The following is a 57,671-nucleotide window of genomic DNA, read 5'->3' on the forward strand; positions in this document are numbered from 1 at the left end:
TGGGTTAAATAACTATTTATCTTCTCACATATTTATAATTAACTACTTTTTAAAAAATTAAATTAAAAATCAGGAAATTTAAAAACAATAATAAAGAAAAAAATAAAAAAATTAGAAAAAATTATTTATTGGACGGTCTCAGAAATGGGAAATTTATTTGAAATGGACTTGAATATTACAATTTTTGACCACAGGGAATATGATCCCGAATTTAATGAAAATTATGCTAAAAATGGAACTGTTGATTTCAAACTTAATAACAAATATTGGGTTAAAAAACAAACTTATAAATACATGTCTAAAAATAGTTTCAAATATATGACAACACTCTGGAACGAGTATATAGACAAATTCTGCAATTACACACGAAAAATACAACAAAAAGGACTGAAATTCAGCCAAATCGCACATATATCATATGAATCCAAATCAGAAATAATAAACTCAGATTTTAACATCAATATCTCAAGACAAACAGTATACATCACAGAAAAAGAAAAAACACCACTATACATATTCGAAAAAGAACAAAAATTAATGAAAGAAATTGAAAAATTAAACATCACCCCTAGCGGTTACTACAATTATGACGAAGAATATATAAAGATTAATAAGGAAATTTATGTGAGATTAACGCTAATTGATGCTCATACACGAATGATAATCAATGACGAATTAATTCCTAAAAAAGATTTTAACAAAAATTACATTGAAAAATTCCTCCAAGAATCCACAAAAGGAATAACACTAAACACAATAATCACAGACGGACACACATCCTATAAAGAAATAATAGAAAAATTAGACGCTAAACATCAATTATGCACCTTACACCTGATGCAAAACCTAATGACAAAATTAAACCCCATTATCCAAGGAAAAAACAGGAAAATCAAATCACTCACTGAAAAAAATATCAAAAAAAGAGACAGAATAGAAGAGCTAAAAAGTGAACAACCACTAAAAAGAGGAAGAAAGAAAAAAACAGACACCCAAGCAATAAACAACTTAAACAAACGAAAAAAACCTAAATAAAGAAATAAAGGAAAACAATGAGAAAATAAAAGAATACAAAACGGAAATCAAAGAACTCCTAAAATACAAAAAGAAAATTCAAAAAATATTCAAAGCCAAAACATTAAAAACCGCAATGAAACATTTCAACGAATTAAAACAAAAACAAGAAGAAATACCCAAAGTTATTCAAGAATATGTTAAAAAACTAGATAAAAAAATTGATAGAATAATCGAACAAGTAAAAGACAGAGAAATACCTAAAACTAATAATTTAGTAGAATTATTTTTTAAAGTAACATTTCCTGGTAAAATCAAAAGAATTTACCGAACATACGAAGGAGCACTAAACAAAATCAAATTAGACGACTTAAAATGGATAGAAAAAAATGTCATAGGATACCATCAAAAAAAAATTAATCAGTTGAATTTTTTACAGTAACGGAAAAAATATTATTATTTCCCAATCATGCTTTTAAGACTGTCAATGTCGAATTTAAGTCTGTCCAATTCTAGTTTCAGTTCGTTTTTCTCATTTTCTATTTTGACAAACTCTGGTGATTTGACATGCAGCTTTTTAACTTCTGTGTTGATGGTTACTGCCTGCAGGTGTTCGATGTATTGGTATTTTAAATCTTCTGGATTGATCATGAAGTATGCTTGATCGGTTTTGTTTTTTGCTTTTCCCTGTAAGTCATTAACATCGTCTAGACTCATGCCGTCATTGTATAATGCTGATGCGTGGAATTTCCGTAGCATGTGGCTTCTGAATCTGTTGTAGGTGCCGATTTTTCCTAGTCCCAAATCGTCATTAATCTTTTGAAAATTAACTGTGAAATAATTTACAGCCATCTTAAACAGTTTGGATTCATTGGTGATGTTGTCGGTACGAGATAGGATGTGTGCGTTGATTGCTTTTACTGCTTCTGGGCTGCAATATGTGGTATAGTATTTGTTGGTCTTTTTACGGAGTATATTGAAAGTGGGAATGATTGTTTCATCATCTTCGATAATGTCAATTACCTCAAATATGTCCATATCTTTTCGTGGAAGATATTCAGACAATGCATCGATGTAATCTTGTATTGTCAGGCTTAGTGTTTCTGCTCTTGCACATCCGCTGGAGCAAATGAACAGTATTGCAGCCTTCATAACTGGGCTGGCAATTCCTAATGCTTTTCTGATGATTTCTTTATCTGGTAAATCACTGAAATAAATTGGTTGGGTTTTTTTGACTGATTTTTCGTTGATTTTTGGAAGTTCGTAGATTTCAATATCATAGAACTTGTAGAACTTGATGACATTAATCATGACTAATTTTACAGTGTTTAGGGCATAGTTTTCAAGTAGGTATTGTCTGAATTCCAGTAGTCTGGTTTTGATTCTGCGGTGTTTCCATTTGATTCCTTTGTTTTCTTCGTTTTCTGCTTCCATTAGAAGTTCATTGAGTTCCATTTCATGATATTTTGCATATTTTTCCAGTGCGTATGTGTATAGTCTTTGTGTGCCTGGTGAATGGTTGTATGTTACAAATAATGTTTTTAGCAATTCATTGTTTTTCATTGTTTTTCAGCTCCTTAAAGTGTTTGTAAAAACATTTTTGAAAAGAGCCAAAACTAACAATTTACGATAAGTATACAATAATATTTCTATATTGTTTCCAATAACGTACTTTTCTATTTTTCTAAAAACTTATTTATTTAAAAATCAATACTAATATTCATGACTCTCAAAGTCTCAGATATTGGTGAAAAGGAATTAGTCAGATACATCATTGCCAATTCAAGGAATATCACTCCAGATGATACTGCAATCACCAAGTTCAACTCAACTAATCTTATTTCAACCTGCGACATGCTCATCCAGTCAAGGCATTTTCCACACAACATGTCCTATTTTGACATGGGATTTAAAGCAGTTACAGTTAATGTAAGTGATTTGGCGGCTATGGGTGCAGAACCGTTAGGATTTCTCCTGGCAATTGCACTTCCAAAGGATTTGAAAATCGATGATTTTAAACAAATCATTGATGGAGTACTTAAAGCCTGTGAGTATTATCATGTCCCATTGATTGGTGGCGATACCAATGAGGCATCTGAAATCATCATTACCGGAACCGCACTGGGTCTGACCGATAAGCCATTGATGAAGGATACTTATAACATGGGGGATTTGATAGCTGTAACGGGTAATTTAGGTCTTGCTGCATTAGGTTTCAATCTAAACACGCTTGATAATGTTTATGTTAAAAAAGCATTAAAGCCAAAAGCCAGAATTAAGGAGGGGCTGATTTTAAGGGATTATGCAACATCCGCTACTGACATTACCGATGGGCTTGCAAGCGAATTGTATGAGATTAAAAAGGACGGGTATGGTTTTATGATTCATGAGGAGCTTTTAAACATCTCTGATGAATACAAAAGCATATCCAGTCAGTTGGGTTTGGATTATTTGGATTTGATACTTCATGTTGGAGAGGACTTTGAGTTATTGTTTACAATATCAAAGGAGAACTTTGATAAGCTGCCGATTGACTGCATGGTCATCGGTGAGGTTACAGATACTGACGTTGTTGAACTGACATTGGAAAACGGATTTGTTGAAAGAGTAAAGAATAAGGGCTATGAGCATTATGTTAGTGAGTAATGAATTATACAAAAAAAGTTCAAAAACACAGAAAATCAGATGTGAGATTTGTGCCAATTACTGCAAGATTGCTGACGGCAACCTCGGAGTGTGCAGACAGCATAAAAACATTAACGGGGAGCTTTTTGATGAATCTTATGGTATAGTTTCATCATTGAGTCCTGATCCTGTTGAAAAAAAGCCTCTCAATCATTTCATGCCTGGGACATTCACCTATTCGATTGGGGGTTTTGGATGCAACATGACATGTTTGCACTGTCAGAACTATATGATATCACATGAATATGACATTAATTCTAGAGGTATTAAAATAACACCAGAGGCGATTGTGGAAAATGCACTTAACTACAATTGTGACTCAATTGCTTGGACCTATAATGAACCTACAATACACTTGCCTTTCTCCAAGAAAACTTCCCTGCTTGCAAGAAGTAAAAACTTGAAGGTTATCTATGTAAGCAACGGCTACTTTTCAGACAAGTCTCTTAATGAAGTTTTAGGATTTGTCGATGCATTCAACATAGACATCAAATCAATGTCTAAGGATTTCTATAAAAAAGTCTGCGGTGCAGACTTGAACATTGTTTTGGATAATGTAAGAAGAGTATACTTGGAAGGCAAACATCTCGAAATCACCAATCTGATTATCAATGATTATAATGATTCAGTTGAAGAGATAAATGAGTTATGCGATTTTGTAGTTTCCGAGTTAGGCCCTGAAGTACCGCTTCACTTTTCAAGAGCCTTTCCATACTATAAGATGGATGACATTTCACCTACAAAACCTGAAATTCTCTACAGGGCAAGAGAGATTGCACTTGAAAAAGGCATTGAAAATGTATATTTGGGAAATATTTAAGTGATGGTATGGTGGATGGTAAGTCCACCCTAATTAAATCAATCTATTCATCAAATAATGTCACTGATTAAAATTCCACTTCATTAGATTTCGTTTTTTAGAAACCTTCACCTTGAAAACTATTAACCTAGCTTTGATTCATATCAATCATTAATTAGAAATGTGTTATATCCTACCAATAATGGTAGGAATATAAGTGGCTGCTAAAAAAATAATGCAGTCTAAAAACATTTCTACCATACACGGCCTCCATTGGGGCTAAACTGTGGAATGTTAAGTTTTTTTGCAATTTAGTCACCCTTTTAATAATTGATTTTTATTAGTTCCAGGGGTTAATATTTATTACTTTTTATATATAAAGTATTACTAAAATATTTTTTAAAAAGGTATAAATACAAGATTAATATTATAATAAAATATTGGAATGTTAAGTGGATTGCAATTTTTGTTATCCATTTTAATAATAGTTTAGGGTTTTTTACCCTAATCTCATTATTAATGCTTATTTTTACTTATTTTAATTATAATTAAGAGTATTTGAAGTTTAAAATTAATTAAAATATTTTCATTTCATGATTCAGCAGTTTAATCATTAATTTTAAAAAAGAAGTTAAAAGTTAGTTTCATTCACCAAAACTAACTCTTTCGAATTTTTCCAATGTTTTAAGTGATTTGGTTGCATCCACACCAATTTTAGTAGTTGTACCATCACTTTCAGCTACAGGATCAAGGGATGAACCACGAACATTAGGAACAATCATAATGTCACGGTCACCTTTAACACGAGTAGCTATAGCGTATTCAACGTCTTCAGCATCAAAAATATTAACATCAGTATCTACTGCAACACAGTGCTTGAGTGAAGGGTGAGCTGACAATGCTGCCATAATAGCATTCTTACCGTCACCTTCAGTTTGCTTGTTGATAGATACAACTGCATGCAACCAGCAGCAGCCTCCCTCAGTCAGGACAACATTTTCAACTGTAGGAACTGCATTTTTAACCGCCTTGTAAATCCTAGGTTCCTGTGGAAGCCCTTGAAGTAACTTATGTTCAAATCCTGCAGGAACAATTGCATGATAGCATGGATTGTCCTTTTTGATATGCATCTTGTTTAAATTAATAATCGGCTGGTCACGGATAATGTCGTAAGTATCAGTCAAATCAACGAAAGGACCTTCAGCAACGGTTTCAGTCACTGAAATATTACCTTCAAGAATGATGTCAGCTTGAGGAACTTCCAAATCACCGCATTTTATCAGTTCAAGTTCACCGTTCTTGAATGCATTTGCAACTTCCATTTCATTGTAGTCAATCGGTATTGAGGTAGTGCTTGCAAGAAGTATTGCAGGATCCATTCCGATAGCGATTGCAATGTCTAAGTCCTCACCTGCTTCCTGTGCATTTTGGAAGTAAGTGTAGAGGTTTCTAGGCACGATTCTGATAACCAGTCTTTTGTTGTCAAGCACCATCATACGATGGATTGAAGCGTTTTGAATGCCGGTTTTAGGATCACGTGCAAAGACAACACCTGCAGTGATATAAGCTCCGCCGTCACGTTTGTAATGGGTTAAAATAGGGATTTTATCCAAATCGATTTCCAAATTATCATATTCAGAAAAATCAGTGAATTTTTCAACTTTCAATGGGTTTTCCATTGCATCAATGATTTTTTCAGTAATCTCTGAAACTTCACAGTTGATTGACTTAGCGATTTTGTCACGTGTATTGCAGATTCCGGTAACAACAGGCATGTCATATCCTTTAACGTTTTTGACAATAACAGTGTCTTTAGGATATTCTCTCAATACTTTAGAGATTTCATATTCAGTTGAAAGCTCATCAGTAATTTCTATAATGTTTTCATCTTTAATGTTCATATTATCACTAGAATGTTATTTTTTTATCTTTTAGCTTATCAAGAAGGCCTACCATCTCAGGATTTCCAATACCGAGGATTTCACCAGTAAGAACTGCAGCATTTTTGCCGTTGTTTATGCCGACTGTTGCAACAGGCACTCCTGGAGGCATACTGACGGTAGTAAGCATATAATTGTCTCCATTTTCATTGGTACATGGAACTCCAATAACAGGTCTTGCAGTAAGACCGACAATTCCTCCTGTAACCTGTGAAGAGTTGGAGCTGACTCCAATGAATATTTTAGCATTTTTCATAGATTTGACATAATTAATGAATTTCTTGTTTGATCTGATTGGACAGACTACTTTTATGTCATATGTGATTTTAAGTCTTTCTAATATCTTGGTTATTTTTTTTGCAGTTGCAACATCATTTTGCCTTCCAACAATAATGGCCACTTCAGCGTCTTTGTTTTTGCATTCGCTGTTTTCTTCATCCACTTCAGCCTTATTTATTTCGAGATTTTTAATTCTTATAAAGTCATTTTCAATGTAAGGCCTGTCAATTACCTGAACTATGCTTTCATTGCTGTCAATAACTTTCATTGCATATTCTTTTCTAAGTTCAATGACTTTTTTGTGAACTTCGTCATCATGAAGACCGATAAACTGCGCTGCAAGTATCGCAGCATTGTCTCCACGGTCTATTCCAACGGTAGCAATTGGGGAAGGATATGGCATTTGAACAATTGATTCTAATGCATCTATTCCACCAGTCTTAACATCAACAGGCACTCCAATAACCGGTCTTGGTGTGTAAGCGGCAATTGAGCCTGGTAAGTGTGCAGCTAGACCTGCAATACCTATAAAAACTTCAATTCCAGCATCAGTACCTTGTGTCACAATTTCACGAACAAGATTAGGTGTTCTGTGGGCTGATGCTATTTTTAAACTGTATGGTATTTCCAATTTATCTAATATGTCCATGGATTTTTCTGCAATAGCAATATCTGATCCACTTCCAAGAATAATCATTATCTTTGCTGTCATTTTAAAATCCCTTCTAAAAAAATAAATTTTATATTCACTATAAAATATTGATTTTAATATATATTAAATTATCATTGATAAATTAATCCTGTTCCGCTTAGTGTCAACATCAAGAACCTTAACATCAACAATATCTCCGACACTGACTATGTCTAAGGGGTGCTTTACAAACCTGTCAGATACCAATTGTGAGATATGAACCAGTCCGTCCTGATGAACTCCAATATCTACAAAAGCACCAAAATCAACAATATTTCTTACAGTTCCCTGCATTACCATGCCGATTTCCAAATCATCAATTGATAACACGTTTTTCCTAAGCATAGGCTTTGGCATATCTTCACGAGGGTCACGACCAGGCTTTTTAAGCTCATGAATAATGTCTTTAAGGGTTTCAGGACCGATATGCAATTCCTCTGAAATTTCATCAAGGTCTATGTTATCCAATCTGAGATTGCTTTCACCGATATCATTGACTGAATAATTCAACTTCTTTAACAGTTTGAATGTTGCATCATATGATTCCGGATGGATTGTAGTGTTATCCAATGGATATTCGGGATTGTCAATTTTTACAAAACCTGCACACTGCTCAAAAGTCTTTTTACCAAGTTTGCTGACATTCAACAGTTCCTTACGGGAGCTGAAACTGCCGTTTTCCTCACGATACTTGATTATATTTTTTGCGGTAGTGTTTCCAATACCTGAAACATAATTCAACAGGCTTACAGAAGCAGTGTTTAGGTCAACTCCAACTTCATTAACTACTTTTTCAACTACACCGCCTAAAGATTCCGATAACTGTTTCTGATTCATGTCATGCTGGTATTGGCCGACACCAATGGATTTAGGGTCAATCTTAACAAGTTCAGCTAATGGATCCTGCAGTCTGCGGGCAATTGAAACCGCACTTCTTTCACCTTCTGAAAAATCAGGGAATTCCTCATCAGCCAATTTTGAAGCAGAATAGACTGATGCACCAGCTTCATTAACGATGATGTACTCGACACTAGTTCCTTTGATGATTTGTGCAACTATTTCTTCTGATTCCCGTGAAGCGGTACCATTGCCGATTGCAATGACATTAATATCATACTTGTCAATCAACTCACGAACAGTCTTAATTGACTCTTGAACCCTATTTTGCGGTTCGGTCGGATAAATCAGACTGGTATCCAAGACTTTTCCCGTTTCATCAATGATGGCCAACTTACATCCGGTTTTAAATGCAGGGTCCCATCCAAGAATGGTTTTGCCGACAAGTGGACTTTCCATCAGCAGCTGATTCAGGTTTCGGGCAAACACTTCAATTGATTTTTCCTCAGCCTTTTCAGTCAGATAGTTTCTGATTTCACGCTCAATTGCAGGTGAAATCAATCTTTTATATGCGTCCTTGACAGATTCTTTAATGATTGGAGTAGTGTATCTGTTGTACTCTATCTTTTCAGGGATTTTTGAAATGTTTTTAAGCATGTGTCTGTTGAGATATTCTATGATTTCATCAGTTTCACAAACAATCTTTACCTTAACAACTCCTTCCTTTTCAGCACGGTTGATTGCTAAAATCCTATGGGGTGGAATCTTTTTAATGTTTTCTGAATAATTATAGTATGTATCATATTCTGTGGATTTCTCCTTGTCTTTTGCTTTTGTCTCAATCTGGCTGGTATAAAAGGTATTCTGTCTTATCTTTTTTCTAAAAGTAGAATTATCTGAAATGATTTCTGCAATAATGTCCTGAGCACCCTGAATAGCATCTTCGGGAGTTTTAACCTCATCATTAACATAATTTAGGGCTATCTTTTTAACACTTTGTTTAACATCCTGCTTTAAAATGATGTCGGCTAATGGTTCAAGGCCTTTCTCACGTGCTTTGGTTGCTCTAGTCTGTTTTTTGCTTTTAAACGGCCTGTATATGTCTTCAAGTTCAACCAGTGTTTCAGCTTTAATGATTTTGTTTTTCAAATCATCGTCAAGTTTTCCAATCTCATCAATTCTTTTGATGATTTTTTCCTTTTTATCTTCCAGATTACGCAGATATTTTAACCTTTCATCAAATTTCCTTAGTGTTTCATCATTCAGTGAGCCGGTTACATCTTTTCTATACCGTGCGATGAATGGTATTGTGTTACCATCATCAATCAGTTTGATTACCTTTTTAACCTGCCAATTTTTTAGATTCAATTCTTTTTCGAGTGCTTTAACTATCATCAAATTCTACCTGAAAATATTTTTTTTCTTTTTCTAAATCAATTTTATTTCTTTTTGAATAATAATTTTTTGTTTAAATTAACAAAAACATTTATAACTATTTAATTAATAAAGTTATTAATGTAGTAACTTTTATTGGTGAATTTGAGTGTATTGGTTTTTAGTAATTATCGTATTTTTACTGGCTGGTATAAAAAGTGAAAAGCCTAAAAAGTACCAAAAGGTTTCAGTGATTATTCCCGCATATAATGAGGAGGAAACCGTTTCCAAAGTCATTGAAGTTGTAAGCAAGGTATCCTTTGTAGATGAGATCATCGTTGTTAATGACGGATCATCTGACAATACTGAAGCGGAAGCTACCAAAACGGGAGCAATAGTGATAAATCATGAAACAAATAAGGGAAAGGGTGAAGCGCTATACACTGGTTATAAGGAAGCGGAATGTGACATCATCGCATTCATCGATGCAGACATATACAATTTAACTTCACGTAAAGTAGAAGCGATGATTAAGCCTATTTTGGATGGCAAAACTGATATTACAAAGACAAAATTTTCACGTGCTAGCGGAAGGGTAACAGAACTTACCGCAAAGCCTTTACTTAACTTTTTCTTCCCGGAAATTTCATTTGAACAGCCTTTAAGCGGTCAGTTTGCAGCACGTAAGGAAGTATTGAAAAAGATTAATTTTGAAAAGGATTATGGTGTGGATGTAGGTATTGTTATTGATGCTGATGTATTGGGGATTTCAATAACAGAAGTTGATATCGGTGCAATCGAACATGACATGTCTCCACTATCAGACCTGAATCTGATGGCAAATGAAGTTGTAAGAACAATCATAAGCCGTGCCAACAAGTATGGTAGGGTTGTTATGATTGATGACATTGGTTATTACATCAGAATGGCTATTTTAGGATTGTTACTGGTTATTTTAGGATTGTTTACAATATTTTTCGTGAAATTTGTTCCGTTGTCTGTTGGAGTTATAATTTCTGTCATTGGTCTTATAATTGCAATTTACTATATAGTTAAGGTAATTGTGAAATCCATTGTAATGTTTAAAAAGACTCCTCGGGCCAATCTTGTCCGGTCTTTTGTTAAGATTCATTTCCCAATGATTATTTCACTGATTATTTTGATTTTGATGATTTCAACATTCATTGGTGCAGCACACTTTGAACATGGCGTTTTGTCAATTGAGCCTAATTCCAGAAACCTGATTATTTATGCTGATGATTCTCCAAGGGACAATTCAATCACAGTCAGAGGACCATATACTGTTGACAGTGCAATTGAAAACGAATCGGATATGATACGGATGCCGGCAGATGCAATGCTAACGCTCGGTATCAAATATAATGATACGATGGTCATAGGTGATGAAAAATATGTCATAAATGAAACAAGGCCCGGAGAACCGGATGTATTAAGGTTGCCTATTGAAGCTAAAAAGGAATTGAATGTTCAAGATGAATATGTGATACAGAATAGCCGCCTTAAAGAAATATTTTCAGATTCAATCATAACTCATAGTTATGAAAATAACAATATAACAGTCTATGAAAAGTATATAGTTTCATCCAATGATAAAAAAGCATCAAACTATGAAATATTAGTTAATAATGAATCAATACTTACTTCAGCAGGAATATTCAAGCAAAATGCCTCATATAACATAGCCATTGACGGCGAGTATGTTACTTCAATAAAATATCCAGAAAATAAAACATTTATCTATGGTGATGATACTGTAGACATAATATTTAAGGATAATAATATAACTTCAATAAAAATACCTGTTCGTCAAAATCATGGGGATTTCCTGAATTTTGAATTTGAAAAATTACTTGAAGAAAACGAGTAAAAAATAAGTATAAATAACCTTGATTAAAGGTTATTTTTTATCATATGCCTTAACGGCTTCTTCAACATCATCATAAAGTCCAAGTGCAGCTAAAGCACCAACTTTACCTTGCTCCCCTGTAACTGCAATCAATGGAATGTTTAATTCATCTGCAACGGATTCTGCAGTTTCAACATCCATCATTCCGGATTTGGTAGCAATTGAATATTCCCTCAACTTTTCAGGAATGTCTAATCCTTCTAGAATTGCAATTGCAGTTTTATCAGATAATGTATCTCTTTTAAGTATTTCAATAACTTTATCAATCAACTCTTGTTTTTTAGATTCTTCAACAGCAAATGTCAAAGCAATTGAAACACAATTTTGAGTTTTATGAGGATTATGAGGATATAACTGAACAATAATATGATCCAAATATTCGAATCCCAAATCCCTTAGTTCAACACCAAGGTTATGTGCCATAGTCCAAGTGGCTCCAGCATCCTTAACATCGGTATCGTCAACACCGATAACAACCTTTTCAAGTTTAGGTGTTACAACGGTTGCTCTTCCAACCTTTGATCCTCCACCAACATCAAGAAGCTCGATGTATTTTACACCGTCACCCATACCTCTACACATTCCGGCTCCTACACCTGCACCGGCAAGACCTGCATGTGTAACTTTAACTTCATCTCCATCAATAACAATTTCATCGATTCCGGCAGCATTAAAACTTGCCTGCAAGTCAAGAGGGGCACTACCAGCATGACATTTGTAAACATGTTTGTTCCCGTCACGATAAGCGGAATCAATCAATTCTGAATTGTTTCTGTATTGATGCAGTAACCAATGAGACCCTGAAATACAGGGATGGTATTCTACAAGTTCCACCTTGTCTCCATCAACCATAGTAAGTACTTTTTCATATGGTGCAATCCATGGGTCTTGGAATTTTTCTCTTAATTCATCTGGCTTTAGTATTTCCATCAAATCACTAGATTTCTTTTAATCTGTCACACATTTTGATAGCTGCTTCAACAGCACTTTTTGCGTTTTTAACACGTCTGTGAGCATCCATTCTGGTCATACCCGGACCTGTAATTCCAAGTGCTACTGGAGTATCATATTCTAAAGCTAAATCAGCTATTTTACGGGAAGCATGTTGTGCTACAATCTGATCGTGGTCGGTTGCACCTTCAATCACAGCACCGAGAGTGATTATAGCATCGTATTCATCTTTTTGTAATAATTTTTTGATTACAAGAGGCATATCGAATACGCCTGGAACTGCAACTACTTTTGTAATTTCACATCCTCTATTTTTTGCTTCTGCTTTTGCAAGCTCTAACATCATTTGTGTAATATCATAGTTAAATTCAGCAACAACTGCTGCTATTTCATATTTTGCCATTTATATCAATCCTCTTTTTTTTGTTTTATGCGCCACCGCTAAATATAATGAGTAAAAATCCAGCTACCCCACTAACTACCATAATGAATATGATAAAAAGTGCTGCTAATTGCATTCTAGTCATTTTTTTGAAATTCATTTTTTCATATCTCCATTTTTTTTATAAATTATTTTTAACTGCTTCAGCCAGTTCAGTAGTTGATGCTGAACCGCCCAAATCACCAGTTAAAGTATTGGCATCATTTAGAACTTTTAAAATTGCGGCTTCGAATTTATCTGCCGCTGTATTTTCACCTAAATATCTGAGCATCATTATTGATGAAAGCATCATAGCTATTGGATTAGCCTTGTTTTGACCAGCAATATCCGGTGCTGAACCATGAACAGGTTCAAATAAAGCACCTTCTTCACCAATATTGGCGGAAGGTATTAAACCAAGACCACCTACAAGACCTGCTCCTTCATCAGATAATATATCGCCAAATAGATTTGTGGTTACAACCACTTCAAAACTTTCAGGTTGGGTTATAAGATACATTGCAGTTGCATCTACATAAAAGTCCTCAGTTGCAATGTCAGGATAGTCTTTTGCAACTTCATAGAAAATTTCTTTAAATAACCCATCGGTCTTTTTCAATACATTTGCCTTATGAACTGCGGTCACTTTTGTCTTATTATTCTGTTTTGCATACTCAAATGCATATCTTATTATTCGTTCTTCTGCTTTTCTTGTTATTATGCGTCTTGCAATTGCCCCTTCATCAGTATAGGACTCTTCATCGGCAATGTACATTCCTTCAGTATTTTCACGCACAATCATAAAGTCAATGTTGTTGAATAATGAGTTAGTATTAGGATAAGCTTTAACAGGTCTTAAATTAGCAAACATTTTCATTTCTTGTCTGATTTTAACAATAACATCAGCTGCAGTCTCACCTGCTGCACCAAATAAACATGCATCAGAATCTCTAATCATATCTAAAGTTTCATTTGGAAGTGCAGTACCATTTTTCTCGAGGCATTCATCTCCCGCTTCACCGTAAACATATTCGAAATCAATATCTAATGTATTCAAAACATCTAATGTTGCATCCATTACTTCACGGCCAATTCCATCTCCTGGAACAACTGCGATTTTATAACTATTTGTTTTTGAGGTACTCAATTAAACCACCCTGATTTAAAATTTCTAACATGAATGGAGGTAATTTTTTAAATTTAATAGTTTCTCCATTTTCAGATGTTATTGTAGCATTTTCCATATCAACTTCAATTGTCTCTTCATTTTCAACTAATTTGCTAATTCCCGGAGCTTCAAGAAGTGGAACTCCAACATTTGTAGCGTTTCTGTAAAATATTCTTGCAAAGGATTCGGCAATCACTGCAGAAACTCCAACACCTTTTAGTGCGATTGGAGCATGTTCACGTGATGAACCGCATCCAAAGTTTTTACCACCAACAATAAAGTCGCCTTTATTGCATTTTTTGTAAAAATCCGGGTCTAATCCTTCCATACAATGTTGGGCTAATGTTTCTTCATCAGTGTAAATTAAGTATCTTCCAGGAACAATGATGTCTGTATCAATATCGTCTCCAAATTTCCATGCTTTTCCTTTCACAATATCACTCCGGTGCAGTTATTCTTCCTTCAATTGCTGAAGCAGCAGCAACAGCAGCTGAGGATAAGTATACTTTACCATCACTTGAGCCTTGTCTTCCTTTGAAGTTTCTGTTTGAAGTTGAAAGACTTACTTCACCTGGTCCGATAATTCCGGTGTGTCCTCCAAGGCATGGACCACAACAAGGAGCAGATACAAGAGCTCCGGCTTCAACGAATATTTTAAGTAATCCTTCATCCAATGCTTTAAGATAAACTTCTTTAGATGCTGGTATAACTAACATTCTAGTTCCGTTAGCTACTTTTTTACCTTTTAAAACTCTTGCAGCATCTCTCAAGTCACTAAGTCTACCATTAGTACATGAACCTAAAAATACCTGATCGATTTCTGTATCAACCTCACTAACAGGTTTTACATTGTCAACATTGTGAGGACAAGCAATTTGAGGTTCCAAATCATTTACATCAATATCAATTATATTAAGAGAAGGTGAATCCAAATCGGTTTTAAATATTTTATACGGTTTGCTGGAACGTTTTTCAACATAATCGATGGTTTTTCTGTCAGGTTCTACCAAACCTGTTTTTCCACCCATTTCAATGGCCATATTGCACAGCACCATTCTATCTGAAACACTCATGTCAGATACTGTTTCGCCTGCAAATTCACAGGCTTTGTAAGTTGAGCCGTCTGCACCCACTTGGCCAATAATATGCAAAATTACGTCTTTAGCATAAACATTATCTTTCAATTTACCTGTAATATTGAATCTATTGGTTTCAGGCACTTTAAACCATAAGTTTCCTTCAGCAAATACCATAGCCATATCAGTTGAACCGATACCTGTTGCAAATGCACCTAAAGCACCATGAGTGCAAGTATGTGAATCTGCACCTACAATGACTTCTCCAGGTATTACATGACCTTTTTCAGGTAGAATTTGATGACAAACTCCTGCATTAACATCATAAAAATGTTCAATACCTTGTTTTTTAACAAATTCTCTCATAACTATATGATTATTTGCTGAATCGATTGAATCTGCTGGAACCTGATGGTCAAATGGAATTACAATTTTTGATGAATCCCAAACCTTTTCAGCTCCGATTTTTTCAAAAGATTCGACAGAAAGAGGACCGGTTAAATCGTGAGTCATTGCTATATCAATATTTGCTATAATTATATCTCCTGCTTCCACATTTTCTTTTCCGGAAGCTCTAGCTAATATTTTTTCAGACATTGTTGGCATATTTCTAACCTCTCAATAATGATAACTATATATATTTATCAAAATATATAAACTCTCTTTTAATTGCAAATTTTTTTACTTTTTTTAATATTTATATATAATGTTTAACATAAGATTACTCATGAGCAACTCATTTTTTAATAGATTCAAAAAAGAAGAAAAGCCTCCTGTTATTGAAAAACAGGCTCCTGTTTGGGAAGATAGGATTTATTGGGTTTCAACATTACAGAAAATAGCATTTCCAGTTTTGAATAATTTGGCTAGAGGATCACTTAGAAAAAACATGCCATATGAATCAAACAGTACTGAAGGACAGAAATTTACATATCTGGAAGCATTTGCTCGTGTTTTTAATGGTATTGCTCCTTGGTTAGAATTGGGTGCTGATAATTCTGAAGAAGGTCACGTACGTGCAAAATATCTTCAGTTAACCTTAAAATCAATTAAAAATGCTGTTAGTACCAATAGTAATGATTATATTTTTGTTGTTGAACCAAAACAATCTTTAGTTGATGTTGCTTTATTTGCTCAAGGATTACTCAGAGCTAAAACCCAAATTTGGCTTAATTTACCAATGGATGTTCAGGCTAGAATTATTCGTGAATTAAAAAATACTAGAATTATAGCTCCTTATGAAAATCATTGGTTATTGTTTACTTCAATGATTGAAGCTGCTCTTTTAGAATTCACTGGTGAATGTGATAAAGAGAGATTGATTTATGCTATTTCTAAGTTCAGAGATGAATTATATGTAGGGGATGCAATCTACTCCGATGGTGAAGATTTTGAAGTGGGATACTTTAACAGTCTCGTTATTCATCCGATGCTTAATGATATTTTAACCGTAATGAGAAAATACGGTCTTCAAGATGGAGAATTTTTAGACGTTCAATTAATGAGGTCTTCAAGATTATCTTCTCAGCTTGAAAGATTAATTTCACCTGAAGGAACATATCCTCTTTTGGGAAAAGCATTATCATATCGCTGTGGAGTATTTCATTTGCTTTCACAGGCCGCACTTTTAAAAATATTGCCTAGAAATATTTCACCAGCACAGGTTAGATGCGCTCTTACAAAGGTTATTCAAAGACAATTCACCGGAAACCAGAATTTTTCTAGCGAAGGATGGTTACTTTGCGGTTTAAATGCATCACAGATGGAAATCTGTGAGGATAATATCAATACTGGAAGTTTATATGCATGCTGTGCAATATTCCTGCCTTTAGGATTAAGAGCGGATGATGTATTCTGGAAGGCACCATCTGAAGAGTGGAGTAGTCAAAAAGCTTGGAATGGCCATCAAATACACTCAGACCAATCAATTAATTTTTAATTCAACTCATATAAGTTCCCGTAATTATATAATTTAATTTCTGGAGGAACTTCTTTTATTATATTTTTTGTGTCAAATATTACTGGATTTTTAGTGTTTTCTTTTATTAAATCGTAATCGATGTGTTTAAATTCATCATGGTCACATAAAACCAGAATTAGGTCGGCATCTTTTGTGGCCTCATCTAAACTTACAAAATTAGGATTGTCAATGTGAGGGTCATGAATAGCTATTTTATAATCATTACTTAATTTGGATATAATTTCATATGCTGGACTTTCCCTGTCATCTCCGGTATTTCCTTTATATGAAACACCTAGTATTGCGATTTTACCGTCTGAAATTATCTTTTTCACATTTTCACAGACAAAATCTGGCATTGAATTGTTTGTATCACGTGCCAGCTTAATGATTTTTGCTGTTTCTGGAGCTTTGGCATAAATAAAATATGGATCAATTGCAAGGCAATGTCCTCCAACTCCAGGTCCTGGGGAGTGAAGATTAACTCTAGGATGTTTATTTGCCATTTCAATAACATCTAATGCATTTACACCAATTTCAGCACAAATTTTTGCAAGTTCATTTGCAAGGGCTATGTTAACATCTCTGAAGGTATTTTCCATGCATTTTGAAAGTTCTGCTGTTTTTGCTTCAGTAAGCATCAAATCTCCTTCAACGAACTGACCGTAAACTTCACTGGCTTTAACTGCACATTCAGGTGTTACTCCACCTATTATTCTGTCATTATGTATTAATTCGTCGATTATTTTTCCAGGTAGTACTCTTTCAGGACAATGTGCAAGATATAAGTCCTTTCCTATTGTAAAACCTGCTTTTTCAAAAATAGGTTTTATCACTTCGTCTGTTGACATTGGAGCTATTGTTGATTCAACAATAACAGTATTTCCCTTTTCAAGATAAGGTAAAATTGATTCACATGCTGTTATTACATAACTTAAATCGCAGCTATAATTTTCAACAATATATGGTGTCGGTACGGTGATTATGAAAGCATCAGCTTTTTGAGGGGTTAGACTAGCTTTGTATACTTTTTTTTCCACTGCTTTTTTGATAATGTCGGATATTCCTGGCTCTTCAATATGTATAATTCCATTATTTAAGTTATTAATCATTTCTTCAGAAATGTCTACTCCGACTACTTCGCAGTGATTACGAGAAAAAAGTGCTGCAGTCGGAAGTCCAATGTAGCCTTGACCAATAATACACACTTTCATAATTTCTAACTCCCTTGTTTAAATATTACATATAAATATATATAGAAACTAATATTAAAGTTTTAAGTGATATTATGAAGATTTTAATTACAGGTTCTAATGGAATGTTGGGCCATGATTTAATAAAAGTTTTGGAAGAAAATAATGAATTGATTCTTACAACTTCTAAAACATTTGATATTACAGATAAAAAGCAAACAATGGATTATATTTGTGATACCAAACCGGACATAGTTATTAATTCGGCGGCTTACACTGATGTTGACGGTTGTGAGCAAAATCAGGACCTTGCATATGCGGTTAATGGAGATGGTGTTCGTAATTTGGCACTAGCTTGCAGAGAAATTGATTGTCCATTGGTTCATATCAGCACTGATTATGTATTTGATGGCAGTGCACGTGATCCTATTGCAGAGGATGGTGAAATAGGTCCTATAAGCGTTTATGGTAAAAGCAAGCTTAAAGGTGAAGAAGCTATCTTGGAAATACTTGATAAATATTTCATTGTCAGGACAGCTTGGCTATATGGAATTAATGGCCGTAATTTTCCTAAAACAATGCTTGAATTAGCTCAAAACCACTCTGAAATAACTGTTGTTTATGATGAAGTTGGTACTCCTACATATACTCCCGATTTAGCTTATGGAATTTCTCAATTGATTGAAACAGATTATTATGGAACTTACCATCTGACTAATTCCGGAAGTTGCTCATGGTGTGAATTTGCAAGATATATTTTTGAGATTGCTGATAAGGATGTAAAGGTTATTCCAGTAACTGCATCTGAATTTGCAAGACCTGCACCAAGACCAAGCTATTCAGTTTTAAATAATAAACAATGGGTTGAAAATGGTTTTAAACCTCTTAGAAATTATAAAGAAGCGATAAAAGAATATATTGAGTTGATTAAATGAATAAAAAATTTATTTTAGTCATTGCATTAATCATTGCTTTATTTGGTATTTCTGCAGTTAGTGCAGGTTTTTTTGACTTTTTAAAGTTTGATGATGGTGCAAGTGACATAAATGTAGTGGAAGACGGAGAATATTGTACAGTTGATGAAGTTTCAGCTTATATTAAGGAATTTCACAAACTTCCAAGTAATTATATCACAAAAAAACAAGCCAATGCATTAGGCTGGCATGGAGGCCCACTTAAAAAATATGCACCGGGAAAAAGTATTGGTGGGGATACATTTACAAACAGGCAGCATATACTTCCTGACAGTGATGATAAATACATTGAATGTGATATTAATGCAAATGGAACCAGTCGTGGTGCAGAAAGAATAGTCTACAATACCGGTGATTATAAAGTGTACTATACTGACGATCATTACGCTACATTCACAGAGGTTTAAAATGATTTTAGATGGTAAATTAATTAACCAGCAGGGGCATGATTATTTGATGGAGGCTTTAAATTTGCCGGATTATTACGGTAAAAATCTTGATGCATTATATGATTGTCTTTGTGAGATGGAATGTGAAATCGAATTGACTAATTCTTGTGAAATCGATAAGGATATTCTTGACACATTTCAAGATGCTGCTGATGAAAACAAATTTTTAAAATTTAAAATAATATAAAAAACAAAGTGATTATTATGAAAGGTATAGTTCTAGCAGGCGGTTCAGGAACTCGTTTATATCCTATTACTAAGGCTGTTTCAAAACAGTTATTGCCACTATATGACAAACCGATGATTTATTATCCAATTTCTGTTCTTATGCTTGCAGGAATCAAAGAAATATTAATTATATCCACTCCTCGCGATTTACCAATGTATAAAGATTTGTTGGGAGACGGATCCAGTTTGGGAATCAAATTTGAATATGCCGTTCAGGAAAATCCTAACGGCCTTGCAGAAGCATTCATCATTGGTGAAGACTTCATTGGAAATGATAATGTTGCACTTATTTTGGGAGACAACATTTTTCACGGACACAGATTCACAGAAATTCTTGAAAGGGCAATCAATCTTGATGAAGGAGCAGTAATATTTGGATATTATACTAATAATCCTGAAGCGTTTGGTGTTGTTGAATTTGATGATGATTGGAATGTTTTATCAATAGAAGAAAAACCAGAAAAGCCAAAATCAAATTATATTGTTCCAGGTCTTTATTTCTATGATAATGATGTAATAGAAATTGCTAAAAATGTTAAACCGTCCGACAGAGGGGAAGTTGAAATCACTTCTGTAAATGAGGAATACTTAAAACGCGGAAAACTTAAAGTTGAACTTCTCGGAAGGGGTATGGCCTGGCTTGATACCGGAACTCATGAAGGACTACTTGAAGCGGCCAATTTCATAGAAACAGTTCAAAAAAGACAAAGTTTATACATCGCTTGTCTGGAAGAAATTGCTTATCTTAAAGGATACATTGATGATAATCAGTTATTAAAAACTGCTGAAGAACTTAAAAAAACCGATTATGGTCAATATTTATTTAATTTAGTTAAAAGGTGATTTTGTGGGAAAGTTTAATTTTATTGACACCGGAATTGAGGGTATGTTTGTTGTTGAACCTACTGTTTTTGAGGATAACAGAGGATATTTTATGGAAACATACCAGGAAAACGATTTTAAAGAAGCGGGTTATGATTTAACTTTTGTTCAGGATAATCAATCAAAATCAAGTAAAGGTGTATTAAGGGGTCTGCATTTACAATTAAATTATCCTCAAGGTAAATTGGTCCGTGTCATTAAAGGGGAAGTATTCGATGTTGGAGTTGACCTTAGAAGCGATTCACCAACTTACGGTAAATGGTATGGTGAAATATTGTCTGAAGACAATAAGAAACAATTGTATATTCCTCCAAAATTTGCACATGGATTTTTAGTACTTTCTGATGAAGCAGAATTTTTATATAAATGTACAGAGTTTTATCATGGCGAAGATGAGAGCGGAATCATGTGGAATGATGAGGATATTGCTATTGACTGGCCATTGGATGGCATTGATGAAATAATATTATCCGATAAAGATAAAGAGTGGAAAACCTTAAAAGAATCAAATATTAAATATTAGGGATTATTATGACAAATATTTTAGTTACTGGCGGAGCAGGTTTTATAGGAAGTAATTTTGTAAGATATATGGTGAATAAATACTCAGATTATCATATAATCAATTTGGATGCTCTAACTTATTGCGGAAATCTTGAAAACTTAAAAGATATTGAAGATAAAGACAATTATACTTTTGTTAAGGGTGACATTAGGGATAAAGAAATTGTAGATGATCTGGTTAAGAAATCTGATTATGTAATTAATTTTGCTGCTGAAAGCCACGTTGATAGGAGTATAGAAGACCCTGAGATATTTATTAAATCAAACGTGTTGGGCACACAAGTTCTTTTAAATGCCTCTAAGGAATACGGTGTTGAGAAATATATCCAAATATCCACTGATGAAGTTTATGGAACATTGGGAAAAACCGGATATTTCACTGAAACTACTCCTCTACAACCTAATAGTCCTTATTCAGCTTCTAAAGCTGGTGGAGATTTAATCACAAGGGCATACTTTGAAACATTTGATTTGCCTATAAATATTACTCGCTGTTCAAATAATTATGGGCCGTATCAGTTTCCAGAAAAACTAATTCCTCTAATGATTTCTAATACATTGGAGGATAAGAAATTACCTGTTTATGGTGACGGTAAAAATATTCGTGACTGGCTGCATGTTCACGACCACTGTACTGCAATAGATTTGGTTTTACATGAAGGTAAGTTGGGTGAAGTCTATAACATTGGTGGAAACAATGAAAAAGAAAATATTTATATTGTAAAACTGATTCTTGAAACTTTAGGAAAAGATGAATCATTGATTGAGTTTGTGACTGATCGTTTAGGTCATGATAGGCGTTATGCTATTGATTCATCAAAGATTCAGGATGAGCTGGGCTGGAATCCGGATTATACATTTGAAGTAGGTATTAAAGAAACAATTCAATGGTATCTTGACAATCAGGATTGGACCAACAAAATCAAAAGCGGACAATATCAGGAATATTATGAAAAAATGTATTCAAATAGGTAGTGATTTACACTTGAAATTTACCTCTTAATTTTATAATATTCATTTTTTATTATTTTTTTTATAAAATGTTCAAATAATTTCTTTTAACAATCAATTTATATTTATATTTTTTAATTCGAAATTCCATGATTTTTTCTATTTTTAAGATAATTTTATATATTATTATTCTTTAATATTAATTGATAATGTAAATTAAAAATTTATTTATTTTTTGGGAAATGGTGATTTGGATGTTGGAGCAATATTTGCCTTTTGTAGGATTAATTATTTTTGGTAATATCGAAAATTTAGTATTATCTTCTCAAGGTGTTGTGGCTGGTGTTAATTCGGTTAAATTAGGTGTTGCAAGTTTCATATGTGTGGCTGCATGGTTAGCCATTGGAACATTTGGTACACAACTATTAATTAATTATGTTGATTTTATTGATTTCATTGGTGGTTTAGCTATCCTTATTTTAGGAGCTCAGGCAATGATTACTTCAATTAGGGGTGAATAAGATGGATCCGGAAATTAGGCATTTTTTACCACTATTGGTTTTCGGTAACATTGAAAACTTGATTTTAGCGGCACAAGGTGTTGCAGCACATGTTGACCCTGTTGGATTAGCTATTTTAAGTTTTATAGCTGTACTTTGCTGGCTTTTAATTGGAACATTCGGTACAAAAGTGGCAATGAAATATGCTAGAGCAATTAATTTCATCGGCGGTTTAGCAATATTCATTTTAGGTATTCAGGCTATTGTTGAAGCTATTCCTGGAATGTTAGCATTTTTCTAGATTTTCATGCCGTATTTAAAGCACAAAGTATATGGCTTATTATTTAAGCTATTTAAACATACTCATGTTGAAAATAATCGAATTTCTTTTATTATTGATTCAAAAGAATCATTCAAAGGCAATTTGGATTATATTAAAAAGGAATTTGAAAAAAGGGGAGATTATGAATTCCACTTTTTTTACAAAGACAAATTGTCTTTCGGCAGCTTTAAAAAATTAGCCGGTTCCAAATTCATATTTTTAAACGATAATTTTTTCCCACTTGCTTTCATGAAATTCGGTTCAAATAATGTGATAGTCCAATTGTGGCATGCTCCTGGAGCTTCAAAGAAATTTGGAGGATCTGTGGATATTGGCAGTCGTGAAATATTAAGTAAAATCTCTCAAAATACCGATTACTTAATTGTTACATCTAAAAATATTATCAGCTATTATAGTGAAGCTTTTCAAATGCCTAAAGATAAGATAAAACCTTTAGGGCTGCCAAGAATGGATTATTATTTTGAAAATCATAATTTAAATAAATTAAAAAAAGATTTTTGTGAAAAATATTCCTTGTCTCAAGATAAAAAGATTATTCTTTATGCTCCAACTTTTAGAGATGAGGAAAAATTCAACAATGTTTTTAATTACCTTGATTTGGATAAATTTAATGAAAAATTAAGTGATGAGTATATTTTAGCTTTAAGACTTCATCCCAAGATTAAAGATTTCTATAAAGATGATATTTCTGCTCAAGGGAAGTATGTAGATGTGAGCAATTGGGAAAGTGAACAGGAATTAATGTTGATTAGTGACGTCTTAATCACAGATTATTCATCTATCATGATTGAGTATTCAGCTTTAAATAAGCCAACTGTATTTTTCACATATGATTTAAATGAATATCTGGCTAACGAACGTGGATTTTACTATGATTTTAAAACAACTGTTCCAGGACCTATTGTTTATACTTCTGATGAGTTGATTGATGTTATTGAAAATGAGAAGTTTGATAAAAGTAAAATATCTGAATTTGTTAAGACACAATTTGATGAAATTGACGGTCGTTCATCTGAAAGAATTGTTAATTACTTATTAAAATAAAGGAAGATAAAATGGATAATATTAAGGTTAGTGTAATTGTCCCAGTATATAACGCCTCAAAGTATATAAGTAAAACTTTAGATTCAATTATTACTCAGGATTTTGATAGTTTTGAGATAATTGTCATTGATGACGGCTCATCAGATAACAGTTTGGAGATAATTCACAATACGTTAAATGAATGTGAAATTCCAAATAAGATAATTCATCAGGAAAATTCCGGTGTTAGTGTAGCAAGAAATGTGGGAATTGATGAGTCAAAAGGTGATTACTTAGTTTTCATTGATGCTGATGATTATGTAAGCTCAAATCACATATCAAGTTTATACAATGGCAAAACAGATTTCAGTTTAACATTATATGCTAAAAAAGAAGGCAGTAAAATAACAAATCTTGATAAGTACTCACAAGACACAATTTCAACACATGATTTTATTAAAATGGAACTTAACATGGAAATCACATTCAATTTCTTCCAATTAATGTATAAATCAGATATAATTAAAAATAACAATATTAGATTTACACCGGGCATTGTATACGGTGAAGATACAGAATTTGCACATAAGGCACTAAATTACGGAGAAAATATTGCTATTAATAATGAAGTAACCTATTTTTATGTTCAACACTCACAGTCAGCTATAAACACCACTGAATACAAACGATTCGGAATTGTCGAAATATTTGAAAATATTGCCGAGTTCTACAAACAAAACAATAAACCTGAATTCAGCCACCTGATAATTACTTCACGTATACCAAAAGCAATATTTGGAAATATGAACTTCTTTTTTTATAATGGATATGATTTTAATGAAGTAACAGCTAAAATGGATGAATTAAATTTGTTTGAAAAGCTATCCAAATATCAGGGCGACAGTAAATTTAAACTAAAAATAAAGTTATTCTTATTAAATCCGAAATTATATTATAAGATATGGAGAAAACTTAAAAATTCAATTGATTAATATGAAAGTTTCTGTAGTTACACCAAATTATAATGGAGAAAAATTTCTTAAAACATTTTTTGAATCTTTAAACAATGATTCTGACTTAATTGGAGAGGTAATCATAGTTGACAACGGATCAACTGATAAAAGCAAAGAATACATTAAAAACAACACTTTTAACTTTCCTGTCATATTGATTGAAAACACAGATAATCTAGGTTTTTCACCGGCAGTTAATCAGGGAATTTTAAAAGCCAGATATGAATATATATTCTCACTTAACAACGACACTGAGATTAAGCCGGGATCCATTAAGGCTTTAACAGATTTGATATCTTCAGATGAGAATATTTTTTCAGTACAGGCTAAAATGCTTCAGTATAACAATAAGCAATTAATCGATGATGTTGGAGATGAATATAATCTTCTTGCATGGACCAAAAAAACAGGAGAAAACCATAATTCAAACGAATACACGGAAGTTTGTGATATCTTTTCTGCTTGCGCCGGAGCGGCAATGTATAAGAAAACCCTTCTAAATGAAATAGGCATGTTTGACAATAATTTTTTTGCATATATGGAAGATGTTGATTTGGCAATACGCTCTAAAATAAACGGATATAAGAATCTGTTATGTCCTGATGCAATCGTTTATCATATCGGTTCTGCAACATCCGGTAGCAGATATAACGAATTTAAAGTTCGTTTGGCTGCTCGAAACAATGTGTGGGTAGTTTATAAAAATATTCCAATACCATTAAAAATAATCAACTTCATATTCCTGTTTTTAGGATTTTTAATCAAATATCTGTTTTTTGTTAAAAAGGGATTCGGTTCAACATATCTGGAAGGCATAAAAGAGGGATTGTCAAGCAGAAGTAAAATTGATAAAGTCAAATTCAAATCTAAAAATACAAAAAACTATTTTAAAATTGAATACAGATTAATAATTAATACTCTTAAATTTTTAAAAAAATAAATAGTGAGTTTTATGGACCTTTCAGTTGTAATTGTAAATTATCAAACATTTGAGTTAACAAAAAATACAATTAATTCTATTTTAGAATATGAATATCCCTTTGATGTTGAGATATTTGTTGTGGATAATGCGTCCAGCGATGATAGTTTATCAAAACTTAAGGATTATTTCGGAAATAAGGTTAAATTTATCGCTTCAGTTGAAAATAATGGATTTGCAGCAGGTAACAATCAGGCCTTAAGACAAGCCACTGGCAAATATCAGCTGCTTTTAAACTCAGACACTATTGTATGGGAAAATACATTAGGAGACATTTATAATTACATGGAAAATCATCCTGATGTTGGAGCATGCGGATGTCAGGTTCTTTTGGAAAACGGCGAACTTGACAAAGCCTGTAAAAGGTCATTTCCAAATGTCAAAAACTCATTTTTCAGACTGTTCCATATTCCTACTAAAAGCAAGGATGACAACTATAATTTAACTGACCTGCCTGATGGGGAAGTTTATGAAATAGACTGTCTGACAGGTGCATTCATGTTCATGAGAAAGGAAGCACTGGACCAGATCGGTCTTTTGGATGAAACATTTTTCATGTATGGTGAAGATATTGATTTATGTTATCGCATTAAGCATGGCGGCTGGAAGATAATATATTATGGCAAATCAAAAATAACTCACCTTAAAGGGGCAAGTAGCAAAAAACAAAAATCCAAACTTATTTATGAATTTTATCGAGCAATGTATATTTATTATAAAAAACATCATGCAGATGAATCCTTTTTCATAGTCAATTGGGTAGTTTATATTGGAATTGCACTTTTATGCGCTTTAAAACTTTTTTTAAATATCTTCAAAAAGAAAAATTAATTAATGTATAAATATAATATATATTATAAACTAGTTTTTTTGGTAGTTATTATGATAAAGGAAAATCAAAGGGCATTGAATGTAATATTGATATTAATTGATGTTTTAGTGATAACTGTATCACTTATATGTTCAATTTGGTTAAGATTTAAGACTACTTTATTTGGCCCGCTCGGAGGGCATTTAGGTTTGCAAAGTTATCTGCTGTTTTTAATCTTGGCTGTCATTCCTGTTTATCTGATATTATACTTTGCATTTGGCCTTTATAAGCCTCGCAGAACTTACAAAAATATCTTTTCAGAAGCTACTCAAATAATAAAAGTCAATATATTATCTTTCCTTATTCTGGTTTCAATTCTATTTATTATAAACCAGCCTGACTATTCCAGGATAATGCTATTTTTACTTGCTATAATAGCAACTTTCTTTGGAATTATTGAAAGATTTGTCATTAGAAGTGTTTTAAAGAATTTAAGAGTTAATAATAAGAATTTAAAACATATTCTAATCGTTGGAGACAATGATTTGGCATTCACATTCGCTCGCAGAATCAGAGAAAATCCTTATCTTGGTTTTGTTGTTAGCGGATTTTTAGGAAGGGCTGAGCATGTTGGTATGGAAGTTGAAGGCAGTAGCATCATAGGTGCCTTTAAAGATTTGGATAAGGTACTTGAGAAAAATAGATATGATAGAGTTGTTTTGGCTATTCCTTTAAAATATTATTATAAGATTAATGAACTAGTGGAGAGTTGTGAAAAAGTAGGAATTAAGGCGGAAATTATTCCTGATTATATAAGATATTTCCCAGCACAACCATCAGTTGACATGATTGAAGACATTCCTATAATCAATATTCGTTATGTTCCGTTAGATGATGATTTTAATAAATTTTTAAAATACCTTTCTGATTATGTAATATCACTCATAGCTATTATAATAACATCACCTATCATGATTATAACAGCTATTGCAATTAAATTAACATCTCCGGGCCCTATAATCTTTAAGCAAGAGAGAATGGGCTATAATGGTAAGACATTCATGATGTATAAATTCCGTAGTATGAGAGTACAGGATCCAAATGAAGAAAAATCAGAATGGACCACTCGTGATGATCCAAGAAAAACCAAAGTTGGAGATATAATTAGAAAAACCAGTATTGATGAATTGCCGCAGTTTTTCAATGTCCTAAAAGGGGATATGAGTGTAGTTGGTCCAAGACCTGAAAGACCATATTTTGTAGAACAATTCAAGGAAACAATTCCAAAATATATGGTTAAACATCAAGTAAAACCGGGTTTGACCGGATGGGCTCAAATACATGGTTGTCGTGGTGATACTTCAATCAAAAAACGTATTGATTATGATATAGAATATGTAGAAAACTGGCACATGGGTTTAGACTTGGCTATAATGATTAAAACCGCAGTTAAGAAAAATCCTAATGCATATTAGCATTTCTGTGAATTTGTGCATGTGTGCACTTTGGCAATATTTAAATAAATTTTTTGATAAATTGATATTGAGATTACTTTTCAAATGCTCTCTCTCTAACTTTATATACACTATAAATATAAAATTATAATTAACTTTTCTATGAGGGGTTTGGTATGCAAGAAAAAATTTTACAAGAATACGAAAAAGTTAAAGATAAACTTTCTGAAGAAGAGTTCTTAGAAGAAATTGAAAGATTAAAAGCAGATAATGATGGAATTGATTTCATTGATGATTTTGGTGCTGCACAAATGGTGGTGCAAAACCATAATGGAGTTGACACATCTATTTTTGAAAATACACAAGAAGAATCTTCATCTGAAATGAGTGAAGACATTCAGGAAAGATATGATAAAGTAAAAGACTTAATTTCTAAAGAAGAATTCTTTGAAAGGATGGAAAAATTCAGACAACAAGAAATTGAAAATCCATTTATGACCGATGTGAGCTTAGCGGACATGGTTGTTGGAGAATTTGTTGAAGAAGAACCTGAAAGACATGCGGATCCTCCGGAATTTGTTAAACCTATTAATCAGCTTGAAGCCAATAGTCGTGATGTAAATATAGCTGGTAGGGTAATTTCAATTTCAAATCCAAGATCATTTAAAACACGTAAAGGTCAAAGTGGGGAAGTATGTAATGTTGAATTAAAAGACAACACTGGTGAAATCAGAGCAGTATTCTGGACACAGAATATTAAATTGCTTAAAAATGTCACTGAAGGAGATATTATTCAAATTAAAGAGACTGACATTAAAGAAGGATATACTGGCTTAGAAGCTAATTTAAGACCAAGATCTACTCTTATTCATTTGGATGAAGACCCTTCAAGATTCCCGGCTTATGAAGAAGAAATTACAAAAATTGCTGATATTGAACCGGAAACAAAAGTTAATATTATTGCAAGAATTATTAGAATTCCAACAATTAGAAGCTATGAAAAAAATGGAAAAGAAGGAAAAGTTGCATCTCTTGAATTACAAGATGATTCAGGACAAATCTCTTACACATTATGGAATAAAAATGTTGAATTGATCAATGATTTGAAATTAGAAGATGGGGACACAGTTAAAATTCTTCAGGCACAAGCACGTCAAAGACAAAACAGAGATGGTGAAAATGAAATTTCACTAACTCATTGGGATGGAAGAATTATTAAAGGAGATTATGACGTTCCCGAAATCCAACAGGTATTTACACCTATTGGGGATGTAAGTGAACAAAGAGATGTTTCCATTATAGGAGTTGTATCCAGATTACAAGATATCAAAGTATTTACAAGAAAAACAGACAATACTGAAGGTAAATTAAGAAACTTTGATGTAAGGGATGCAACCGATGAAATAAGAGTAACAGTTTGGGGTGATGACACCAACATTCCAATTAATAAAGGTGATTTCATTAAAATTATTGGCGGTGATGTTAGATTTGATGAATATACTCAAAGCCAATATTCCATGAATACTAATTTCAATACTCAAATCACTGTTAATCCTGAAAACTTACCACTTGAAACAATTGATGAGTTGGAAGCAATAAGAAATGAATTACATCCTGTTCCTATTGGAGAAATACAATTCGATTTCGATGAGGACGGAGTTGAAATTGATATTCAGGGCAGAATTCTTTCCCTAGAAGATCCAAGAGAATTCCAAAGAGATGATGGTAATATAGGAGTTGTTCGTTCAGCATTATTTGCGGATGAATCAGGTAAAGTCAGATTGTCCTTTTGGAATGAGAAAGCTCAAGGAGATTATGCTGTAGGTGAAGCGTACAGAATTGAAAATGCTAGAACTAGACTTGGTATGTACAGTGTCGATTTAAATATTGGTGGAAGTGCTAGAATTATAAGATTATCTGAAGAACAAGCATCTGCAATGTTTATTCCTGAACTTGCTACATTAGAAAAAGCAATTTATGATTATAAGAAAATTGAAGACCTTGATGAGGAGGAAGAAGACAAAATTATCATTGGTAGAGTCATTGAATTAAATGATATTCGTACTTTTGACAGAGACAACGGTGATACTGGTTCTGTAAGAAATATTGAAATTGCCGATGATACCGGATCAATTAGGGTCGTATTGTGGGATAAGGATGCTAATATGGAATTAGAAATGGGTCAACCACTTAAAATACAAAACCCTCGTTTAACATTAGATATGGATAATCGTCTTCAAGCAACCGTATCTGGTGGTACAACTATTTTAGATCCAAGTGAAAAAGAACTAGCTGAATTACCTTCTCAAGAAGAATTAATGGAATCTATATTTGTTTCAAAACCTATAGAATCCTTATTAGAAGATGATACTAATGTTCATATAACTGCTAGAATTAAAGAAGTATTCGCTGATAAAATATTGCTTAAAAAATGTCCAAATTGTAATGAAAATGTTGAAGAAAGTGAAGATGAATACATCTGTGATAACTGTGGTCATGTTTTCGATGAACCAAAATACACTCTTATGATCCCTACAAGAGTAGAGGATGATACAGGAGAAATTCCAGTTACTTTCTTTGGCGATTTAGCAGAACAACTTATTGACATGAAAAAAGAGGAAATAATTTCTCTTATGGAAGATACTTATGATATTAGTGATAAGCTTCAAGATTTAGTTGGAATGACTATTGAAATTATTGCTAATGTAAGTTTCAATGAATATACTGAAGAAAATAGGTTAAATCCTAAAAAACTTTTGAATAAATACTTTTAAAAATAAAAAAATAAGGAATGATTATTATGGTTGAATTAAGTGATTTACCAGGTGTTGGAGAAAAAACAGCAGAAAAATTAAAAGATGCAGGTTTCGCTGATATGATGAGATTAGCAACAGCTACTCCAAAAGAATTATCAGTAAAAGCTGAAATTGGAGAAGGAGTTGCTGAAAAAGTTATTGAAGCTGCTCGTAGAGCTGAGAACATTACATTTGAAACTGCATTAGAAGTAGATGAAAGAAGAAAAGATGTTGGACACATTACTGTTGGAAGTCAAGAATTCAATGATTTAATAGGTGGAGGAATTGAAACCCAATCTATCACTGAAGTGTTCGGTGAATTTGGATCTGGTAAAAGTCAAATCTCCCATGAATTAGCTGTTACTGTTCAATTACCAGAAGAACTTGGAGGTCTTGATGGAGAATGTGTATTTGTTGATACTGAAAACACTTTCCGTCCAGAAAGAGTAAGACAAATTGCAGAAGGATTCGAATTAGATACTGAAGAAGTGTTAAGTAGAATTCATGTTGCACGTGCATTCAACTCTTCTCACCAAATTTTAATGGTTGATAAAATTAATGAACTTATTCAGAGTGGAGCTAATGTTAAATTGGTTATTGTTGATTCATTAATGGCTCACTTCAGAGCAGAATATGTTGGAAGGGAATCATTAGCTGTCAGACAACAAAAATTAAATCAACATTTACATTCACTTCAACAAATTGCAAACACATACAATGTTGCAGTATTTTTAACTAACCAGGTTCAAGCTAAACCAGATTCATTCTTTGGAAGTCCTACCAAAGCTATTGGTGGACACGTTTTAGGTCACGCTTCCACTTATAGAATTTGGCTTAAAAAAGGTTTGGCTGGAAAAAGAATCGCACGTTTAGTGGATTCTCCTCATTTACCTGAAGGTGAATGTGTATTTAAAATTACTAGCGAAGGTATCGTTAGTTAATTTTAAAATTTTTATCTTTTTTTAAATTTTATCTATTTTTCATTGATTAATTTTAAATACTTTTATAATTTAAAGTAAGTATTATGAATGCAATTGAAATTACTATTTTATCAATCATCATAATGATTGGATTAGGGTATTTCCTTAAAAGGATTGATTTTTTAAGCGAAAAAGATATCGACCCTTTCAATAGAATAGTAATGTATATTTTAATGCCCTGCATGATTTTTCATGCTATTTATTCTGCAGATTTATCTCTATTGCCTAAGTTAGGAATTTTACCATTTATTATATTGGCATCATCATTTGCTACAGGTATTGTATCTTATTTAATATTAAGGCAATTGAAGTTGGATGACATCACTCTTTGGAGTGTACTGGTTACAGTCATGATTGCTAATACTGCTTTTATGGGATATCCGGTAACTTTAGGTATTTATGGAGCTGATGGGTTTTTAAGGGCTATCTTCTGTGATATGGCTACATTATGTATTTTTTTAATTTTATCATTTGTTTTGATATTGAAATTCGGAGGCACTGTCAAGACTGCCGTTAGAAAAATTGCTTTGTTTCCGCCATTATGGGCTGTTGTTTTAGGTTTAGGCTTTAATTTCTTTAATATACCAATTGGACCTGTCATTGACAATACTGTAAATTATCTTGGTCAGGGCGCCATTCCATTGATTATGATTGCTTTAGGCCTTTCAATTGATTTCAGTGCATTGTCTAGAAGCAAATCCATGATTGCCTTTACATCTGTAATGAAATTGGCATTTTTTCCGATTGTTGCTTTCATTATTGTATCGCAAGTTGGTTTGGTGGATCTTCAGCATACAGTTTCAGTTGTTGAGGCCGCTATGCCCTCAGGCATGATGTCATTGTTACTTGCAATAACCTACAAGCTTGATTATGAACTGACTTCGGATTGCATATTAATCAATACTGTAATCTCTTTGATTACACTTCCTATAATTATCATGTTATTGTAGTAAAAAATTTGAAATTTAATTTAACATAAATTTATTATTTCTAAAAATAATGATAATAATTCTTTATTTTAATTAATAATCTTTAGTTAAGTTTTATTTTTATTTTAAAGCTATTTTTAATGAGATTTTACTTCATCATATATAAGTGTTACTCCAAGTATTTTATAGAAACCTTTATAAATGTGTATTTACTACATTTATATATCTAATACTATGTAAAATTTTACTAAACTATTTTTAAATTGCAATTTTTTATATATATTAGATATTTTTCACGACTTGTACAAGGTGAATTAATATGGCAGAAGAAAAAAGAGATAATAACGAAGAATTAAGGATAGGTGTTTACGTCTGTCACTGTGGTGTTAACATTGGTGGAGTTGTAGACTGTCCTGAAGTAGCAGAATATGCTAAGACATTACCAAATGTTGTATACGCAACAGACTACAAATACATGTGTTCCGACCCTGGTCAAGCTATGATCCAAGAGGACATTAAAGAGAAAAACTTAAACAGAATTGTTGTAGCTGCTTGTTCCCCTCGTCTTCACGAACCTACTTTCCGTAGATGTGTAGAAGAAGCTGGATTAAACAAATTCTTATTTGAATTTGCTAACTTAAGAGAACAAGACTCCTGGGTACACATGAACGAACCAGAAGCAGCTACCGAAAAAGCAAAAGACTTAACTCGTATGGCTGTTGCAAAAGCAAGATTACTCGAACCATTAGAAGCTACCAAAGTAGCAGTAGATAACAAAGCATTAGTTATCGGTGGTGGAGTAGCAGGTATCCAAACCGCATTAGATTTAGGTGACATGGGATTCAAAACCTACATGGTAGAAAGAAACCCAACCATTGGTGGAAGAATGGGACAATTAGATAAAACATTCCCAACTCTTGACTGTTCAATGTGTATTTTAGCACCTAAAATGGTAGACTGTGCAAAACACGAAAACATCGAATTAATTTCCTACGCAGAAGTTAAAGAAGTAGACGGATACATCGGAAACTTCAATGTAAAAGTTGAGAAAAAAGCAAGATACGTTGATGAAGCTTTATGTACTGGATGTGGCCAATGTCAAGAAGCTTGTCCTATCGAAATACCTAACTACTACGACGAAGGTGTAGGTATGGTAAAAGCTGCTTACATTCCATTCCCTCAAGCTGTACCATTATGTGCAACTATCGATAAAGACTACTGTATCGAATGTAACTTATGTGTACAAGCATGTGGACCAGAAGCTATCGACCACAACCAACAACCTGAAATCATTGAATTAGAAGTTGGTACTATTGTAGCTGCTATCGGTTACGACCCATTCGATCCTTCCGGTATTTACCAATACGGATACGGACGTTTCTCAAACGTAATCACTGCTATGGAAATTGAAAGGATGATTAACGCATCAGGTCCTACTGGTGGACACGTTATCAAACCTTCCGACGGTATTGAACCTAAACGTGTAGCATTCATCCACTGTGTCGGTTCCAGAGATGAAACAATTGGTAAACCATACTGTTCCAGAGTATGTTGTATGTACTCCATGAAAAACGCTCAATTATGTATTGACCACGAACCTGATACCGAAGTAACTTGTTACTACATGGATATTCGTTCATTCGGTAAAGGATACGAAGAGTTCTACAAAACATCTCAAGAAAAATATGGTATTGAATTTATCAGAGGTAAACCTGCACAAATCTTCGAAAACGATGATTTAACCTTAACTATCAGAGCAGAAGATACTTTACTCGGTAAAGTAACTGAATACACTTACGATTTAGTTGTATTAAGTGTTGGTCTCGAACACTCTGCTGGATCTGACGAACTCAGACAAACCTTAGGTTTATCCAGATCTGCAGACGGATTCTACATGGAAGCTCACCCTAAACTCAGACCTGTTGACACCTTAACAGATGGTGTTTACATTGCTGGTGTAGCACAAGGTCCTAAAGATATTCCTGACTCCGTAGCACAAGGTTCAGCTGCAGCATCCAGAGCAGCAATCCCAATGGCTAAAGGAGAAGTAGAAATCGAACCTATTATTGCATCTAACGATGAAACTATTTGTGGTGCTTGCCAAGTATGTGTTGAATTATGCCCATTCGATGCTATTTCAATCGCAACTGGTGTAGGTGGAAAAGAATTTGCACAAATTAACTCCGCATTATGTAAAGGATGTGGTACTTGTGTAGGTGCATGTCCATCTGGTGCTATGAACCAACAACACTTCAAAACCGAGCAAATTATGGCACAAATCAGTGCTGCTCTTGAAGACATAGGTAAATAGATTTAGAGATTAATTTCTCTATTTCTTTTTTTTACTTTTTTTTAAACTTTTTTTCTTAATTATAAATTAATTTCAAATACTCTATTTTTTCATAACTCTTATATTATAAGATAAACAAAAATTTAATCATAAATATATAATTGGATATTAGGTGTAGTAAATGACTAATTATCATGATGAAATTTTAAACTTTGAAAAAATAGCAAAAGAACATACTGAATACATGAGAAACAGTATCAACTTAATCGCTTCCGAAAATGTTACAAGTGTAGAAGTAACAGAAGCATTAGCAACTGATTTTGCACACAGATATGCTGAAGGACAAGCATTCGAAAGATTCTACGAAGGATGTCAATACGTTGATATAATCGAAGACAAAACCAAAAAACTATCCTGTGAAGTCTATGACTGTGACTATGCAAATGTACAACCGGTATCAGGTGTAACAGCAAACCTTGCAGCATTCTTTGGATTTGCAAAACCTGGTGAAAAAGTAATGGCACTTGAAGTACCATCCGGAGGACACATTTCCCACGCAGACGTAAGTGCAGCAGGAATACGTGGACTCAAAACTGTATTCCACCCATTAGACAAAAACGTTATGAACATTGACATCGATGCAATGAACAAGAAAATCCTTGAAGAAAAACCACAAATCGTATTGTTCGGAGGAAGCCTGTTCTTATTCCCACACCCAGTAAAAGAAGCTCGTGAAGCAGCTGACGAAGTGGGCGCAACAATCATGTATGACGGTGCACACGTATTAGGTCTTATTGCAGGTGGACAGTTCCAACAACCTCTAAAAGAAGGTGCAGATGTAATGATGGGATCAACCCACAAGACATTCCCAGGTCCACAAGGAGGAATCATCCTATCCCATGCGGAAAATGCTGATTTAATCGATGAAGCAGTGTTCCCTGGTGTTGTAAGTAATCACCACTTGCACCATTTGTTAGGTTTAGGAATTGCAACAGCTGAAATGTTAGAATTTGGTGAAGCATACGCAAAACAAACCATTAAAAATGCTCAAGCATTAGGTCAAGCAATGTATGAAAGAGGATTTGACGTATTATGTGAAGACCTTGGATTTACTCAATCCCACCAAATTGCAGTTGACTTAACCAACATCAGATCAGCATCAGACGTTGCAAAAGAACTGGCTGACAACAATGTAATCCTTAACAAAAACCTCTTGCCAGGAGACAACCGTGACAACTCCGATGACCCATCAGGTCTCAGAATTGGTACTCAGGAAATCACAAGAAGAGGCTTAAAAGAAAAAGAAATGGATGAAGTTGCTGAGTTCATCAAACGTGTAGCAGTGGATAAAGAAGACATTGCAGATGAAGTTGCTGAGTTCATGAACCAATACACAAAACTCGATTATGCATTCTCTGACAGAGATGCTTACCAATATCATAAATTAGATTAATATGAGAATAGCCTTTGCATTTACTGGAGCTGGTCATTTACTCCGTGAATCAGTTAAAGTCGCTCGTGAATTGTCAAAAAATCATGAAGTGACAGTATTTCTATCAGGAGCAGCGGAAGAAGTCCTTAAAATGTATGGACTTTATGAAAGCGTTGTTGAAATCACTGGTGGAAAATACCGAGAGCTTGCAACTGATTCCACACAAAAATTCTCATATCCAATAACAGGTCGCTTATCACTTGGTAAGTACGACCTATTAATAGTTTCACCGGCTACAGCAAATACAGTTTCAAAAATAGTCTATGGAATAGCAGACACACTCGTTACAAATGCGGTGGCACAGGCTGGAAAAGGTGCAGTTCCCGTTTATATGGTACCGGTAGACATTCATCCGGGACCAATTGACACTGTACTTCCATCAAAAATGGAGTTGTCCAAATGTGAAAACTGCGATGACTGTGTAGCTGCGCTAGTATGTGAACAGGGTGCAATTATTCCTCACACTGAAATAGATTTAACAAAATGTATTGGCTGCGGATTGTGTCGAAATTCATGCCCAAATGATGCAATTTCAGAAGGTAAAATCATAACAATCTACATGAGAGACATTGATATTGAAAACACTCGCAAGTTGGAAAGTATTGATGATATTAAAATCTTTGAAAACCCCGAAGATATTTTAGATCAAATCTAATTTATCTCCTATTTTTAATTTTAACCTATCTTTTTTTGTTTCTAAAATATATTTGGCTTTTTTTTCAGGCTTGTAAAACCTCCAGGGTTTTAAACTAATCTTATCAAAAATAATTTTGTTCTCATTTATAAAATAGACATCAATTTCAAATTTCATGAACATGGTATGGACCGATGAGTCCTTCAGGTTTGTAAAAAGCATCATATTTTCAAAGTCTTTTTTTCCCATCAAACCTTTGAAACGTTTAAAAAAAGTATTTGCATATATTAATTTCATGAATTAATATCTGATTTTAATCTATTTAAGTTTTTAACAAGTTTAAAGCAATATTGACTTAAATATATGATTTTGATGTGATTTCACCATTCATCAGGTCTTTAATCGCTATTCTGAAGTCTTCCTTTTCGAATGCGCCGGGGATAATCAGCTGTTCCTGTGATGTGTCTAAAAAATAAAGAGGTATCGATTCGACTCCCATGACTATGGCATCCTCTTCGTCAATCTGAACTTCAAAGTCATATGAATCGCCTTCAAGCATGCTTCTTATTTCATTCTCATCCAACCCCAAATCAGATGCAATTTCGACCAGCACATTAATGTCGGCTATGATTTTATTTTCAATGAAATTTGCCTCATATATTCTAAAGACAACTTCAATGCCAACTTCACCATGTCTGTTTTGAACATATTTCACTAATCTGTGGGCATTTCTTGAGGATGTTAGCTTGATGTCGTGGTAGTTCATTTGAATACCATCTTTTAGAGCGATTTTTTCTGTTTCATCAACTTTTTGACCAGCAATTTCTGGTGTCAAACCGTATTTAATCACATTTTGTGTAATTATTGAACCGGTTGCGGTGTCAAATAGTGTTGGGTAAAGCTCAAAGGGCTTCATCTCCCATTTAACATCAACATTTGTCTCATCAATAGCTTTTTTCAAACGGTTTAATCCTATATATGAGTTTGGACAGTTGAAATCGCTCCAAAAGGTTATTTTCATTTTTTATCCTCTTTTTTGGATTCGGCTCTTTTCTTTTTGGATAATTTATAGAGTTTGTTTATATTATCTATTGATCTTATTATTGTGTTGTATTTTCTAAAAAATCCCATAAGTTAATGTATTGATATCATTGTTAAAGTAGTTTAACATTATATCTGGTGTCTGGTTATCGGAGTTTTTTGTAATATAAATATTCATATTCTTTTAATTTCATATACAGCTACTTCTTTTAATCAAACTCTAATTCTCACTATCATTTATTTAATGCATATTGCATTTAAAATAATAAAAAGTATTTCATAAAATATCAAAATAATAAGGTCTTATTTTATTTAAATTGCACATAAAACAATTTCTATTTTTAAAATTTTGCCTATTCAATAACCTTTATTTATTATTTGAAACAAAAAGATACATATTGTAAATTAATTGATAAGTGTGTTGATAAAATGGAAAATATTAGTCAATATTTAAATCGCACACTTCATCAAAATGCATTAGTTACGAGGAGTTAAAAAATGCCAATAAAAGAGGCAGATAAATCATATGATCATGAAAAGATAGAAAAAAAGGTTCAAAAATTCTGGAAACAGGAAGAAACCTTTAAAAAGGTAAATGAACTTAGAGAAAAAGGCCCAAAATATTCATTTTTAGATGGACCACCATACTGTAGCGGTAAAATACATTTGGGAACAGCCTGGAATAAAATCATCAAGGATTCCTACTTGAGATACAAATCCATGAACGGATTCAGCTTAAGAAGACAGGCAGGATGGGATATGCACGGTCTTCCAATTGAAAACAAGGTAGAGCACCTGATGGGAATTCAATCCAAACAGGAAATCGAAGAAATCGGAATAGACAAGTTTGTCGACAAATGCCGTGAATTTGCAATTGAAAACAAGATTGCAATGGAAAATGAATTCGATCAGATAGGTGTCTGGATGGACTGGGATGACCCATACATGACACTTGATCCAAAGTATATGGAATCATCATGGTGGATGCTTAAAAGAGCAAACGAACAGGACCTGCTTGTAAACGACCAAAGAGTAATCAGCTGGTGTCCTCACTGTGGAACAGCACTTGCAGCAGCTGAAATTGAATATGAAGAAAAAGTCGACCCATCCATTTATATCAAATTCCCGGTCAAAGGTGAAGAAAACACTTACTTCCTTGTATGGACAACCACTCCATGGACATTACCTGCAAACCTTGCAATCTGTGCAAACCCGGAATTCGATTATGTTTACGTTTCAAAAGACGGTGAAACCTACATTCTAGCAGAAAACCTGATGGAAGATGTTTTAGGAAAACAAGTCAAAATCCACAGAACAAAAATCCCTGCAGAATCAGAAGATGAAGAAGACAAAATCATCGAAGAAAAAGAAGTGATGTATGAAATCATCAAGACCGTAAAAGGTGAGGAACTAATCGGTCAGGCTTATGATTACATTTTAGCAGATGAAATTCCAAAACAGATGGAATTCGACTCACAAATCGAAAAGGTACACACAATCCTTCCGGGAGACCATGTTGAGCTTGGTGAAGGTACTGGTTTGGTACATACAGCACCAGGACACGGTCCTGACGACTTTGAAGTGGGAAAAGCTAACGGACTTCCAATATTCTGCCCTGTAGGTGAAGACGGATGCTTTACTGAAGATGCAGGAAAATACACTGGCAAATTCACAAAAGAAGAAAATCAACAAATTATTGATGATTTGGAAGCTAAAAACTTGATGTACAGAGCAGAAACCATTGAACACAGATATGGTGTATGTTGGAGATGTAAAACCCCTATCATCTATCGTGCAACAAAACAGTGGTTTTTGAAAGTAACTGAAATCAAACAGAAAATGCTTGATGAAATCGAAAAAGTCGAATGGGTACCTAAATGGGCTGGAGAAGGAAGATTCCATGACTGGGTGGACAATGCACGTGACTGGACAATCTCAAGACAAAGATACTGGGGTATACCAATACCAATTTGGGAATGTCCTGACTGTGGCGAGCTAAAGGTAATAGGCTCCTTAAATGAACTAAAAGAAGAATCCTTAAATGAAATCAATGTAACTGATGCAGAATTAATCCACAGACCATATGTAGATGAAGTGGAAGTTAAATGTGACTCTTGTGGAAAATCTATAAAAAGGATTCCCGACGTACTTGACGTATGGATTGATTCCGGTGTAGCGGGATGGGCATCCCTATACTATCCTGAAGAAAAGGAAAAATTCGAAGACTGGTTCCCTTATGACTTCATCACAGAAGGTCATGACCAAACAAGAGGATGGTTCTACTCACAATTAGGTACAGGAGTAATTGCAATGGGTCAAAGTCCATACAAGAAAGTATTGATGCACGGATTCGTTCTAGACGAGCATGGAAACAAAATGTCAAAATCCCTAGGAAACGTTGTAGCTCCAGAAGAAGTTATTGAAAAATACGGAGCTGATGTACTCAGATTCTACCTCTTATGGGCTTCAAAACCATGGGATGACCTTAAATTTGTATGGGAAGAACTTTTAAACATCAACAAGATGTTCAACATTCTATGGAATGTATATGTATTTTCAACAACTTATATGTCACTTGACAACTTCAATCCAATAGGTTTAAGTGAAGATGATATTATTTTACGCTCTGAAGACAAATGGATTATTTCCAAAGCCAACAGCTTAATTAAAGAGGTTGCTGAAGACCTTGATAACTTATTCTTCCATAAGGCAACACGTAAAATCAACAATTTCATACTTGAAGACCTGAGCCGCTGGTATGTAAGGCTCATCCGTGGAAGAACATGGGTTGAAAGTGACGATCCGGATAAACTGGGTGCATACTACAGTCTATACACTGCGCTTGTCAAACTAATCCAGGTGTTATGTCCGATAGCACCTCATGTATCAGAGGAAATCTATGAAAACCTTGTAAAAGGAGTGAACCCTGAAGCGCCTGAAAGTATTCATATGCTTGACTGGGAATATGATGAGGATGCAATCAACACAGAACTTGAAGCAAAAATGGATGTGGCACGTGAAGTGATTGAAGCATCAATAAGGGCAAGAGATATGGCACAGTACAAGCTCAGATGGCCTGTATCAGACATCACAGTAGTGTCTGAAGATGAAAATGTTCTCAATGCAATTGAAGAGTTAACAGACATTATCAAAGACCAATCAAACACAAAAGAAGTATTGGGTGCAAGTGAATTTGAAAAACTCTCATACAATGCAAAACCTAATCTCAAAATACTTGGTCCAAAACTTAAAGGAGACATGGGTAAAGTCGTAAAAGGATTAAAGACAGCAGATGGTAATCAAATTAAAGCAGAACTTGAAGCAAACGGTACTGTAACAATTGAAGGAATTGAATTGAACTCTGAAGAGGTATTGTTTGACTCAGAATTGCCTGATGACTTTGTATCATCAGAATTTGAAGGCGGTAATGTATTTGTAAATACTAACATTACTCTTGAAATCAGACAGGAGGCAATGGCACGTGAACTCATAAGAAGAATTCAGGACATGAGAAAAGACATGGACCTTGATGTGGAAGCAAACATCAATGTTGATGTTGAAACTTCATCCGAATTCAAGGACTTAATCGTACCGCAATCAGAAATGATTTCTCATGAAGTAAGGGCAAACAGCCTAATCATAACTGATGCAGAAGAATGCAGTAAAGATTCTAAAGATTATACCAAAGAATGGGATATCGAAGGAGAAAAAGTAATAATCTCAATTAAAAATTAAGGGTGTTAAAATGACTTTAACAGATTCTGAAATGGAATATATTGAAGGAATCCTCGGTAGGAAAATGAACGAACTGGAAGAAGGAATGCTTGATGTAATGTTTTCAGAACATTGCTCATACAAAAGCAGCAGAAGATTTCTAGGAGCTTTTCCTACTGAAGGGGAAAACATTATTTTAGGTCCGGGTGACGATGCGGGACTTGTAAGTGTAACTGATAAATATGCATTAGCAGTTGGAATGGAATCACACAACCACCCATCAGCTATCGAACCGTACGGTGGAGCAGGAACAGGTATTGGTGGAATTCTAAGGGATATTATCTCAATGGGAGCAATGCCTATAGCACTTCTCGATTCACTCAGATTCGGACCACTTGAAAATGACCAAAAATCAAGATACCTCTTTGAGCATGTCGTAAAAGGAATCTCCGATTACGGTAACCGTGTAGGGGTTCCAACAGTGGCAGGTGAAATAGAGTTTGATGAATCATTCAGAACAAACCCTCTTGTAAATGTAATGTGCGTAGGGCTTGTTGAAAAGGATAAAATCGTACGTGGACAGGCACCATATGTCGGTGATGTATTCCTACTTATGGGTGGAACAACAGGTCGTGACGGAATTCACGGTGTTACATTTGCATCAGAAGAGCTGACATCGGATTCAGAAACCGAAGACAGACCTGCTGTACAGGTGGCAGATCCGTTCACCAAAAAAAGAGTGCTTGAAGCATCTCTCGAAATACTTGAAAAAATCAATGTAAGCGGTGTAAAGGACCTCGGTGGAGGAGGTCTCACATGCTGTATTTCAGAACTTGTGGATGAGTCAAACAATGCGGCATTCGTTGACTTGCGCTCAATCCCATTAAGGGAAACCGGAATGACTCCATATGAAATAATGCTTTCAGAGTCACAGGAAAGAATGGTATTTGTTCTTAATCCTGATGATGTCAAACTGGCTCAGGAAATCTGTGACAAGCATGAAATCGTATCTGCAGTCATAGGGGAAGTCCGTGAAGGAAACAACATGATTATTTCAGATGAAGGCGAGGAAATTGCCAACTTGCCAACTATCTTACTTGCAGATCCTCCTTCAATCGAAAGGCCGGTAAAAGAGATACCTGAAGATACTGAAAAAATTGAGCTTAAGGAACCTGGTGTTTATGAATCCTTGCCAAAATTATTGTCCAGTCCGAATATTGCTTCAAAGGAATGGGTGTACAAACAATATGACCATGAAGTTCAGGTCAGGACTGTTGTAAAACCTGGTGATGATGCAGCAGTGCTTAGAATCGATGAAAACACAGCTGTTGCACTCACAACCGATTCAAACACAATTCACACTAAACTCTCTCCATTCGATGGAGCTGCAGGATGTGTTGCAGAAGCAATCCGTAATGTAATTTCAATGGGAGCAACCCCTTATGCGGTAGTTGACTGTCTTAACTTCGGAAACCCTGAAACCCCTGAAATCCTATGGCAATTCAAAACAGCAATTGAAGGAATGAGTCTTGTTGCGGAAAACTTTAATGCACCTGTAATAAGTGGTAATGTTAGTTTCTATAACGAAACAGAAGGAATTAAAATCAATCCTACACCTGCTGTTGGTGTCATCGGTGTTGAAGATATTGAAAACATAAGAACAATGGACTTCAAAAACGAAGGGGATAAAATCATTTTAATAGGTAAAACCTATGATGAACTTACAGGTTCTGAATACCACAGAACAATCCATAACCTTGAAAAAGGAACTGCTCCAAGAATCAGAATAGATGAGGAAGTTGCCAACGGTCAAACAGTTCTTGATTTAATCTCCAACGATAAGGATAAAAACATCACAGCAGTCCACGACGTATCAGCAGGAGGTCTTGCAGTTGCACTGTCCGAAATGGTTATCAAATCAGGTTTAGGATGTGACGTAAACTTGAAAGATGATAATCTGGATAAAATCCAATTGTTATATTCAGAAAGCCATGCAAGATATTTACTTACAGTAAAAGCTGATGCATTGGACGATGTTTTAGCACAAATTGATGTTCCATGTGAAGTTATCGGTGAAGTAAAAGGTACTTCATTGAATGTAAATGATCATGAATTTAGTTATGAAGATTTGAATGATGCATACCATGGTGTTATTGAAAAATACATGGCTTAAAATGACTTGGGGGAGTTAAATGTTTTTATCAAAACTAGATTCATTATCAAATGCTAGAAATCTAATCAGCGACAATCAAAAAACCACAGATGTTGAAGAAATTTCCATTTGGGATGCTCACAAAAGGGTTTTGGCTGAGGATATTATGGCATTTCATGACTCACCGCCTTTTGATAAATCAGCGATGGATGGTTTTGCATTGATTGCAGAGGATACTTTTGGCGCATCGAATTCCGCACCTAAGGAATTAAAAATAATTGATGCTATTGGTGCGGGAGACTTTTCATCCAAAAAGGTAGGTGAAAATGAGGCTATTGTAATTGCTACAGGAGCTCCTATTCCTGATGGGGCAAATGCAGTTTTGATGAAAGAATACACAACAACTGATGGGGATGATTTGACAATTTATTCTCAGGTAACTCCTGGTGAAAACGTTTCTCCCAAATCTGAGGATATCAAGAAAGGCCAAAAAATTCTGGATAAAAATACATTCATCAGATATCAGGAATTGGGCTTGATAGCTTCAGCCGGATACGATAAGGTTAAAGTCTATAAAAAGCCTAGGGTTAAAATCATCATAACAGGAAATGAATTGGTAGAGCCTACCAAGGATGAAATCGATAAGGCTAAAATCATCAATTCAAATCAATTCACAATCAAGGCAATGGTTGAGGATTCAGGTGCAATTTGCGATATTGGTCATGCTGGCGATAGCTTTGATGAGGTTAAACAAGCTGTTTTAGATGCTAGTGTGGATTATGATGTCATAATGACAACTGGAGGCACTGCCATCAGTAAAGGTGATGTTGTGCTTGATGTTGTTGATGATATCGGTGAGATATTATTCCATGGTGTTGCAATAAGGCCGGGAAAGCCTGCCGGTGCAGGTATTGTCAATAATAAGATGATTTTCACTTTTTCAGGTCAGCCTGTTGCGGCAATGTCTCAGTTTGACATGTTTGCAAGGAAATATTTGTTTGAAATGCAGGGCAGGTCATTCACTTATCATGTTGTTAAAAGAATCTCCCAGCTTAAAATACCTTCACAGCTTGGAAGGACTGATTTCATACGTGCGGTGTCTGATGACGAGCATGCAAAGCATGTCTTGAACAGGGGTTCTGGCATTATTCGCTCAATGGTTGAAGCGAACAGCTATATCATAATTGACGAAAACGATGAAGGATATCAAAAGGATGATATAGTTGATGTAGTATTCTTTGATTCACTACTTTGGTAGAGGAAGTGTCATTTTAATGAATGGAATTTATTATTATTTGATAGCTTTTGTTATCATCTGGGTATTGGTTGCAATATTTCATGAAAAGTTATCCGCTCATGGTGTGGAACTTGAATTTCCAGTTATAATGTGGAAAACCCAGCGTCTGAGGGGACTGATATCCAGAATCAACAACCTTTCACCAAAATTCTGGCGTTGGTTTATGAATGTTGGAGTCATAGTGGCATTTGGAGCTATGATATTCATCACTTATACGATAATATCTACCTTGCCATCTGTTTTTGAAACTCCATCAGTTTCTATAGTCATTCCGGGCGTTGACGTTCCGGGCTCTCCAATATATGTCCCATTGGGTTATGGACTGATTTCACTTGCAACAGTACTGGTTGTCCATGAGTTCTCACATGGTGTTCAGTCAATCGGTGAAAATATACCGATTAAGTCAATTGGGCTTTTGCTTTTTGCAATTATTCCGGGAGCATTCGTTGAACCTGATGAGGAAAAATTAAAAAAAGCTAAAAACTCATCAAAACTAAGGGTTTATGCAGCAGGATCAATAGCTAATGTTTCACTTGCTCTAATAGCTCTGATTTTGCTGTCACTCGTTTCTTTTGGAATTCCACATTATTTTGCAGAAGACGGCATTGAAATTGCAAGAGTCGTTTCGGATTCACCTTCCGATGGAATACTGAAGGATGGAATGGTTCTTGAAGAAATAAACAATCAAAAGATTAATGATTCTCAATCTTATGTAGATATTGTAAGTTCATTCTCTCCCGGAGATAAGGTGGAGGTTCAGACAAATCATGGAACATATGATGTTACTTTGGGCAAAAATCCAAATAACGAATCAGTTGGATTTTTCGGAATACAGGCAAACAAGCATTTCGAGCTTATAGACAATAGTTTAGGTCCGATTCCATGGGTATTATTTGAGCTTGTTGAGCTGTTCCAATGGGTTGCAATGCTTAATCTGGGAATAGGACTGTTCAATCTGCTTCCAATCAAGCCTTTGGATGGAGGATACATGCTTGAGATATTGCTCAGCTATAAATTATCCGAAGAGCATTACAGACCAATTGTAAATGCATTATCAGTAGTTTTAGCAATGGTTATAGTGTTCAGTCTGGTTGCAGGTTTTCTTTAGTTTGAATCATTAAAAAAAGTAAAAAAAAGAAAGAATAATCAAATTCTTTCTAATTATAATTCTTTACAAGCTTGAGCTAATTTTTTACCTAACTCGTAGCTTGCATCATCTTCTTCAGCTGTAGGTACAAAGTAGATTTCTTGAGTGTCTACAATATCGAATCCACAGTTTCCTAATTCTTCAGCGAGTTTTGCAGGAGCTCCTCCTCTTCCACCCATAGAACCGAAGGTAACTGCTTTTCTTTCAATACCTGTTCTGTTGAAGAGTAAACCTTTTAAGTAGTACATGATGTCTCCGATACTTGGGTATGGTACATCGTTGATTGTTGGATCACCAATTGCTACTCCTTTACTGGTTAGGATACTTTTGACGATTTCGGACCTTTCATCTTCGTGCAAGAAGAAGATTTCAACATCATATCCTTCAGACATTGCACCTTCTGCAATTTCATGAGCCATTTGTTGGGTTGAGTAGTGCATGGTATCGTAGATGATTGTGATTTTGTCTTCACATACACCGGTAGCCCAGTTTTGGTAAGCTCCGATAATTTGCATTGGGTCGGTCCAGATTTGACCGTGGGATGGTGCAATCATTTTGATTTGTTCGAGTAAACCTAATTCAACAACTTCGTTTAATTTTTTGAGAACTAATTTTGAAAGTGGTGTGATTAGGTTTGCATAGAATTTTTGTGCTGCATCCATTAAAACATATTCTGGGATTTCATCAGAGAATCTTTGGGTGAAACATAAGTGTTGACCGAATGCGTCGTTAGGGAATAAAATACCAGTTTCATCAGCAAGTAATGTGAACATGCTGTCAGGCCAGTGTAATAAGAATGCATCTAAAAATGCTAAAGTTCTTCCGCCAACATCTAAGCTGTCACCAGTTCCTACAGTTATGAATTCTGCTCCTTCAAGTGCAGGGTAGTGTTTTAATAAACCTTTTACTGCGATTTCAGTACAGTAAATTGGTGCTTCAGGGAATCTTTTGTGTAAGTCCACTAATACTCCGGAGTGGTCTTTTTCCACGTGGTTTTGGATGATGTAGTCCACTTTAACTTCTTTACCTTCTTGTGCGAATGCATCATCGATACGTGCCATCATTTCTTTGGTTTTTCCAGGGTATGCATTATCGATTAATGCTACTTTGTCTTCACCAAATACAAGGTATGCATTGTATGTGGTTCCGTCTAATGTGTAACCGTGATAGGTTCTTAAATCCCAATCGAGTACACCAATCCAGTATACTCCATCAGCTATTTTTTGTGCATTAGCTTTCATTTTTAAATCTCCATATTATAAATTGACAATCCATAAAACTATAGATTATGGTTATCTATGCTATTTTTATTATATATAGTTTTGTTTTATACGAACAGTTTGTATTCTTTTAAGGTTTTTTATATAAAATAAATTTACAGGTGTAAAATTGATAAGTATCAGAATTATTTTATGTGTTTCATGGAAATTTTTAGATTCTTGAAAACATAAGAAACATAAGAAACATAAATTTTTTTTATGTTTTTTATGAAAATTTTTAAATACTTTTGAAAACATAAGAAACATAAGAAACATAAATTTTTTTTATGTTTTTTATGAAATGTCTTGTTGGAGGTTATAGCTATGAAACATAATCCTTTCAGAAAACGAACAGGAATCTTGCCATCATATTTTACTGGCCGTGAAAATGAATTAAATGAACTTAAAAAAATATATAACTCAACTAAAATGGGAGTTCCAGGCCATTTAATATTATATGGACCAAAAGGCATTGGAAAAACATCTTTACTATTAAAATTTCAAGAGGAAATAACCAATATTGGTGAGGTATATTCAGTTAGAATTCCATTAATGGAAGGAAATTTTGAAGATATTTACTCATTAATAATAGAAAAATGTTCCGATACATTAAATATTAATATTGGACATTTTTGGGAGAAAATAAGTTCACTAGGTATTAATATACCCTTCATCGGAGGAGTATCAGTATCACGTGAAATTCCTAAAACCAGTCCTGCTGTTGCTTTTGAAAAAATTTTAAACGTGATTTATGATGAGTTGGGTTCTGACAATCCTGTCTTAATTCTATTGTTTGATGACCTTCAAAGGATTATGGGCAATGATGAAACAATGAAAATATTAAGCATATTGCAAAATGCTCTTGTAGAATTAAATCTAAAAGGAAAAAACATAATGTTTGTAGCTACAGGATCAGAAGACATTTTCAATAAAATACAAGATAAACTTGACTCAGCAGTAAGGATATTTGAACCTTATTTGATTGGACCATTATCTTATGGGGAAGTATATGATGCAATTAACATTCCGATTAAAAAACAAAATGTGACATTTGAAGAGGATGTCTTAAAGGCAATATATGAATTGTCTAACGGGATTCCATATTATATGCAAATACTTGCCTACAGTTGTTTTGAAGAAACTAACGAAAATGATGAAGTAACTATGGTTGAGTTTAAAAAGGCCTCTATGTATTCCCTAAACATTTTAGCTCAACGTGAATTTAAAGCATTATTCAGTAAATCTACTACGGAAGAGAGAAAAATACTGTGTTTGATGGCTGAAAATGATGAAACAGTTTTATCTTATTCATATATTAAAGAGAATGCTAATTTAAAATCAGAACCTTCAGCATTGCTAAAAAATTTAGTTAACAAAAATATGATAATCAAACCGTCAAGAGGTAAATACAAATTAAAAAACAATCTTTTCAAATTATACTTGCAAAACTTAAAGATAAATCAGGAAACAGGTTTAATTAACAATTACTGAATCAGTAATAAATATTAAAAATTAAACTTCTTACCTGAGTTTGAGTGAAAGTATGCGAACAATATCATACATTTTATATGAACATTTTTTGTGAATTGCTATCTAATGTTATGCTAAATTATTAATTTTTCATTTATTTTAAATTATCAATTAAATCTTTGTATCCTAAGCCATAGATTGCAATGACTGTTCTTTGCATTGCACCGAAGCATATAAACATTATTAGTAGTCCCCATACATAATCCCAGCTTTGAAGGAGATGATTGCTGGAAAAGTTTATCATTGCAATTATTGATGTTAGTCCAAGACACAATGCAGTGATTAAACCGGGAGTGTAAGGCTTTTCCATTTTGTGAAGTTTAATGCCTATTATATGTATAAATGTTTCAAATAATCCCAAGTAAACAGGAACTAACGTTAACAAAGTATATTGTGTAAAAAAAGGTACAAATGTAATTATGATTAATAAAACAGTAACTGGAATATGTGCAGCATGTATCTGAGTTGGAGTTGCTTTGAGCTTGAAGAATTTTAACATTAATTTTGCAAATCCTCCCGGCAAGCGTGTTTCTTCCCATTCATGAAGGGTGAAAAGAAACATATAAACTAACATGGTCTTTTGAACCAAATTCAAACTATTATAAAACAACGCTGAAAATGTCACCATTCCAAACATGATGAAAGTAAGAATTTCCAAATTATATTCTCTCATTGAAACACCAATAACTATTCTGAACCGTAATATTAAAATTTATAGGTGGTTTTGTTTAATTTCTCAGCTAATGTCCTTTATTACTTCACCTGCAATTATCAGTCCTGCAACAGAGGGTACAAAAGAAACGCTGCCTTTAACTTTAAATTTTTTATTATTTTTGTTAATCTCATGGTCGTGTGTGTTTATTGCGTGTTCTTTTGAATAGACAACTTTCAATTTTTCTATATTTCTCTTTTTTAAATCCTTTTTCATTATTCTGGCAAGCGGACATACTGAGGTTTCATAAATGTCAGCCACTTCAAACATTGTAGGGTCCAGCTTGTTTCCTGCTCCCATTGCGGAGATAACTGGAATGTCAAGTTCATCACATTTGCATATGATAGCAATCTTTGCCATTATTGTGTCTACACAGTCAACGGCATATGACAAGTCTTTTGTGATGATATCAATTTCTGAATCAGCTGTGTAAAATTCCCTATGGACATCAACATTCGCATCAGGGTTGATATCTAGGATTCTCTGCCTCATCAAATCAACCTTATACTCGCCTATTGTTTTTGTTGTTGCAATCAGTTGTCTGTTGATGTTGCTTTCATCCACCTTGTCAAAATCAACTAAAATGAAATTTCCTATTCCGCTTCTGGCGAGTCCTTCACAAACAAATGAGCCTACGCCTCCAAGACCAAAAATGGCAACTTTCGCTTCTTTTAATTTTTTCATTCCCTCATTTCCAATTAACATTTCTGTTCTTGAAAATTTTTCTTCCATTTACACTCACCAAAAAATATAATTTAATTTAAATTAATTATATAATAATTGATGTCAATACAATAAAAACTTAATGCAAATGGAGATTTTTAGATATTCATGATAATAGATACTCATTGCCATATTTATAAAAGTGAAATGGAAGATGCAGAGGAAATAATTAAAAAGGCTGCAAAAAATGATATACGTATAATATTGAACGGCACAAATCCTTTAAGCAATAAAGAAGTATTGGAGCTGTCATCCAAGTATGATAATGTTTATGCAGCTTTGGGATATTTGTATTCATTTGCAGATGAGGTAACTGATGGAGATATTCTTCTTCTGGATAATCAACTTGATAGCGATAAAGTGGTGGCAGTAGGTGAGATTGGTCTTGACTATTACCATACAAAGGAAAACAGGGATAAACAAAAACAATTATTTGAAAAAATGTTGAATCTTGCAGAAAAACATGATTTGCCGGTTATAGTGCATTCCAGAAAATCGATGCAGGACACATTTGACATATTGAAAAAACATGATGCTGTAGGATCCATGCACAGTTATCAGGGTTCTGTTGAAATGGCACAGGAATTTATTAAATTAGGTTTTTATATTGGTATAGGGGGTACAATCACCCACAAAAACAATAAAAAAACAAAAATGTTGGTTAAAAAAATAGATATTGGTCATATGCTTGTTGAAACAGATTCTCCATATTTGACTCCAGAAGAGAAAAGGGGTGAGAGAAATACATCCCTCAACTTGAATTATATAACAAGTAAAATGGCGCAAGAATTGGACATGGGTGAAGATGAGGTAATAGAAATAACTGCGCAAAACGCTAAAAGATTATTTAAAATATAATGTTTTAACCTTCCGTGTTCACATGTGTCATATTGTATCTGAACTATTTATTTTGTTTTAAACGAACAGTTCGTATTTATTTCTTTTTTAATTTTTACAACTGTTTAAATTTTAAAAAAATTTTTAAACAATATTATAATTTTTAATTTTTAGTTACATTTATTAAGCAATAATTTTAAATAATATTATATCTATTGGGGGATGGTTATATGAGTGAACAAAAGCCAATACAGATTTTTTCAAATTTAAACGAAAACATCGGGGTCAATGTAGTAAAAAGTCCAGTAAAGTTAACAATTCTTGAAATGTTAAGGGACAGTGAAATGGAATTTGATGAAATTGTTAGTAACACTGGTAAATCAAAATCAACAGTATCCGTACATTTGAAAAGTTTAAGGGAAAATGGAATAATCTCTTACAGAGTACATCCAAAAGACAACAGAAAAAAAATATTTTATATCAACTCAAAATACTTGGGATCAGTAAACATATCCGAACCAAAAGAAATTGAAGAAACACAATCAGACTACATTATAAATAATATAATCAAGGACGATGGTGAATTCTCAACATTACTATTCCATACATTAAAGTCAATGCTTATCCAGGAAGGGGTTAATATAGATCCTATTTTACAATCAACAGGAAACAGTATTGGTAAATCCATATTTGATACTATTTATGATGATGATTTGGATGTTTTCATGGATAATATTGCTGAATTTTGGCAAAGAAAGGGGCTCGGCAAATTAACATATAAAATAGGTCAGATAATAAAGATAACTACTTATGATTGTTTTGAATGCAAACTTCTTCCAAGAACAGGAAAACCTGCATGCTTTTTAGACACCGGAATATTTGAAGGATTATTTACAGAATTCTTTAATTTGCCGGTAAGTGTAATAGAAACCCAATGCTACACAATGGGTGATGAAAAGTGTGTGTTTGAGATTGAACCTCAACACATTAAAAATTACTAATCATCCTTAAACTGTATGATGGTAGTTGTCAAGTAAGGTTTTTCAGTTGAAAAGCCTTCAATAATCTTTTCGTTTTCACGAGTGCAATTTTGAACAGAATAAATTTCTTTTTCTCTATTTTTAGCTTCAATAGTTGATTCCAACTCACTTGTATTTCTTGAAGCTTTCATAAGAACAACGGAATCACTATACTCTAAAACATCATCTAATCTATCATCGATTTTAGGAACAATAGTCAAAATATCATTTTGCTCAACAAGAGCCTTGTTTCTTGCAGCTGCGCAAGCTGTAAATGAGGTAATTCCTGGAATTGTTTCGATTTCATATCTGTCAATTAATTTTTTCTGCACATAGGAGTAGGTACTGAAAATTGAAGTGTCTCCAAGGGTGATAAATGCCACATCCCTTCCACTGTCGAGGTATTGTGCAATCATCTCAGCAGCACTATTCCATATCTTTTCAAGCTCTTTTTTATCTTCAATCATTGGAAAAATAGGTTCTACAAGCATTAATCTTTTAAAATCTTTTCTTTCTTCAAGTATTGGTTTAACAATAGATAATGCGATACTTTCTTTTTCTTTTGATGATTTTGGTGAGAATACTACTGGAACAGTTTTTAAAACTCGAGCAGCTTTTAAAGTCAATAATTCAGTATCTCCAGGTCCTACACCAATTCCAATTAATTTTCCTTTTTCAGCCATATAATCACTTTAACATTTTAAATACAATTTTGCAAAATACTTGTCTACTAATTATTTATAGTACTACTTTACTAATATATTTTTGATGTCAGATTCAATGTTTTGTCCAAATTGTGGAATGTTAAAAAGTAATTGTGTTTGTGGAAAATACAAGAATGAAAGACCAAAAGGTCCTACTAATTTATTTAGCTTTGCTAAGCCTAGAAAATCATCTATTTTGGATGATGAGATTCCTGAAGTATATTCTGTTGAGAATTATCAGCAAGATGAGGGAACTGCAGCATATTTGAAAGAAATTTATCCTCATATAGATGATGAAATTATTGTTAATTTTCCTTTCAAACAACCTAGAATGGGACAATTGGAAATTATACAGGATATAAATGATGCAATAAAAAAAGGTTACAAGTATATTATTTTAGAGGCAGGTACAGGTACAGGTAAATCAGCAATTGCTACAACTCTTGCTAAAATGTATGAATCTGCTTATATTCTAACAATGACAAAGCAACTGCAGGCGCAATACTCTAATGAATTTGATTTTCCTCTGGTTAAAGGAAGAAGCAATTTTGCATGCTTGCATGATAATCTTGAGTCAACATGTGATATGGGGGACTGTAAAACAACTCCAACATCAGCCAAATTTTTCTGCCCTTATGGAGTTGCAAAAAATCCGACATTGGATGCTGAACTTGCATTTGAAGATTCATTTGGAGGAACCGTATTCTACCAGTCAGATGCGCATTGCCATTACTGGAATCAGAAGGCCAATTCAGTAAACTCTCCAATTACATTGATGAACTATGATTATGCAATTGTTGAGTTAAATTATGTAAAGCATTTTGGAAAACGTTCATTATTGATTTTAGACGAAGCCCACAATATCGAGAACAAATTAATGTCAACTATGGAAGTTACATTATATAACCGGACTCTTGAAAAGGATATTAATAAAATAATGTCAAAATCAATTCTTGAAGACGGCGAACTTGAAGATTGGGTAATGGAAGTCGATGCAATAAGGGAATCCTATGAGGAAATTGACTTAAAAGATGTAAGTAAAAATAAAGCAGACAGGATAAGATCAACAATCGCCAGACTTAAAACTCTTAAGGATAATCTTGAAAAGGAACCAAGAAATTGGGTAATTGACACAGATGAAACAAGCGTTTGTTTTAAACCGTTGAGAGTCCATCATTACGCTAAAAACCACCTGTTAAAATATGGAGATGTTGTAATATTTATGAGTGCAACAATCCTTTCACATAAAATGTTTTCAAAATGGTTGGGATTAAATCCGAATGAAGTATACCACATTAAGGTTGACAGTCCGTTTACCAAGGAAAAAAGACCAATTATTCTTAATCTTGCAGGAAAAATGTCTGCAAACAGAATAAAAAACACTGCACCGAAAACAATCCCTATACTGCAGGAGATTCTTAAAAAACATGAAGGGGACAAGGGTTTGATACACACTCACAGCTATAAATGTCAGCAATACATTACAAATAACCTTTATAATTCCCGTTTGGTATCACACACTTCAAAAAACAGGGAACAGGTATTGAATTTCTTTGAGAAAGATGAAAATCCTTTAGTATTGGTTTCTCCATCAATGAGTGAAGGTGTGGATTTGCCATATGATAAATGCAGATTCCAGGTTATTTATAAAATACCGTTCCCATATCTCGGAGACAAACAGGTCAATATGAGGATGAAAAGGGATAAGAAATGGTATGCATATAAAACAGTAATGACATTAATGCAGGCGTATGGTCGTGGAATGAGGGCTGAAGATGATTCCTGCTACACTTACATTATAGACAGTGATATTAACATGTTATTCAAAAGTCCAATGTATAGATCACTGATTCCTGACTTTTTTAAAGAGGCAGTTGTTAGGGTGAAAAAATAAGCGGACCTGGAGGGATTTGAACCCTCGATCTTGGGATCCGAAGTCCCACGTCATTCCTAACTAGACCACAGGCCCCACATTAGAAATATTATTTTTCTTCTTTAGAGTCAATTGAAATGATTTCTATATCCTCGATGTCTTCAACTTCAGCGAAAATATCATCAATTGATTCACTTTCAAGCTTTGCTTGTTCGTATTCGATATCTTCAATTTCTTCAGCAGTTAACTCGTCATTTTTCGGAGTCTTTTCTTTTGCCGGAGGTAAATCTTCGATATCTTCAACAACAGGCTTTTTACTAGAAGTAGTAGGTTTTTTAAGAGAAGTTTTTAAATCTTCAATATCAAATTCTCCTATTTTATAAGATTCTTTATCTAGGGGAATTTTACTTTTTGGTATAACTTTCGGGGATGGTTTTTCTTTTTTGGTGTTATCATCATCTTTTTTGTCTTCATCTTCATTGTCAATAGAGTCAATTCTGCTTGTAATATTTCCAAACGGATTTTTAATATCGAACAATTTGAAAATTCCATAACATAATAAGAATAATCCTACAATTAGGAAAATAACAAACATGAAGCTACTTTCACCGGCAACAACATTGTCTATTACTCTATCACTACGTGATTCAAATATGAAAACAGATATGATTAAGAGGATGATTCCAAGTATTGAACTGACAATAGCTAGAATAGGTTTTCCTCTAATTTTCGCATTGATGATATTATCGAAGTTTTCACTTATTTCTCCGACAAAATCATCTTCGAATTCATCGTATTCGTCATTTTCGTTTATATCTTCACTTTTTGGAGTTTTGATAATAAATTCTTCATCGATTGGGTTTTCTTCTAAAGTAATGGCACTTTTGTCTTCATCACCGGGATGGTAAATGAATTCATCATCGATTTCTAATTCTTCATAATTAAGATTGTCTTCATTGAGATAGCTTATTAATTCAGAATCCTCTTCGATGTCTTCAAAGTTTATGGATTCTTTCTCGTCTTTGACATTGTCTATCATGTCTTTCAAATTAGAAATCCTATGCTCTTTTTCTTTAGATTCTTTCATGAAAAAACCTTCTTAATCGTATTCTCTCCATTTATGTTTGCATTTTTTGCATGTGAAAAAACGGGTAGGTGCTTCATCAGCACTACGGGTTTGCTTTAATTCGTAAGTAGCTTTATCATGTCCACATTTAGGACAAATTTCAGTTACGCCTTCACCCATATCTATATCTTCAACATATTTTACAGTTTCTTCAGCATTAATCTCTTTTGAAACTTCATATTGTGCATTGTCGTTTAACTCGTTTGAGTATCCGCATTTATTACATTTTAAAACGCCATTGTTTGGAAGCATCATAGCCCCACATTCAGGACAAAATTCCATTTACTCTCCCTCAATTTAATCTTTAAATTATATGTAATATTAAATAATCTTTTTTTTAAGCTATTTAAATATTAACCTTAAATATTCATTTTTTAGCTTTATTTATACAATCTTTAATTATTTTTCTGTGGTCAAAAGCAATTTCAAGGTTGTTTAAATCATCCTGTGAAAAGATACCAATATCTTTAGCATCGCTATTGGCATTTTTACTTGTAAAATCTCCTTTAGCAGTATATGCTACAGTAACTGTGTGTCCCCTTGGGTCTCTATCCGGTTTGGAGTAAACATTTACCAAATCAATGAGTTCAACATCAATGCTTGTTTCCTCTTTGGCTTCTCTAACTGCTGCGGTTTCTACACTTTCACCGTATTCAACAAACCCTCCGGGCAATGCCCAACAATCTTTATATGGTTCATTTTTTCTTTTGATTAAAATAAAATTAAAATCATTATCAAAAATAAAAATGTCCGCTGTTAGGGAGGGAATTTTATAATCTGCCATCTAACCACTATAAAAATAAAAATTGAAGCTATAAAGCTTCATCAATAAGTTGTTTAAAGTTAGAACTTTCTTTTTGTAATTCTTCTGCTGCTTTTTTCAATACAGTTCTAGGTCTTTTTCCTCTTTTGGTTTTAATTGTCATTTGTG

The 57,671-nt window shown here is 33.8% G+C and carries 53 protein-coding genes and 1 tRNA gene (1 of these 54 running past the window's edge); 33 read left to right on the top strand and 21 right to left on the bottom strand.

Annotated elements, in window-relative coordinates:
• The first annotated feature begins 144 nt into the window (after positions 1 to 144).
• Together IJ258_RS01695 and IJ258_RS01700 are read left to right on the top strand one after the other, a co-directional pair.
• Positions 145 to 1,035: a hypothetical protein gene (locus tag IJ258_RS01695; RefSeq protein ID WP_292802033.1), complete on the top strand. Its 891-nt coding sequence runs from the start codon at positions 145 to 147 to the stop codon at positions 1,033 to 1,035.
• Between the two features lie 115 nt (positions 1,036 to 1,150).
• Positions 1,151 to 1,456 carry a hypothetical protein gene (locus IJ258_RS01700; RefSeq protein WP_292802034.1) on the top strand — a complete coding sequence of 102 codons (306 nt, stop codon included), beginning with the start codon at positions 1,151 to 1,153 and terminating at the stop codon, positions 1,454 to 1,456.
• Positions 1,457 to 1,470: 14 nt separating this feature from the next.
• Here IJ258_RS01700 and IJ258_RS01705 read toward each other — a convergent pair whose 3' ends face one another.
• The gene (locus IJ258_RS01705) at positions 1,471 to 2,577 is read right to left on the bottom strand and encodes a tyrosine-type recombinase/integrase (protein ID WP_292802035.1); all 1,107 of its coding nucleotides are present in this window, start codon (positions 2,575 to 2,577) and stop codon (positions 1,471 to 1,473) included.
• A 159-nt stretch (positions 2,578 to 2,736) separates the two neighbouring features.
• Between IJ258_RS01705 and thiL the strand changes: the two genes are divergently transcribed.
• Positions 2,737 to 3,660 carry a thiamine-phosphate kinase gene (gene thiL, locus IJ258_RS01710; protein WP_292802037.1) on the top strand — a complete coding sequence of 308 codons (924 nt, stop codon included), beginning with the start codon at positions 2,737 to 2,739 and terminating at the stop codon, positions 3,658 to 3,660.
• Positions 3,647 to 4,519, top strand: a complete 873-nt coding sequence (gene amrS, locus IJ258_RS01715) for an AmmeMemoRadiSam system radical SAM enzyme (RefSeq protein ID WP_292802039.1) — start codon at positions 3,647 to 3,649, stop codon at positions 4,517 to 4,519. Before thiL ends, amrS begins: the two co-directional genes overlap by 14 nt.
• Positions 4,520 to 5,142: 623 nt before the next feature.
• Here amrS and IJ258_RS01720 read toward each other — a convergent pair.
• The 3 genes from IJ258_RS01720 to IJ258_RS01730 form a co-directional block, all read right to left on the bottom strand.
• A complete protein-coding gene (locus tag IJ258_RS01720; RefSeq protein ID WP_292802041.1) occupies positions 5,143 to 6,399 on the bottom strand; it encodes a UbiD family decarboxylase in 1,257 nt (418 codons plus the stop codon).
• Between the two features lie 7 nt (positions 6,400 to 6,406).
• The gene (purE, locus tag IJ258_RS01725; RefSeq protein ID WP_292802043.1) at positions 6,407 to 7,429 is read right to left on the bottom strand and encodes a 5-(carboxyamino)imidazole ribonucleotide mutase; all 1,023 of its coding nucleotides are present in this window, start codon (positions 7,427 to 7,429) and stop codon (positions 6,407 to 6,409) included.
• Positions 7,430 to 7,492: 63 nt separating this feature from the next.
• A complete protein-coding gene (locus tag IJ258_RS01730) occupies positions 7,493 to 9,640 on the bottom strand; it encodes a Tex family protein (protein WP_292802045.1) in 2,148 nt (715 codons plus the stop codon).
• 148 nt (positions 9,641 to 9,788) lie between these two features.
• Here IJ258_RS01730 and IJ258_RS01735 point away from each other — a divergent pair, with 148 nt between their 5' ends.
• On the top strand, positions 9,789 to 11,507 hold the full coding sequence (locus IJ258_RS01735; RefSeq protein ID WP_292802047.1) for a glycosyltransferase: 1,719 nt from the start codon (positions 9,789 to 9,791) through the stop codon (positions 11,505 to 11,507).
• Positions 11,508 to 11,537: 30 nt separating this feature from the next.
• On the opposite strand, the gene mmp11 is transcribed toward IJ258_RS01735, so the two are convergent.
• From mmp11 to hacA, 5 genes are all read right to left on the bottom strand, one after another.
• Positions 11,538 to 12,476, bottom strand: a complete 939-nt coding sequence (mmp11, locus tag IJ258_RS01740) for a methanogenesis marker protein 11 (RefSeq protein ID WP_292802049.1) — start codon at positions 12,474 to 12,476, stop codon at positions 11,538 to 11,540.
• A 7-nt stretch (positions 12,477 to 12,483) separates the two neighbouring features.
• Complete coding sequence (gene ribH / locus IJ258_RS01745) at positions 12,484 to 12,900, bottom strand: 6,7-dimethyl-8-ribityllumazine synthase (protein WP_292802051.1); 417 nt, start codon at positions 12,898 to 12,900, stop codon at positions 12,484 to 12,486.
• 160 nt (positions 12,901 to 13,060) lie between these two features.
• On the bottom strand, positions 13,061 to 14,065 hold the full coding sequence (locus tag IJ258_RS01750) for an isocitrate/isopropylmalate family dehydrogenase (RefSeq protein ID WP_292802053.1): 1,005 nt from the start codon (positions 14,063 to 14,065) through the stop codon (positions 13,061 to 13,063).
• Positions 14,043 to 14,519: a 3-isopropylmalate dehydratase small subunit gene (locus IJ258_RS01755; RefSeq protein ID WP_292802055.1), complete on the bottom strand. Its 477-nt coding sequence runs from the start codon at positions 14,517 to 14,519 to the stop codon at positions 14,043 to 14,045. Before IJ258_RS01755 ends, IJ258_RS01750 begins: the two co-directional genes overlap by 23 nt.
• Positions 14,520 to 14,523: 4 nt before the next feature.
• Entirely contained in the window at positions 14,524 to 15,768 is a 1,245-nt protein-coding gene (gene hacA / locus IJ258_RS01760) for a homoaconitase large subunit (protein ID WP_292802057.1), read from the bottom strand.
• Between the two features lie 100 nt (positions 15,769 to 15,868).
• Here hacA and IJ258_RS01765 point away from each other — a divergent pair, with 100 nt between their 5' ends.
• The gene (locus IJ258_RS01765; RefSeq protein ID WP_292802059.1) at positions 15,869 to 17,101 is read left to right on the top strand and encodes a DUF2264 domain-containing protein; all 1,233 of its coding nucleotides are present in this window, start codon (positions 15,869 to 15,871) and stop codon (positions 17,099 to 17,101) included.
• Here the strand turns inward: IJ258_RS01765 and IJ258_RS01770 are convergent.
• On the bottom strand, positions 17,098 to 18,336 hold the full coding sequence (locus IJ258_RS01770) for a nucleotide sugar dehydrogenase (protein ID WP_292802061.1): 1,239 nt from the start codon (positions 18,334 to 18,336) through the stop codon (positions 17,098 to 17,100). The two genes, IJ258_RS01765 and IJ258_RS01770, sit on opposite strands and share 4 nt — an antisense overlap.
• A gap of 74 nt (positions 18,337 to 18,410) precedes the next feature.
• Between IJ258_RS01770 and rfbD the strand changes: the two genes are divergently transcribed.
• The 19 genes from rfbD (at position 18,411) to IJ258_RS01865 (ending at position 37,627) form a co-directional block, all read left to right on the top strand.
• Entirely contained in the window at positions 18,411 to 19,250 is an 840-nt protein-coding gene (gene rfbD, locus IJ258_RS01775; protein WP_292802063.1) for a dTDP-4-dehydrorhamnose reductase, read from the top strand.
• Entirely contained in the window at positions 19,247 to 19,696 is a 450-nt protein-coding gene (locus IJ258_RS01780) for a ribonuclease domain-containing protein (protein WP_292802065.1), read from the top strand. Before rfbD ends, IJ258_RS01780 begins: the two co-directional genes overlap by 4 nt.
• 1 nt (position 19,697) lies before the next feature.
• Positions 19,698 to 19,925, top strand: a complete 228-nt coding sequence (locus tag IJ258_RS01785) for a barstar family protein (RefSeq protein WP_292802067.1) — start codon at positions 19,698 to 19,700, stop codon at positions 19,923 to 19,925.
• A gap of 17 nt (positions 19,926 to 19,942) precedes the next feature.
• Positions 19,943 to 20,809: a glucose-1-phosphate thymidylyltransferase RfbA gene (rfbA, locus tag IJ258_RS01790; RefSeq protein WP_292802069.1), complete on the top strand. Its 867-nt coding sequence runs from the start codon at positions 19,943 to 19,945 to the stop codon at positions 20,807 to 20,809.
• Positions 20,810 to 20,813: 4 nt separating this feature from the next.
• Positions 20,814 to 21,371 (top strand): dTDP-4-dehydrorhamnose 3,5-epimerase, encoded by a 558-nt coding sequence (gene rfbC / locus IJ258_RS01795; protein WP_292802071.1) that lies wholly within the window; start codon positions 20,814 to 20,816, stop codon positions 21,369 to 21,371.
• Between the two features lie 8 nt (positions 21,372 to 21,379).
• The gene (rfbB, locus tag IJ258_RS01800; protein WP_292802073.1) at positions 21,380 to 22,387 is read left to right on the top strand and encodes a dTDP-glucose 4,6-dehydratase; all 1,008 of its coding nucleotides are present in this window, start codon (positions 21,380 to 21,382) and stop codon (positions 22,385 to 22,387) included.
• Between the two features lie 230 nt (positions 22,388 to 22,617).
• Positions 22,618 to 22,884 carry a hypothetical protein gene (locus IJ258_RS01805; protein ID WP_292802075.1) on the top strand — a complete coding sequence of 89 codons (267 nt, stop codon included), beginning with the start codon at positions 22,618 to 22,620 and terminating at the stop codon, positions 22,882 to 22,884.
• Between the two features lies 1 nt (position 22,885).
• A complete protein-coding gene (locus tag IJ258_RS01810) occupies positions 22,886 to 23,164 on the top strand; it encodes a hypothetical protein (protein ID WP_292802077.1) in 279 nt (92 codons plus the stop codon).
• 6 nt (positions 23,165 to 23,170) lie between these two features.
• On the top strand, positions 23,171 to 24,250 hold the full coding sequence (locus IJ258_RS01815) for a CDP-glycerol glycerophosphotransferase family protein (protein ID WP_292802079.1): 1,080 nt from the start codon (positions 23,171 to 23,173) through the stop codon (positions 24,248 to 24,250).
• An 11-nt stretch (positions 24,251 to 24,261) separates the two neighbouring features.
• Complete coding sequence (locus IJ258_RS01820; RefSeq protein ID WP_292802081.1) at positions 24,262 to 25,221, top strand: glycosyltransferase; 960 nt, start codon at positions 24,262 to 24,264, stop codon at positions 25,219 to 25,221.
• Between the two features lies 1 nt (position 25,222).
• Positions 25,223 to 26,182 (top strand): glycosyltransferase family 2 protein, encoded by a 960-nt coding sequence (locus IJ258_RS01825; RefSeq protein WP_292802083.1) that lies wholly within the window; start codon positions 25,223 to 25,225, stop codon positions 26,180 to 26,182.
• Between the two features lie 12 nt (positions 26,183 to 26,194).
• On the top strand, positions 26,195 to 27,052 hold the full coding sequence (locus IJ258_RS01830; RefSeq protein WP_292802085.1) for a glycosyltransferase family 2 protein: 858 nt from the start codon (positions 26,195 to 26,197) through the stop codon (positions 27,050 to 27,052).
• 51 nt (positions 27,053 to 27,103) lie between these two features.
• The gene (locus tag IJ258_RS01835; protein WP_292802087.1) at positions 27,104 to 28,507 is read left to right on the top strand and encodes an undecaprenyl-phosphate glucose phosphotransferase; all 1,404 of its coding nucleotides are present in this window, start codon (positions 27,104 to 27,106) and stop codon (positions 28,505 to 28,507) included.
• Positions 28,508 to 28,662: 155 nt separating this feature from the next.
• Positions 28,663 to 31,260, top strand: coding sequence for an OB-fold nucleic acid binding domain-containing protein (locus IJ258_RS01840; RefSeq protein ID WP_292802089.1), 2,598 nt, complete (start codon positions 28,663 to 28,665; stop codon positions 31,258 to 31,260).
• Positions 31,261 to 31,286: 26 nt separating this feature from the next.
• Positions 31,287 to 32,222: a DNA repair and recombination protein RadA gene (gene radA, locus IJ258_RS01845; protein ID WP_292802091.1), complete on the top strand. Its 936-nt coding sequence runs from the start codon at positions 31,287 to 31,289 to the stop codon at positions 32,220 to 32,222.
• 83 nt (positions 32,223 to 32,305) lie between these two features.
• A complete protein-coding gene (locus IJ258_RS01850) occupies positions 32,306 to 33,211 on the top strand; it encodes an AEC family transporter (protein ID WP_292802093.1) in 906 nt (301 codons plus the stop codon).
• A 298-nt stretch (positions 33,212 to 33,509) separates the two neighbouring features.
• On the top strand, positions 33,510 to 35,501 hold the full coding sequence (locus tag IJ258_RS01855; protein WP_292802095.1) for a CoB--CoM heterodisulfide reductase iron-sulfur subunit A family protein: 1,992 nt from the start codon (positions 33,510 to 33,512) through the stop codon (positions 35,499 to 35,501).
• A 160-nt stretch (positions 35,502 to 35,661) separates the two neighbouring features.
• Entirely contained in the window at positions 35,662 to 36,933 is a 1,272-nt protein-coding gene (gene glyA, locus IJ258_RS01860; protein ID WP_292802097.1) for a serine hydroxymethyltransferase, read from the top strand.
• A 1-nt stretch (position 36,934) separates the two neighbouring features.
• On the top strand, positions 36,935 to 37,627 hold the full coding sequence (locus tag IJ258_RS01865) for a dihydromethanopterin reductase (acceptor) (protein ID WP_292802099.1): 693 nt from the start codon (positions 36,935 to 36,937) through the stop codon (positions 37,625 to 37,627).
• On the opposite strand, the gene IJ258_RS01870 is transcribed toward IJ258_RS01865, so the two are convergent.
• On the bottom strand, positions 37,613 to 37,855 hold the full coding sequence (locus IJ258_RS01870; RefSeq protein WP_292802101.1) for a DUF192 domain-containing protein: 243 nt from the start codon (positions 37,853 to 37,855) through the stop codon (positions 37,613 to 37,615). The two genes, IJ258_RS01865 and IJ258_RS01870, sit on opposite strands and share 15 nt — an antisense overlap.
• Before the next feature lie 106 nt (positions 37,856 to 37,961).
• Positions 37,962 to 38,627 carry a DsbA family protein gene (locus IJ258_RS01875; protein ID WP_292802103.1) on the bottom strand — a complete coding sequence of 222 codons (666 nt, stop codon included), beginning with the start codon at positions 38,625 to 38,627 and terminating at the stop codon, positions 37,962 to 37,964.
• A gap of 518 nt (positions 38,628 to 39,145) precedes the next feature.
• Here IJ258_RS01875 and ileS point away from each other — a divergent pair.
• From ileS to IJ258_RS01895, 4 genes are read left to right on the top strand one after another with little or no spacing between them, the layout of a single operon-like run.
• Positions 39,146 to 42,382: an isoleucine--tRNA ligase gene (gene ileS, locus IJ258_RS01880; RefSeq protein WP_292802105.1), complete on the top strand. Its 3,237-nt coding sequence runs from the start codon at positions 39,146 to 39,148 to the stop codon at positions 42,380 to 42,382.
• Positions 42,383 to 42,392: 10 nt separating this feature from the next.
• Positions 42,393 to 44,534: a phosphoribosylformylglycinamidine synthase subunit PurL gene (purL, locus tag IJ258_RS01885; RefSeq protein ID WP_292802107.1), complete on the top strand. Its 2,142-nt coding sequence runs from the start codon at positions 42,393 to 42,395 to the stop codon at positions 44,532 to 44,534.
• Between the two features lie 19 nt (positions 44,535 to 44,553).
• Positions 44,554 to 45,771: a gephyrin-like molybdotransferase Glp gene (gene glp, locus IJ258_RS01890; protein ID WP_292802109.1), complete on the top strand. Its 1,218-nt coding sequence runs from the start codon at positions 44,554 to 44,556 to the stop codon at positions 45,769 to 45,771.
• A gap of 16 nt (positions 45,772 to 45,787) precedes the next feature.
• Complete coding sequence (locus IJ258_RS01895; RefSeq protein ID WP_292802111.1) at positions 45,788 to 46,918, top strand: site-2 protease family protein; 1,131 nt, start codon at positions 45,788 to 45,790, stop codon at positions 46,916 to 46,918.
• A gap of 53 nt (positions 46,919 to 46,971) precedes the next feature.
• Here IJ258_RS01895 and IJ258_RS01900 read toward each other — a convergent pair whose 3' ends face one another.
• A complete protein-coding gene (locus IJ258_RS01900; protein ID WP_292802113.1) occupies positions 46,972 to 48,198 on the bottom strand; it encodes an FprA family A-type flavoprotein in 1,227 nt (408 codons plus the stop codon).
• Positions 48,199 to 48,540: 342 nt separating this feature from the next.
• On the opposite strand from IJ258_RS01900, the gene IJ258_RS01905 reads away from it, so the two are divergent.
• On the top strand, positions 48,541 to 49,707 hold the full coding sequence (locus IJ258_RS01905; RefSeq protein WP_292802115.1) for an ATP-binding protein: 1,167 nt from the start codon (positions 48,541 to 48,543) through the stop codon (positions 49,705 to 49,707).
• 133 nt (positions 49,708 to 49,840) lie between these two features.
• Here IJ258_RS01905 and IJ258_RS01910 read toward each other — a convergent pair whose 3' ends face one another.
• Together IJ258_RS01910 and IJ258_RS01915 are read right to left on the bottom strand one after the other, a co-directional pair.
• Complete coding sequence (locus IJ258_RS01910; RefSeq protein WP_292802117.1) at positions 49,841 to 50,419, bottom strand: HXXEE domain-containing protein; 579 nt, start codon at positions 50,417 to 50,419, stop codon at positions 49,841 to 49,843.
• A 63-nt stretch (positions 50,420 to 50,482) separates the two neighbouring features.
• Positions 50,483 to 51,190, bottom strand: coding sequence for a tRNA threonylcarbamoyladenosine dehydratase (locus IJ258_RS01915; protein WP_292802119.1), 708 nt, complete (start codon positions 51,188 to 51,190; stop codon positions 50,483 to 50,485).
• Between the two features lie 99 nt (positions 51,191 to 51,289).
• On the opposite strand from IJ258_RS01915, the gene IJ258_RS01920 reads away from it, so the two are divergent.
• Complete coding sequence (locus IJ258_RS01920) at positions 51,290 to 52,039, top strand: TatD family hydrolase (protein WP_292802121.1); 750 nt, start codon at positions 51,290 to 51,292, stop codon at positions 52,037 to 52,039.
• Positions 52,040 to 52,248: 209 nt separating this feature from the next.
• A complete protein-coding gene (locus IJ258_RS01925; RefSeq protein WP_292802123.1) occupies positions 52,249 to 53,019 on the top strand; it encodes a V4R domain-containing protein in 771 nt (256 codons plus the stop codon).
• Here the strand turns inward: IJ258_RS01925 and cobI are convergent.
• On the bottom strand, positions 53,016 to 53,720 hold the full coding sequence (cobI, locus tag IJ258_RS01930; protein ID WP_292802125.1) for a precorrin-2 C(20)-methyltransferase: 705 nt from the start codon (positions 53,718 to 53,720) through the stop codon (positions 53,016 to 53,018). The genes IJ258_RS01925 and cobI overlap by 4 nt on opposite strands.
• A gap of 85 nt (positions 53,721 to 53,805) precedes the next feature.
• Between cobI and IJ258_RS01935 the strand changes: the two genes are divergently transcribed.
• Entirely contained in the window at positions 53,806 to 55,635 is a 1,830-nt protein-coding gene (locus tag IJ258_RS01935; protein WP_292802127.1) for a helicase C-terminal domain-containing protein, read from the top strand.
• Between the two features lies 1 nt (position 55,636).
• Here IJ258_RS01935 and IJ258_RS01940 read toward each other — a convergent pair.
• The 5 genes from IJ258_RS01940 to IJ258_RS01960 form a co-directional block, all read right to left on the bottom strand.
• Positions 55,637 to 55,710 (bottom strand) — tRNA-Arg (locus IJ258_RS01940).
• A gap of 13 nt (positions 55,711 to 55,723) precedes the next feature.
• Complete coding sequence (locus IJ258_RS01945; RefSeq protein ID WP_292802129.1) at positions 55,724 to 56,701, bottom strand: topoisomerase IV; 978 nt, start codon at positions 56,699 to 56,701, stop codon at positions 55,724 to 55,726.
• A gap of 12 nt (positions 56,702 to 56,713) precedes the next feature.
• Positions 56,714 to 57,022 carry a transcription factor S gene (locus IJ258_RS01950; RefSeq protein WP_292802131.1) on the bottom strand — a complete coding sequence of 103 codons (309 nt, stop codon included), beginning with the start codon at positions 57,020 to 57,022 and terminating at the stop codon, positions 56,714 to 56,716.
• Between the two features lie 85 nt (positions 57,023 to 57,107).
• Positions 57,108 to 57,524: an NUDIX hydrolase gene (locus IJ258_RS01955; protein ID WP_292802133.1), complete on the bottom strand. Its 417-nt coding sequence runs from the start codon at positions 57,522 to 57,524 to the stop codon at positions 57,108 to 57,110.
• 28 nt (positions 57,525 to 57,552) lie between these two features.
• Positions 57,553 to 57,671, bottom strand: partial view of a DNA-directed RNA polymerase subunit L gene (locus IJ258_RS01960; protein ID WP_292802135.1) — the end only. Its footprint extends 160 nt past the window's final position; only the last 119 of its 279 coding nucleotides appear in the window; its start codon lies off the right edge, out of view; the stop codon is at positions 57,553 to 57,555.

Origin of the sequence: Methanobrevibacter sp. (assembly GCF_017468685.1) — an archaeon.
GTDB lineage: Archaea > Methanobacteriota > Methanobacteria > Methanobacteriales > Methanobacteriaceae > Methanocatella.

What these genes read in the sequence shown, in the direction of transcription:
- IJ258_RS01695 (WP_292802033.1), top strand. Translation starts at nt 145, where the DNA reads ATGGGAAATTTATTTGAAATGGACTTGAATATTACAATTTTTGACCAC.
- IJ258_RS01700 (WP_292802034.1), top strand. Translation starts at nt 1,151, where the DNA reads ATGAAACATTTCAACGAATTAAAACAAAAACAAGAAGAAATACCCAAA.
- IJ258_RS01705 (WP_292802035.1), bottom strand. Translation starts at nt 2,577, where the DNA reads ATGAAAAACAATGAATTGCTAAAAACATTATTTGTAACATACAACCAT.
- thiL (WP_292802037.1), top strand. Translation starts at nt 2,737, where the DNA reads ATGACTCTCAAAGTCTCAGATATTGGTGAAAAGGAATTAGTCAGATAC.
- amrS (WP_292802039.1), top strand. Translation starts at nt 3,647, where the DNA reads ATGTTAGTGAGTAATGAATTATACAAAAAAAGTTCAAAAACACAGAAA.
- IJ258_RS01720 (WP_292802041.1), bottom strand. Translation starts at nt 6,399, where the DNA reads ATGAACATTAAAGATGAAAACATTATAGAAATTACTGATGAGCTTTCA.
- purE (WP_292802043.1), bottom strand. Translation starts at nt 7,429, where the DNA reads ATGACAGCAAAGATAATGATTATTCTTGGAAGTGGATCAGATATTGCT.
- IJ258_RS01730 (WP_292802045.1), bottom strand. Translation starts at nt 9,640, where the DNA reads ATGATAGTTAAAGCACTCGAAAAAGAATTGAATCTAAAAAATTGGCAG.
- mmp11 (WP_292802049.1), bottom strand. Translation starts at nt 12,476, where the DNA reads ATGGAAATACTAAAGCCAGATGAATTAAGAGAAAAATTCCAAGACCCA.
- ribH (WP_292802051.1), bottom strand. Translation starts at nt 12,900, where the DNA reads ATGGCAAAATATGAAATAGCAGCAGTTGTTGCTGAATTTAACTATGAT.
- hacA (WP_292802057.1), bottom strand. Translation starts at nt 15,768, where the DNA reads ATGCCAACAATGTCTGAAAAAATATTAGCTAGAGCTTCCGGAAAAGAA.
- IJ258_RS01765 (WP_292802059.1), top strand. Translation starts at nt 15,869, where the DNA reads ATGTTTAACATAAGATTACTCATGAGCAACTCATTTTTTAATAGATTC.
- IJ258_RS01770 (WP_292802061.1), bottom strand. Translation starts at nt 18,336, where the DNA reads ATGAAAGTGTGTATTATTGGTCAAGGCTACATTGGACTTCCGACTGCA.
- rfbD (WP_292802063.1), top strand. Translation starts at nt 18,411, where the DNA reads ATGAAGATTTTAATTACAGGTTCTAATGGAATGTTGGGCCATGATTTA.
- IJ258_RS01780 (WP_292802065.1), top strand. Translation starts at nt 19,247, where the DNA reads ATGAATAAAAAATTTATTTTAGTCATTGCATTAATCATTGCTTTATTT.
- IJ258_RS01785 (WP_292802067.1), top strand. Translation starts at nt 19,698, where the DNA reads ATGATTTTAGATGGTAAATTAATTAACCAGCAGGGGCATGATTATTTG.
- rfbA (WP_292802069.1), top strand. Translation starts at nt 19,943, where the DNA reads ATGAAAGGTATAGTTCTAGCAGGCGGTTCAGGAACTCGTTTATATCCT.
- rfbB (WP_292802073.1), top strand. Translation starts at nt 21,380, where the DNA reads ATGACAAATATTTTAGTTACTGGCGGAGCAGGTTTTATAGGAAGTAAT.
- IJ258_RS01805 (WP_292802075.1), top strand. Translation starts at nt 22,618, where the DNA reads ATGTTGGAGCAATATTTGCCTTTTGTAGGATTAATTATTTTTGGTAAT.
- IJ258_RS01810 (WP_292802077.1), top strand. Translation starts at nt 22,886, where the DNA reads ATGGATCCGGAAATTAGGCATTTTTTACCACTATTGGTTTTCGGTAAC.
- IJ258_RS01815 (WP_292802079.1), top strand. Translation starts at nt 23,171, where the DNA reads ATGCCGTATTTAAAGCACAAAGTATATGGCTTATTATTTAAGCTATTT.
- IJ258_RS01820 (WP_292802081.1), top strand. Translation starts at nt 24,262, where the DNA reads ATGGATAATATTAAGGTTAGTGTAATTGTCCCAGTATATAACGCCTCA.
- IJ258_RS01825 (WP_292802083.1), top strand. Translation starts at nt 25,223, where the DNA reads ATGAAAGTTTCTGTAGTTACACCAAATTATAATGGAGAAAAATTTCTT.
- IJ258_RS01830 (WP_292802085.1), top strand. Translation starts at nt 26,195, where the DNA reads ATGGACCTTTCAGTTGTAATTGTAAATTATCAAACATTTGAGTTAACA.
- IJ258_RS01835 (WP_292802087.1), top strand. Translation starts at nt 27,104, where the DNA reads ATGATAAAGGAAAATCAAAGGGCATTGAATGTAATATTGATATTAATT.
- IJ258_RS01840 (WP_292802089.1), top strand. Translation starts at nt 28,663, where the DNA reads ATGCAAGAAAAAATTTTACAAGAATACGAAAAAGTTAAAGATAAACTT.
- radA (WP_292802091.1), top strand. Translation starts at nt 31,287, where the DNA reads ATGGTTGAATTAAGTGATTTACCAGGTGTTGGAGAAAAAACAGCAGAA.
- IJ258_RS01850 (WP_292802093.1), top strand. Translation starts at nt 32,306, where the DNA reads ATGAATGCAATTGAAATTACTATTTTATCAATCATCATAATGATTGGA.
- IJ258_RS01855 (WP_292802095.1), top strand. Translation starts at nt 33,510, where the DNA reads ATGGCAGAAGAAAAAAGAGATAATAACGAAGAATTAAGGATAGGTGTT.
- glyA (WP_292802097.1), top strand. Translation starts at nt 35,662, where the DNA reads ATGACTAATTATCATGATGAAATTTTAAACTTTGAAAAAATAGCAAAA.
- IJ258_RS01865 (WP_292802099.1), top strand. Translation starts at nt 36,935, where the DNA reads ATGAGAATAGCCTTTGCATTTACTGGAGCTGGTCATTTACTCCGTGAA.
- IJ258_RS01870 (WP_292802101.1), bottom strand. Translation starts at nt 37,855, where the DNA reads ATGGGAAAAAAAGACTTTGAAAATATGATGCTTTTTACAAACCTGAAG.
- IJ258_RS01875 (WP_292802103.1), bottom strand. Translation starts at nt 38,627, where the DNA reads ATGAAAATAACCTTTTGGAGCGATTTCAACTGTCCAAACTCATATATA.
- ileS (WP_292802105.1), top strand. Translation starts at nt 39,146, where the DNA reads ATGCCAATAAAAGAGGCAGATAAATCATATGATCATGAAAAGATAGAA.
- purL (WP_292802107.1), top strand. Translation starts at nt 42,393, where the DNA reads ATGACTTTAACAGATTCTGAAATGGAATATATTGAAGGAATCCTCGGT.
- glp (WP_292802109.1), top strand. Translation starts at nt 44,554, where the DNA reads ATGTTTTTATCAAAACTAGATTCATTATCAAATGCTAGAAATCTAATC.
- IJ258_RS01895 (WP_292802111.1), top strand. Translation starts at nt 45,788, where the DNA reads ATGAATGGAATTTATTATTATTTGATAGCTTTTGTTATCATCTGGGTA.
- IJ258_RS01900 (WP_292802113.1), bottom strand. Translation starts at nt 48,198, where the DNA reads ATGAAAGCTAATGCACAAAAAATAGCTGATGGAGTATACTGGATTGGT.
- IJ258_RS01905 (WP_292802115.1), top strand. Translation starts at nt 48,541, where the DNA reads ATGAAACATAATCCTTTCAGAAAACGAACAGGAATCTTGCCATCATAT.
- IJ258_RS01910 (WP_292802117.1), bottom strand. Translation starts at nt 50,419, where the DNA reads ATGAGAGAATATAATTTGGAAATTCTTACTTTCATCATGTTTGGAATG.
- IJ258_RS01915 (WP_292802119.1), bottom strand. Translation starts at nt 51,190, where the DNA reads ATGGAAGAAAAATTTTCAAGAACAGAAATGTTAATTGGAAATGAGGGA.
- IJ258_RS01920 (WP_292802121.1), top strand. Translation starts at nt 51,290, where the DNA reads ATGATAATAGATACTCATTGCCATATTTATAAAAGTGAAATGGAAGAT.
- IJ258_RS01925 (WP_292802123.1), top strand. Translation starts at nt 52,249, where the DNA reads ATGAGTGAACAAAAGCCAATACAGATTTTTTCAAATTTAAACGAAAAC.
- cobI (WP_292802125.1), bottom strand. Translation starts at nt 53,720, where the DNA reads ATGGCTGAAAAAGGAAAATTAATTGGAATTGGTGTAGGACCTGGAGAT.
- IJ258_RS01935 (WP_292802127.1), top strand. Translation starts at nt 53,806, where the DNA reads ATGTCAGATTCAATGTTTTGTCCAAATTGTGGAATGTTAAAAAGTAAT.
- IJ258_RS01945 (WP_292802129.1), bottom strand. Translation starts at nt 56,701, where the DNA reads ATGAAAGAATCTAAAGAAAAAGAGCATAGGATTTCTAATTTGAAAGAC.
- IJ258_RS01950 (WP_292802131.1), bottom strand. Translation starts at nt 57,022, where the DNA reads ATGGAATTTTGTCCTGAATGTGGGGCTATGATGCTTCCAAACAATGGC.
- IJ258_RS01955 (WP_292802133.1), bottom strand. Translation starts at nt 57,524, where the DNA reads ATGGCAGATTATAAAATTCCCTCCCTAACAGCGGACATTTTTATTTTT.